Annotated in this window: 53 protein-coding genes, 2 tRNA genes and 1 pseudogene (2 of these 56 cut by a window edge); 30 read left to right on the top strand and 26 right to left on the bottom strand. The window is 66.3% G+C overall.

Annotated features, from left to right (window positions below; genetic code table 11):
• Window positions 1–1169, bottom strand: the 5' portion of a protein-coding gene (locus tag ACNS84_RS00290; protein WP_435072854.1) for an alpha-amylase family protein. The gene continues 493 nt to the left of window position 1, outside the view; the window shows 1169 of its 1662 coding nt (coding positions 1–1169); it begins with the start codon at window positions 1167–1169; its stop codon lies beyond the left edge, outside the window.
• Between the two features lie 147 nt (window positions 1170–1316).
• On the opposite strand from ACNS84_RS00290, the gene ACNS84_RS00295 reads away from it, so the two are divergent.
• Window positions 1317–1628, top strand: a complete 312-nt coding sequence (locus tag ACNS84_RS00295; RefSeq protein ID WP_435072855.1) for a DUF8081 domain-containing protein — start codon at window positions 1317–1319, stop codon at window positions 1626–1628.
• A gap of 114 nt (window positions 1629–1742) precedes the next feature.
• On the opposite strand, the gene ACNS84_RS00300 is transcribed toward ACNS84_RS00295, so the two are convergent.
• The 5 genes from ACNS84_RS00300 to ACNS84_RS00320 all read right to left on the bottom strand — a co-directional run bounded on the left by ACNS84_RS00300 (window position 1743) and on the right by ACNS84_RS00320 (window position 6092).
• Window positions 1743–1827, bottom strand: a tRNA-Ser gene (locus tag ACNS84_RS00300).
• 144 nt (window positions 1828–1971) lie between these two features.
• A complete protein-coding gene (gene pyrE / locus ACNS84_RS00305; protein WP_435072856.1) occupies window positions 1972–2520 on the bottom strand; it encodes an orotate phosphoribosyltransferase in 549 nt (182 codons plus the stop codon).
• 270 nt (window positions 2521–2790) lie between these two features.
• The gene (kdgK1, locus tag ACNS84_RS00310; RefSeq protein ID WP_435073768.1) at window positions 2791–3717 is read right to left on the bottom strand and encodes a bifunctional 2-dehydro-3-deoxygluconokinase/2-dehydro-3-deoxygalactonokinase; all 927 of its coding nucleotides are present in this window, start codon (window positions 3715–3717) and stop codon (window positions 2791–2793) included.
• A gap of 205 nt (window positions 3718–3922) precedes the next feature.
• The gene (locus ACNS84_RS00315; protein WP_435072857.1) at window positions 3923–4996 is read right to left on the bottom strand and encodes an MBL fold metallo-hydrolase; all 1074 of its coding nucleotides are present in this window, start codon (window positions 4994–4996) and stop codon (window positions 3923–3925) included.
• Between the two features lie 61 nt (window positions 4997–5057).
• The gene (locus ACNS84_RS00320; protein WP_435072859.1) at window positions 5058–6092 is read right to left on the bottom strand and encodes a two-component system sensor histidine kinase NtrB; all 1035 of its coding nucleotides are present in this window, start codon (window positions 6090–6092) and stop codon (window positions 5058–5060) included.
• Between the two features lie 179 nt (window positions 6093–6271).
• On the opposite strand from ACNS84_RS00320, the gene ACNS84_RS00325 reads away from it, so the two are divergent.
• The 3 genes from ACNS84_RS00325 (at window position 6272) to ACNS84_RS00335 (ending at window position 10321) form a co-directional block, all read left to right on the top strand.
• Complete coding sequence (locus ACNS84_RS00325; RefSeq protein WP_435072860.1) at window positions 6272–6649, top strand: hypothetical protein; 378 nt, start codon at window positions 6272–6274, stop codon at window positions 6647–6649.
• A 171-nt stretch (window positions 6650–6820) separates the two neighbouring features.
• On the top strand, window positions 6821–9064 hold the full coding sequence (purL, locus tag ACNS84_RS00330; RefSeq protein ID WP_435072861.1) for a phosphoribosylformylglycinamidine synthase subunit PurL: 2244 nt from the start codon (window positions 6821–6823) through the stop codon (window positions 9062–9064).
• 126 nt (window positions 9065–9190) lie between these two features.
• Complete coding sequence (locus ACNS84_RS00335; RefSeq protein ID WP_435072862.1) at window positions 9191–10321, top strand: ABC transporter ATP-binding protein; 1131 nt, start codon at window positions 9191–9193, stop codon at window positions 10319–10321.
• 54 nt (window positions 10322–10375) lie between these two features.
• On the opposite strand, the gene ACNS84_RS00340 is transcribed toward ACNS84_RS00335, so the two are convergent.
• The 3 genes from ACNS84_RS00340 to ACNS84_RS00350 form a co-directional block, all read right to left on the bottom strand.
• Window positions 10376–10525, bottom strand: a complete 150-nt coding sequence (locus ACNS84_RS00340; protein WP_435072863.1) for a DUF7550 family protein — start codon at window positions 10523–10525, stop codon at window positions 10376–10378.
• Between the two features lie 60 nt (window positions 10526–10585).
• Window positions 10586–11305 (bottom strand): hypothetical protein, encoded by a 720-nt coding sequence (locus ACNS84_RS00345; RefSeq protein ID WP_435072864.1) that lies wholly within the window; start codon window positions 11303–11305, stop codon window positions 10586–10588.
• 103 nt (window positions 11306–11408) lie between these two features.
• Window positions 11409–11990 carry a DUF7344 domain-containing protein gene (locus ACNS84_RS00350; protein ID WP_435072865.1) on the bottom strand — a complete coding sequence of 194 codons (582 nt, stop codon included), beginning with the start codon at window positions 11988–11990 and terminating at the stop codon, window positions 11409–11411.
• A 463-nt stretch (window positions 11991–12453) separates the two neighbouring features.
• Between ACNS84_RS00350 and ACNS84_RS00355 the strand changes: the two genes are divergently transcribed.
• From ACNS84_RS00355 to ACNS84_RS00385, 7 genes are all read left to right on the top strand, one after another.
• Window positions 12454–12987: a hypothetical protein gene (locus ACNS84_RS00355; RefSeq protein WP_435072866.1), complete on the top strand. Its 534-nt coding sequence runs from the start codon at window positions 12454–12456 to the stop codon at window positions 12985–12987.
• Between the two features lie 654 nt (window positions 12988–13641).
• On the top strand, window positions 13642–14346 hold the full coding sequence (locus ACNS84_RS00360) for a hypothetical protein (protein WP_435072867.1): 705 nt from the start codon (window positions 13642–13644) through the stop codon (window positions 14344–14346).
• A gap of 359 nt (window positions 14347–14705) precedes the next feature.
• The gene (locus tag ACNS84_RS00365) at window positions 14706–16226 is read left to right on the top strand and encodes a CARDB domain-containing protein (protein WP_435072868.1); all 1521 of its coding nucleotides are present in this window, start codon (window positions 14706–14708) and stop codon (window positions 16224–16226) included.
• Between the two features lie 119 nt (window positions 16227–16345).
• Complete coding sequence (locus tag ACNS84_RS00370; RefSeq protein WP_435072869.1) at window positions 16346–17266, top strand: hypothetical protein; 921 nt, start codon at window positions 16346–16348, stop codon at window positions 17264–17266.
• A gap of 177 nt (window positions 17267–17443) precedes the next feature.
• Window positions 17444–18607, top strand: a complete 1164-nt coding sequence (locus ACNS84_RS00375) for a signal peptidase I (protein ID WP_435072870.1) — start codon at window positions 17444–17446, stop codon at window positions 18605–18607.
• Between the two features lie 4 nt (window positions 18608–18611).
• Complete coding sequence (locus ACNS84_RS00380) at window positions 18612–19781, top strand: DUF5305 domain-containing protein (RefSeq protein WP_435072871.1); 1170 nt, start codon at window positions 18612–18614, stop codon at window positions 19779–19781.
• Window positions 19782–19856: 75 nt separating this feature from the next.
• Window positions 19857–19929 (top strand) — tRNA-Gln (locus tag ACNS84_RS00385).
• A gap of 271 nt (window positions 19930–20200) precedes the next feature.
• On the opposite strand, the gene ACNS84_RS00390 is transcribed toward ACNS84_RS00385, so the two are convergent.
• The 3 genes from ACNS84_RS00390 to ACNS84_RS00400 are packed head-to-tail and all read right to left on the bottom strand — an operon-like array spanning window position 20201 to window position 22143.
• Window positions 20201–21400 (bottom strand): NAD-binding protein, encoded by a 1200-nt coding sequence (locus ACNS84_RS00390; protein WP_435072872.1) that lies wholly within the window; start codon window positions 21398–21400, stop codon window positions 20201–20203.
• Window positions 21397–21822, bottom strand: a complete 426-nt coding sequence (locus tag ACNS84_RS00395) for a hypothetical protein (RefSeq protein ID WP_435072873.1) — start codon at window positions 21820–21822, stop codon at window positions 21397–21399. Before ACNS84_RS00395 ends, ACNS84_RS00390 begins: the two co-directional genes overlap by 4 nt.
• A 9-nt stretch (window positions 21823–21831) precedes the next feature.
• Window positions 21832–22143 (bottom strand): FeoC-like transcriptional regulator, encoded by a 312-nt coding sequence (locus ACNS84_RS00400; protein ID WP_435072874.1) that lies wholly within the window; start codon window positions 22141–22143, stop codon window positions 21832–21834.
• Between the two features lie 205 nt (window positions 22144–22348).
• Here ACNS84_RS00400 and ACNS84_RS00405 point away from each other — a divergent pair, with 205 nt between their 5' ends.
• A complete protein-coding gene (locus tag ACNS84_RS00405; RefSeq protein WP_435072875.1) occupies window positions 22349–22834 on the top strand; it encodes a cation:proton antiporter regulatory subunit in 486 nt (161 codons plus the stop codon).
• Window positions 22835–22842: 8 nt separating this feature from the next.
• On the opposite strand, the gene ACNS84_RS00410 is transcribed toward ACNS84_RS00405, so the two are convergent.
• The 3 genes from ACNS84_RS00410 to ACNS84_RS00420 all read right to left on the bottom strand — a co-directional run bounded on the left by ACNS84_RS00410 (window position 22843) and on the right by ACNS84_RS00420 (window position 26054).
• Complete coding sequence (locus tag ACNS84_RS00410) at window positions 22843–24042, bottom strand: cation:proton antiporter (RefSeq protein WP_435072876.1); 1200 nt, start codon at window positions 24040–24042, stop codon at window positions 22843–22845.
• An 87-nt stretch (window positions 24043–24129) separates the two neighbouring features.
• Entirely contained in the window at window positions 24130–24621 is a 492-nt protein-coding gene (locus tag ACNS84_RS00415) for a cation:proton antiporter regulatory subunit (RefSeq protein ID WP_435072877.1), read from the bottom strand.
• A 509-nt stretch (window positions 24622–25130) separates the two neighbouring features.
• Window positions 25131–26054: a diacylglycerol/lipid kinase family protein gene (locus ACNS84_RS00420; RefSeq protein ID WP_435072878.1), complete on the bottom strand. Its 924-nt coding sequence runs from the start codon at window positions 26052–26054 to the stop codon at window positions 25131–25133.
• 264 nt (window positions 26055–26318) lie between these two features.
• On the opposite strand from ACNS84_RS00420, the gene ACNS84_RS00425 reads away from it, so the two are divergent.
• Window positions 26319–26837, top strand: a complete 519-nt coding sequence (locus ACNS84_RS00425; RefSeq protein ID WP_435072879.1) for a PHP domain-containing protein — start codon at window positions 26319–26321, stop codon at window positions 26835–26837.
• 543 nt (window positions 26838–27380) lie between these two features.
• The gene (locus tag ACNS84_RS00430; protein WP_435072880.1) at window positions 27381–27854 is read left to right on the top strand and encodes a hypothetical protein; all 474 of its coding nucleotides are present in this window, start codon (window positions 27381–27383) and stop codon (window positions 27852–27854) included.
• 51 nt (window positions 27855–27905) lie between these two features.
• Here ACNS84_RS00430 and ACNS84_RS00435 read toward each other — a convergent pair.
• Window positions 27906–28157, bottom strand: a pseudogene (locus tag ACNS84_RS00435) (hypothetical protein); the annotation flags it as partial.
• A gap of 2 nt (window positions 28158–28159) precedes the next feature.
• A complete protein-coding gene (locus tag ACNS84_RS00440; RefSeq protein ID WP_435072881.1) occupies window positions 28160–28657 on the bottom strand; it encodes a FlaD/FlaE family flagellar protein in 498 nt (165 codons plus the stop codon).
• A 217-nt stretch (window positions 28658–28874) separates the two neighbouring features.
• Between ACNS84_RS00440 and ACNS84_RS00445 the strand changes: the two genes are divergently transcribed.
• A complete protein-coding gene (locus tag ACNS84_RS00445) occupies window positions 28875–29111 on the top strand; it encodes a YgaP-like transmembrane domain (protein ID WP_435072882.1) in 237 nt (78 codons plus the stop codon).
• Here ACNS84_RS00445 and ACNS84_RS00450 read toward each other — a convergent pair.
• Both ACNS84_RS00450 and ACNS84_RS00455 read right to left on the bottom strand, forming a co-directional pair.
• Complete coding sequence (locus ACNS84_RS00450; protein WP_435072883.1) at window positions 29070–29501, bottom strand: pyridoxamine 5'-phosphate oxidase family protein; 432 nt, start codon at window positions 29499–29501, stop codon at window positions 29070–29072. The genes ACNS84_RS00445 and ACNS84_RS00450 overlap by 42 nt on opposite strands.
• A gap of 92 nt (window positions 29502–29593) precedes the next feature.
• Window positions 29594–30121, bottom strand: a complete 528-nt coding sequence (locus tag ACNS84_RS00455) for a DUF7575 domain-containing protein (protein WP_435072884.1) — start codon at window positions 30119–30121, stop codon at window positions 29594–29596.
• Between the two features lie 101 nt (window positions 30122–30222).
• On the opposite strand from ACNS84_RS00455, the gene ACNS84_RS00460 reads away from it, so the two are divergent.
• The 6 genes from ACNS84_RS00460 to polX all read left to right on the top strand — a co-directional run bounded on the left by ACNS84_RS00460 (window position 30223) and on the right by polX (window position 38715).
• A complete protein-coding gene (locus tag ACNS84_RS00460) occupies window positions 30223–31125 on the top strand; it encodes a pantoate kinase (RefSeq protein WP_435072885.1) in 903 nt (300 codons plus the stop codon).
• An 85-nt stretch (window positions 31126–31210) separates the two neighbouring features.
• Window positions 31211–32602 carry a signal recognition particle protein Srp54 gene (locus ACNS84_RS00465; RefSeq protein ID WP_435072886.1) on the top strand — a complete coding sequence of 464 codons (1392 nt, stop codon included), beginning with the start codon at window positions 31211–31213 and terminating at the stop codon, window positions 32600–32602.
• 92 nt (window positions 32603–32694) lie between these two features.
• A complete protein-coding gene (locus tag ACNS84_RS00470) occupies window positions 32695–33924 on the top strand; it encodes an MFS transporter (protein WP_435072887.1) in 1230 nt (409 codons plus the stop codon).
• 261 nt (window positions 33925–34185) lie between these two features.
• The gene (locus ACNS84_RS00475) at window positions 34186–35397 is read left to right on the top strand and encodes a CaiB/BaiF CoA transferase family protein (RefSeq protein WP_435072888.1); all 1212 of its coding nucleotides are present in this window, start codon (window positions 34186–34188) and stop codon (window positions 35395–35397) included.
• A 101-nt stretch (window positions 35398–35498) separates the two neighbouring features.
• Window positions 35499–36803: an MFS transporter gene (locus tag ACNS84_RS00480; RefSeq protein ID WP_435072889.1), complete on the top strand. Its 1305-nt coding sequence runs from the start codon at window positions 35499–35501 to the stop codon at window positions 36801–36803.
• A gap of 97 nt (window positions 36804–36900) precedes the next feature.
• Window positions 36901–38715: a DNA polymerase/3'-5' exonuclease PolX gene (polX, locus tag ACNS84_RS00485; protein WP_435072890.1), complete on the top strand. Its 1815-nt coding sequence runs from the start codon at window positions 36901–36903 to the stop codon at window positions 38713–38715.
• Between the two features lie 172 nt (window positions 38716–38887).
• Here polX and ACNS84_RS00490 read toward each other — a convergent pair whose 3' ends face one another.
• Entirely contained in the window at window positions 38888–39862 is a 975-nt protein-coding gene (locus ACNS84_RS00490) for a 3-hydroxyacyl-CoA dehydrogenase family protein (RefSeq protein WP_435072891.1), read from the bottom strand.
• 377 nt (window positions 39863–40239) lie between these two features.
• On the opposite strand from ACNS84_RS00490, the gene ACNS84_RS00495 reads away from it, so the two are divergent.
• Both ACNS84_RS00495 and ACNS84_RS00500 read left to right on the top strand, forming a co-directional pair.
• Window positions 40240–41187 carry a malate dehydrogenase gene (locus ACNS84_RS00495; RefSeq protein WP_435072892.1) on the top strand — a complete coding sequence of 316 codons (948 nt, stop codon included), beginning with the start codon at window positions 40240–40242 and terminating at the stop codon, window positions 41185–41187.
• Window positions 41188–41425: 238 nt separating this feature from the next.
• A complete protein-coding gene (locus ACNS84_RS00500) occupies window positions 41426–42070 on the top strand; it encodes a DUF7095 family protein (RefSeq protein ID WP_435072893.1) in 645 nt (214 codons plus the stop codon).
• 267 nt (window positions 42071–42337) lie between these two features.
• Here ACNS84_RS00500 and ACNS84_RS00505 read toward each other — a convergent pair whose 3' ends face one another.
• Window positions 42338–42616 carry a YgaP family membrane protein gene (locus tag ACNS84_RS00505; protein ID WP_435072894.1) on the bottom strand — a complete coding sequence of 93 codons (279 nt, stop codon included), beginning with the start codon at window positions 42614–42616 and terminating at the stop codon, window positions 42338–42340.
• Window positions 42617–42982: 366 nt separating this feature from the next.
• Here ACNS84_RS00505 and ACNS84_RS00510 point away from each other — a divergent pair, with 366 nt between their 5' ends.
• From ACNS84_RS00510 to ACNS84_RS00525, 4 genes are all read left to right on the top strand, one after another.
• Window positions 42983–44137, top strand: a complete 1155-nt coding sequence (locus ACNS84_RS00510) for a pyridoxal phosphate-dependent aminotransferase (RefSeq protein WP_435072895.1) — start codon at window positions 42983–42985, stop codon at window positions 44135–44137.
• Window positions 44138–44274: 137 nt separating this feature from the next.
• Window positions 44275–44562, top strand: coding sequence for a DUF211 domain-containing protein (locus ACNS84_RS00515; protein ID WP_435072896.1), 288 nt, complete (start codon window positions 44275–44277; stop codon window positions 44560–44562).
• Between the two features lie 7 nt (window positions 44563–44569).
• Entirely contained in the window at window positions 44570–45151 is a 582-nt protein-coding gene (locus tag ACNS84_RS00520; RefSeq protein ID WP_435072897.1) for a VIT1/CCC1 transporter family protein, read from the top strand.
• 2 nt (window positions 45152–45153) lie between these two features.
• Window positions 45154–47799 carry a cation-translocating P-type ATPase gene (locus tag ACNS84_RS00525; RefSeq protein WP_435072898.1) on the top strand — a complete coding sequence of 882 codons (2646 nt, stop codon included), beginning with the start codon at window positions 45154–45156 and terminating at the stop codon, window positions 47797–47799.
• A gap of 222 nt (window positions 47800–48021) precedes the next feature.
• Here the strand turns inward: ACNS84_RS00525 and ACNS84_RS00530 are convergent, their stop codons facing one another.
• The 4 genes from ACNS84_RS00530 to ACNS84_RS00545 form a co-directional block, all read right to left on the bottom strand.
• On the bottom strand, window positions 48022–48828 hold the full coding sequence (locus ACNS84_RS00530; protein WP_435072899.1) for a class I SAM-dependent methyltransferase: 807 nt from the start codon (window positions 48826–48828) through the stop codon (window positions 48022–48024).
• Between the two features lie 102 nt (window positions 48829–48930).
• Window positions 48931–49398: a hypothetical protein gene (locus ACNS84_RS00535; RefSeq protein ID WP_435072900.1), complete on the bottom strand. Its 468-nt coding sequence runs from the start codon at window positions 49396–49398 to the stop codon at window positions 48931–48933.
• A 90-nt stretch (window positions 49399–49488) separates the two neighbouring features.
• Window positions 49489–50364 carry a deoxyribonuclease IV gene (locus ACNS84_RS00540; RefSeq protein WP_435072901.1) on the bottom strand — a complete coding sequence of 292 codons (876 nt, stop codon included), beginning with the start codon at window positions 50362–50364 and terminating at the stop codon, window positions 49489–49491.
• Window positions 50365–50711: 347 nt separating this feature from the next.
• On the bottom strand, window positions 50712–51605 hold the full coding sequence (locus tag ACNS84_RS00545; protein ID WP_435072902.1) for a lipoate--protein ligase family protein: 894 nt from the start codon (window positions 51603–51605) through the stop codon (window positions 50712–50714).
• 145 nt (window positions 51606–51750) lie between these two features.
• On the opposite strand from ACNS84_RS00545, the gene ACNS84_RS00550 reads away from it, so the two are divergent.
• Window positions 51751–52665, top strand: coding sequence for a serine/threonine-protein kinase RIO2 (locus tag ACNS84_RS00550; RefSeq protein ID WP_435072903.1), 915 nt, complete (start codon window positions 51751–51753; stop codon window positions 52663–52665).
• A gap of 90 nt (window positions 52666–52755) precedes the next feature.
• Here the strand turns inward: ACNS84_RS00550 and ACNS84_RS00555 are convergent, their stop codons facing one another.
• Window positions 52756–53442: a ferritin-like domain-containing protein gene (locus tag ACNS84_RS00555; protein WP_435072904.1), complete on the bottom strand. Its 687-nt coding sequence runs from the start codon at window positions 53440–53442 to the stop codon at window positions 52756–52758.
• Between the two features lie 229 nt (window positions 53443–53671).
• On the opposite strand from ACNS84_RS00555, the gene ACNS84_RS00560 reads away from it, so the two are divergent.
• Both ACNS84_RS00560 and ACNS84_RS00565 read left to right on the top strand, forming a co-directional pair.
• Window positions 53672–54913: an ABC transporter substrate-binding protein gene (locus tag ACNS84_RS00560; RefSeq protein ID WP_435072905.1), complete on the top strand. Its 1242-nt coding sequence runs from the start codon at window positions 53672–53674 to the stop codon at window positions 54911–54913.
• On the top strand, window positions 54910–55595 hold the 5' portion of the coding sequence (locus ACNS84_RS00565; RefSeq protein ID WP_435072906.1) for an FAD-dependent oxidoreductase. The gene runs 319 nt beyond the window's last position; 686 of the gene's 1005 nt are visible here — the first part of the coding sequence; it begins with the start codon at window positions 54910–54912; the stop codon falls past the right edge of the window. Before ACNS84_RS00560 ends, ACNS84_RS00565 begins: the two co-directional genes overlap by 4 nt.

Genomic DNA, 55595 nt, shown 5'->3' on the forward strand with positions numbered 1-55595 from the left:
AGGTCCGAGCCCATCCCGATCTCGTCGCCGGACTGGAGCGCGACGGAGCCGGGCAGCGAGAAGAGGAGGCTGTGGGCGACGGCGATCCGGTCGTGGTCGCCGCCGTACAGGTCCGCCAGTCGGAGACGGTGGCCGCGCTCGAAGATCCACGAGTCGCCGTCATCGTCGCCGAAGTACTCGCGGGCGTGCTCGAACGCCTCCTCGGGGAGCTTCAACAGGTTCCACTCGTCGTGGTTCCGCAGGAAGTTCACCCACCCGCCAACTTCGGAGACATCCGGTAGGACCTCCTCGGCGCGCTGGAGCGGCCACGTGTCCTTCACGCCGACCGCGTACGTGAGGTGGGCGTTCATCACGAAGTTGAACTGGAGGTGGAACGCCTCGCCGTCGCCGAAGTAGTAGTCGAGGTGCTCCGGCTCGTCGTCCGCCTCGGCCAGGAGCACCGCGTCGTCCTGTTCGGCCTCGACGACTCGCCGCATCTCTTTGAACAGTTCGATGGACTCCCCGAGGTCGGTCTCGTCGAGGGTGGTCGCGTTGTGGCCCTTCGACATCAGCATCGGATGGGCGGCGTCGATCCGGAAGCCGTCGGCGCCCTGACCGAGCCAGAACCGGAGCACGTCGTACAGCTCCTCGCGCACGGCGGGGTTGGCGACGTTGAGGTCGGGCTGGTGGCCGTAGAACTGGTGGAAGTAGTGCTTGCCGGCCACCTCGTCGTACGACCAGACGCCGTCCTCGTACTCGGGGAAGATGTTGCCGCGCTGGTGGGCGTCCTCCAGATGACTCGTCCACAGGTAGTAGTCGTGGTACTTCGATTCGGGGTCCTCGCGGGCGCGCCGGAACCACTCGTGCTCGTTCGAGGTGTGATTGAACACGAGGTCGGTGATGATCCGAATCCCGCGCTCGTGTGCCCCGTCGGCGAACTCGCGGAAGTCGTCGAGGCTCCCCAGTCGGTCGTCGACGCCGTAGTAGTCGGCCACGTCGTACCCGTTGTCGCGGAGTGGACTCGGGTAGAAGGGGCGGACCCAGAGGGCGTCGACGCCGAGTTCGTCGAGGTAATCGAGCCGTTCGATGGCCCCTCGGAAGTCGCCCCATCCGTCGCCGTCTGCGTCGCTGAAGGTCTTGATGTCTAACGAATAGATCGTCGCGTCCTCGTACCACGCCGAGTCGCTCATGCGTCTGCGTACGGAACCGGGGGGTTGGTTTCTTGCGGTTCGTCCGGCGGCGGGGTCGGTTGGTTTGAGCGACCGACGAGGCCTCCGAACTCCTTCTGACAGCCGCGTCTGACGAGGTTTTTAAGCGATGACGTTCCAACGTCGGCCGTGAGCGTCACCGTCGCGGTGAAACCATCGGCGCGTAAGCGCAACGCGAAGGTGGGCCGACTCGTGTTCGAGGACGGCCCTCGCCACGCCTTCGAGAGTCGTGCGGCCGCGGAGCGCTGGGCGGCAGACCTCTCGACGGGGGACGGTCACGTCTGGGTCGCGAGCGCGCATCCCCGCGACGACGCCGACGTCGACTACTACCTCGTCTCCCGGGCGACGAACGCGAAGTTGGAGGCGGCGTACGACAAGCGGCGGCGTCGACTGCGCGGCGATCCGGCGTCCGAACAGGAGTCGCTCGGCGGAGAGCCGTAGGTCGCTTCGGTCTGCGGGCGGTCAGGCGTGCGGTCCCGTCACTCCTCGACGATGTCGTCGCGGTACTCCTCGACGGCAAGCCCCGTCGCTCTGCGGTGCGGCGTCGGAGAGAAGCGCCGAGGCGGAGATTTGAACTCCGGTGTCCGAATGGACAGTAGATTTCGAATCTACCGCCTTGGCCAGGCTAGGCTACCTCGGCTCACTTTCGGGTTGGCCGGTTCCGCTGTTATGCGTTTCGATCGCCGCCGGTGACCTCTCCGACGGCGACTCGGAACGCGTCGCGGTGCCGACGGTCGAGACGGCGGAGCACTGACGCGCACCGGAGCCCGACGTCCCCGTCGCCCTACGCCTCGTCCCGCTCCGCCAGCAGCTCCGTCGCTGTCAGCAGCGATTCCAGCTCCACGTCGTGGTCGGCGAGCAGGTCCGCGGCGCCCTCCTCGCGATCCACGACGACGAGCACGCGATTCACGGTCGCGCCCGCCTCCCGAAGCGCCTCGACGGCGTCGACGGCGGACTGGCCGGTCGTAGCGATATCCTCCAACACGACGACCTCCTCGCCCTCGTCGAGCCGCCCCTCGATGCGGTTGCCGGTGCCGTACTCCTTCGTCTGCTTGCGCGCGATGACGTACGGACGCCCCATCTCAGCGGCCGTCACGGCCACGAGCGGGACCGCGCCGAGCGCGACGCCGGCGAGCTTCGCGTCCGTGTCCGCGAGCCGGGCCGCGAACGCCTCGCTCACGAGCGTCAGCGCGTCGGGGTCGGTCTCGAACAGGTACTTGTCGACGTAGTAGTCGCTGGTGCCACCGTGTGAGAGTTCGAACTCGCCGAATCGGACGGCGTCGGCCGCCCGCAGCGCGGCGATGAGCTCGCTCCGTCGCTCGTCGTCGGTCATACTCTGAGGGGGAGGGCCGGCGACCATAAACGGGTCGGAACGCGGCGCCAACGGCCGCTCGCTCCTGACGGGTTCCCACTGGCAGAGTCTCCCGCCCGTCACCTCACCGCGAAGCGGCAGTTGCGTTCGGATGCTCCAGTCATGTAGATACGTTCCGTAGCGGATTCATAACCGTTTTCGCCACGTTTCGCTCTCCGATAGTTCGCGCGAGACACGCGACGTATGCTGGATTCTGCTGCGGGGGGTGACCCGGTAGCTGTCGGCCGGTTCCTACCTGTCGATCCCGGCCCCGCCGTCGACGACGCCGGCCACGTCCTCGGGGGTGATCACGGCGACGTCGCCGCCGATGGTCCGCTTCAGCGCGGCGGCCGCGGCGGCCCACTCCAGTCCCTCGGCGACGCCGCCGCCCTCGATCCGCTTCGCGAGGTACCCCGCGACGAAGGCGTCACCGGTACCGATCGCGTCGAACGTCTCCGCGTCGAAGACGTCCTGCTTGTACACCGAGCCGTTCCGCAGGGCCACCGCCCCCTCGGTCCCGCGGGTGACGATCACGGTGTCGAACTCGAATTCGGAGGCGAGCCCGTGCGCGATCTCGACGGCGTCGCCCTCGCGCCCCAGAACCTCGCGGGCGTCCCGCTGCGGGACGAACAGCGTGTCGATATGCGTGAACAGCGTCTCGTACGCCTCGCGCGCGACCTCCGGCTCCCAGAGCTTCGCCCGGTAGTTCAGGTCGAACGAGCGCGTCGCGCCGGCCTCGCCCGCGGCGCGAAGGAGCGCGGTCGTCGTCTCCGCGGCCCGATCCGAGAGCGCCGGGGTGATACCGGTCGTGTGGAAGCGGTCCGCCGATTCCAGCGCGGCGGTCGGCAGCTCCCCCGGCTCGACGGTCGTGATCGCGGCGTCGGCGCGGTCGTAGAGCACGGTCGTTCCGCGCGGCTCGCCGCCGTGCTCGAGGTAGTAGGTCCCGACGCGGCTCGACTCGGGGTCGGCCCACGAGACGCCGGTCCGGACGCCGTGGCTCCGCAGTTCGCTGACGACTCGCCGGCCGAGCGGCGACTCCGGGAGTTTGGAGAGCCAGACGGCGTCCGCGCCGAGCCGTGCCGCACCGACCGCGACGTTGCTCTCCGCGCCGCCGGCCTGCACCTCGAAGGTCTGGGCGGTCTCCAGGCGGTCCCCGCGCGGCGGCGAGAGTCGGAGCATCGTCTCGCCGAACGTCACGAGGTCAGTCACGCCGACCGCCCCCCGTCGCCGTCGCGCTCGGCGCCGCGCTCGGCACCGCGGTCGCCGCAGTCGCTGTGGTGTGCATACCGGCCCGTTGACGGGAGCGTACAAAAGGGCAGGCGATCGCCGGTACGGGCGTCGCGCTTCGCGCGCCGGCCCACAGTCCGACCCGTCCGCGGGCGAGTCAGTCGGACGACCCGTCCACGACGTCGTCGAGGGGCGTCGACGGGAACAGCGCGTTCACGTCGGGGTCCGTGTCGACGAGTCGGTAGTCGGTGCCGTCGCGCTCGACGACCCCTGCGTCCGCGAGGTGGTCGAGGTGGGCGAACGCCTCGCCCGGTCCGTGGAGCACGTGGATGTCGACGAGGTCGCCGAACAGCGCGGCCGACACCTCCCACGCCGTCGCGGGGCCGTCGTCGGCGAGGACGTCGAGCACGCGCCGCGTCCGGTGGCGGTGATGGTCGAGGATCGTCGCGGCCCGCCGGCTCGGATCGTCGATCCGCTCGCGGTGGCCCGGATGGCCCGCGTCGAAATCGCGCTCGACGATCCGCGCGAGACTCCGGGCGTACGATGCGAGCGGCGCGTCGACCCGGACGTCCGCGCCGCCGACGTTCGGCGTGTACTTCGGGAGGAGGGCGTCGCCGGTGAACAGCTCCTCGGGGTCGGTTGACGCCTCTCGCGGCGCTCGTCCAGCCGCCCGGCCGACCGGCTCGTGGTCCGGGACCTCGCGCGGGTCGAACGCGAACCCGGTGAGCCCGGCGGTGTGGCCCGGCAGGTGGACGGCATCCAGCGCGACGCCGCCGGCGTCGATCACGTCGCCGTCGGCGACCGTCGTCACGTCCGCGGGACGACCGCTCAGCCCGCTGCTCACCGCATCGAAGAAGTCGCGCAGGCGCTGCTGGTCCGCCTCGGGGAGTCCCCACCGCTCGAACGTCTCGCGCTGGAGGTCGGGGTCCATCGCGAGCGGCAGCGACGCGCCGTCGACGAGGGGCGCGTCGGCCTCGTGGACGAACACGTCGGCGCCGCTCTCGGCCTGTATCTCGCCTGCCAGTCCCGCGTGGTCGGGATGCCAGTGGGTCAAGACGACCTCGTCGACGTCGGCGAACGCGATGCCCCGCTCGGCGAGCCCCGCCTCCAGATCGGCACGCACGTCCGGGAGCGCGACGCCGGTGTCGACCAGCGCGGTCGTCTCGCCGTCGAGCACGTAAACGTCGTTTTCACCCTCGAACACGGTGTTGCCGAGCTGGATTCGGTTCACACCGTTCCGTCGTCGGCAGGCCTTTTCAGGGTTACCACCGCGGACATCGAGCGAGGACGCGTCAGTCGAGCACGTCGACGCCGGTGAACTCGAAGCGGGCGCCTCCGCCCGCAGGGCCGGTGACGCGTACGTCCCAGCCGTGTGCCGACGCGACGGCATCGATTATCTCCAGGCCGAAGCCGGTCCCGTCGTCGTTCGTCGTGAACCCCGGCTCGAACACGGACTCGCGGTCGGACTTCGGGATCCCCGGCCCGTCGTCGACGACGTAGAATCCGCCGGTGACGTCGCCGACGGTGACCATCACGTCCTCGCCTCCGTGTTCGATCGCATTCCGAACGAGGTTCTCGAACACCTGTCTGAGTCGGCTCCGGTCGGCGTACACCACACGGTCCGTCTCCACCCGGAGCGAGGCCGCCGCGGTCTCGACGCCCGCCCAGCACGCCTCGACCAGTTCGCGGAGCGGGACTCGTTCCGCCCCTTCGATCTCGTCGCCGTCCCGAGCGAGCGTCAGGAGGTCGTCGATGAGTGTCTCCATTCGCTCGTGGGCGTCGGCGACGGCATCAAGGTGCTCGGAGTCGCACTCCTCGCGGGCAAGTTCCAGCCGCCCTTCGGCGACGCTGAGGGGGTTCCGCAGGTCGTGCGAGACGATCCCCGTAAACTCTTCGAGCCGTTCGTTCTTCTCCTTGAGAGCTTCCTCGCGCCGTCGTTGCTCGCTGACGTCCCGGATGACACCGACGCGGTCGAGTTCCGACGCGTCGTCTCCACGCTCGTCGTCCGGGAGGCGATTGAATCGCATCTCCACCGGGAACCGGTCACCGTCCACGGTGAGAAAATCGTACTCGACGACGCCGGTTATCTGCTCTCCGTCCGCCATCACTCGGCGCTGCTCTCTCGCCTTCTCGGCGGTTTCCTCGGTCACCAAGTCGTAGATGTCCGTTCCGATCAGTTCCGCTTGGCTCATCCCCTTCATGTCCGCGTAGCGTTCGTTGACGTACGCGATGGTTCCGTCGGTAGTCACGGCGTAGACGGCGTCGTCGAGGGACTCGAGAATCGTCTTGTACCTGCGTGTCTCTGGTCCCCGACGTGATTTACCCATGGTGACTCTTCGTGTGCTATCGTTTCACCCGATATCTAATAAATGGGCGTCACCCTCGTCCGTTCGTGCGATCGTCTCACGGCCGCTCCCGTTCTCGATTTCTCTCGACTGCTCTCGACTGCTCTCGATTTCCCGCGAGGATCCGGTGCGTTTTCGTCGCGGCACGCCCAGCGAGGTTCATGGAATACCAACCCGGCGTCTGCAACATCGGACCGGCTCAACGGCGACGACGACTCCTCCTCGGACTCGGCTCGCTTCTCGTCGCGGTCGTCCTCGTCGCCGCCGTCGTCGCCGTCGGCTGGCCGCGCTGGACGCTGCTCGCCTCGGTGTTCCCGCTGTACGGCGCCGCGATTGGCTACGTCCAGTACCGCGAGCGGTTCTGCGTCGGCTTCGCGGGTATCGGTGTGTTCGACGTCGGCGACGGGACCAATCAGATCCTCGACGAGGCGGCGCTGGCGGCCGACCGGAAGCGTGCAGTTCGGCTGAACGCGAAGTCGCTCGCCGCCGGCGTTCTCGGCGCGACCGTCACGTACGGTGCCTCGCTCGTCCTCTTATAAACGGTCCGTCGTTCGCGCGGCCGCGCGACCGCGTCTCAATCGTTCCCGGTAGACGAATGCGGTCACGACCCGGCGAGCGACCGTACCCCGCGCGGTCATGCTCGCCGCCGAGAAACACACGAACGTGCACATAGAAAAGCATTAGAACGGGCTCGATAACCACGTAAGTGAATGAGTCTGCCCGAACCGGACCGTGAGCTCGTGGTCGCCGAGCTCGGTCGGGACCCGACGACGGCCGAGGCCGCCCTGTTCGAGAACCTCTGGAGCGAGCACTGCGCGTACCGCTCCTCGCGACCCCTGCTGTCGGCGTTCGAGAGCGAGGGCGACCAGGTCGTCGTCGGTCCCGGCGACGACGCCGCCGTCCTCGCACTCCCAGAGCCGGACGCCGCGGACGCCCCCGCGGCCGACCGCGACGCCGACGACTACGGCGACCAGTACGTCACCTTCGGCGTCGAGAGCCACAACCACCCCTCCTTCGTCGACCCCTTCGACGGGGCCGCCACGGGCGTCGGCGGTATCGTCCGCGACACGATGAGCATGGGTGCGTACCCCGTCGCCCTGCTCGACTCGCTGTATTTCGGCGGCTTCGACCGCGAGCGCTCGCGGTACCTCTTCGAGGGCGTCGTCGAGGGTATCTCCCACTACGGCAACTGCATCGGCGTCCCCACGGTCGGCGGCAGCGTCGCCTTCCACGGTGGCTACGAGGGGAACCCCCTCGTCAACGTCGCCTGCGTCGGGCTCACGAACGAGGACCGGCTCGTGACGGCGACGGCCAAGGAACCCGGCAACAAACTCGTCCTCGTCGGGAACGCAACCGGACGCGACGGGCTCGGCGGCGCGTCGTTCGCCTCCGAGGACCTCGCCGAGGACGCCGAGACGGAGGACCGCCCCGCGGTGCAGGTCGGCGACCCCTACGCTGAGAAGCGCCTGATCGAGTGCAACGAGGCGCTCGTCGACGAGAATCTGGTCCTATCGGCCCGCGACCTCGGCGCGGCCGGACTCGGCGGCGCCTCCTCCGAACTCGTCGCGAAGGGAGGGCTCGGCGCCCGCATCGACCTCGACCGCGTTCACCAGCGCGAGCCGAACATGAACGCGACCGAGATCCTGCTCGCCGAGAGCCAGGAACGCATGTGTTACGAGGTCGCTCCCGACGACGTCGACCGCGTCGCCGCGCTCGCCGACCGCTTCGACCTCGGCTGTTCCGTCATCGGCGAGGTGACCGACGGGAACTACGTCTGTGAGTTCGCCGGCGACGGCGGGGAGTCCGAGGCGGTCGTCGACGTCGACGCCGAGTACCTCGCCGACGGCGCGCCGATGAACGACCTCCCGAGTGAGGCGCCCGTACAGCCCGATCGCGACCTCCCGGATCCGACGCCCGCGCTCGCCGACGCCGTCGAGGCGGTCGTCTCGGCCCCGTCGACCGCGAGCAAGCGCTGGGTGTACCGGCAGTACGATCACGAGGTCGGCGCCCGCACGGCGATGAAGCCCGGCGACGACGCCGCGATCATGGCGATCCGGGAAACGGCGGAGAACGACTCCGCCGCGCTCGACCCCGCCGAACAGGGCGTCGGTCTCGCGCTCTCCTCGGGCGCGAACCCGAACTGGACGTCGACCGCCCCGTACGAGGGGGCCCGCGCCGTCGCACTGGAGAACGCGACCAACCTCGCCGCGAAGGGCGCCGTCCCGCTCGCCGCGGTCGACTGCCTCAACGGCGGCAACCCGGAGAAGCCGGACGTGTACGGCGGCTTCAAGGGAATCGTCGACGGGCTCGCAGACGCCTGCGCCGCCCTCGACACCCCCGTGGTCGGCGGCAACGTCTCGCTGTACAACGACAGCGTCGAGGGACCGATCCCGCCGACGCCCACGCTCGCGCTGATCGGGACGAAGCGCGGCTACGATGCGCCGCCGGCCGCGCTCGACGCCGAGCGAGCCGCCGACTCCGAACTCCTCCTTATCGGCGCCGGCGGTGACGCGCTCGGCGGCTCCGAGTACCTCGCGCAGGCTGGCGGCTCCGACCGGTTCCCCGACCTGCCGGACGCCGCTGCGTCCGCCGACTTCGCCGACCTCGTCTCGTCGCTCGCGGCGGTCGCGCGCCACGAGTCGACGCTCGCGACCCACGACGTGAGCGACGGCGGGCTCGCGGTCACGCTCGCCGAACTGGTGACCGACGCGGCCGGCGCCGACGTGAGCCTCCCCGACCGCGTCGCGGCGTTCGACGAGACGCCCGGCCGCCTCGTCGTCCAGACGACCGATCCCGAGGGCGTCGCCGAGGCCGCGGACGGCCTCCCCGTTCACCGGCTCGGCGACGTGACGACGGACGGGACGCTCTCGCTCTCGGTCGGTGACGAGTCGACCGCCCTCGACGCCGACGCGATCCGCGACCTCCGCGGCGTGATCGAGCGCGAACTGGCCTGACGACCCGGCGAGGTCCCGGCGGGTCGCGATTGTCGGCGCGCGAAAGCGAGCGATATGCTTTTAGGTGTTCCTAAAATAGGTTGGGGCAGTTACGGACCGCCGGCCGTTCCGGCACCCAACATACCGATGGCTCAAACGCAATCAGCCGGCACGAGACGGTCGAGCGGGACGGAGAGCGGGTCGCCCGCGGACCCGACTCCCGACCCCGTGTTGTCGCTGTCGGACGTGACCAAAGAGTTCGGTCCCGAGACCGCCGTCGACGGCGTCTCTCTCGACGTCGAACCGGGCGAGCTTCTCACGTTCCTCGGTCCTTCCGGCTGCGGGAAGACGACGACGCTCCGGACCATCGCCGGCTTGGAGGAGCCGACCGAGGGGGAGATCACCCTCGGCGGCGAGACCGTCGCCGGCGACGGCGCCCTCGTCCCGCCCGAGCAGCGCGACGTCGGTATCGTCTTCCAGAACTTCGCGCTGTTCCCGCACCTCACCGTCCGTGAGAACATCGCCTTCGGGCTCTCCGACGCCGACGAGACGGCGACCGCAGCCCGCGTCGACGAGCTGCTCGACCTCGTCAACATGCCCGAACACGGCGAGAAGACGCCCGATCAGCTCTCAGGCGGGCAGAAACAACGCGTCGCACTCGCGCGGTCGCTGGCGCCCGAACCCGAGGTGCTCCTGCTGGACGAACCCTTCTCGAACCTCGACGTTCGGCTCCGCGTGGAGATGCGCGAGGAGGTGCGTCGCATTTTGAAGCAGGCCGGCGTCACCGCCGTTTCCGTCACGCACGACCAGGAGGAGGCGCTCTCTATCTCCGACCGCGTCGCCGTGATGAACGAAGGGAAGATCGAACAGGTCGGCCGTCCCGAGGCCGTCTTCGAGCGGCCCGAGTCGAAGTTCGTGGCCTCGTTCCTCGGCCGAGCGTCGTTCCTCGAGGGGAACCTCCGCGAGGGGAAGGTCGAGACCGGAATCGGTCGGTTCGACGCCGTCACGCTGGAGGGGTACGACACCGTCTACGACGGGACGCCCGTCGACGTACTCGTCCGGCCGGACGACCTCCGGGCCACGCCCGCGAGCCCCGAACTGGCGGACGGCGTCATCGTCTCGCGGCAGTACGTCGGCCCCTCCTTCGTCTACCGGGTCGAACTGGAGTCCGGCGACGTCGTCCACTGCCTCCACAACCACGTCGAGGAGTTCGACCTCGACGAACCGGTCAGCCTAGAGCTCACTGCGGACCACCCGCTCGCCTGGTACCCGCGGTAAGCGAGTCGCTGTCGGCGGTTTCTTCGTTGCACTGTCGGCGACGGGCGTCGCCGCTCAGAAGCTGAACAGGAAGGGAATGACGTACGCGATTAGCAGGCCGATGAGGGTGACGGCCGCGCCGATGCCGACCTCGCGGCTGCCGAACTCCTGCATCGGAGAGGTCACGCGTTCGTTCGGATCGGGCTCGTGAGAGTGGTCGTCCATACGTGCGGGTGAGTACGGGGGACACATAAGGCCATCTGAACTCACGCGGCGGCGGCCGGGTTAATCGCCGTCGCTTCCGGACTCATTCCCCGCTCCGTTCGACGGCGTCTCGGGGCGCTCGTAGACCACGCTCCCGATGACGACCTGCTCGATCGAATCTCGTCCTCCGTTACCGCTCTCTCTCGGGTGTAGCACCCGCCCGTTCGGATTCGACGAAATCGTGCGGTCGACCGTTGTTCCGCTCTCGAACACGATTCGAACGTCCAACTCTGTGAACTCGCCCGCGACCACGGCGCTGCCGTTTCGCCCGTTGAATTCGACGCCGCTCACGCGACAGTGAACCGCGTCGAACGTCCGCGTTTTCTCCACCGACGCTCGGTCGGTCTCCCCGTCGAACCGTAGGGTGAACGACGCCTCCCCGAGCCGCCCGCAGGTGACCGAGATCAACTCGCCTTCTCCCGGACTGAGCTCCAGCGAGAAGGACTCGTCGGGGCTCTCGTCACCCACGGCGACGCCCTCCACCACCTCGTTCGTCTCCTCGACGGACACGTCGAGGGAGAGATCGGCGGCGAAGCTGTTCGTGATCGCCACGACCTCGGCCGGCCGCCCGATGACCCCGGTTTCGTTTTCGACGTCGAGGCCGAGGTACGCGTCCTCGTCGTCGACGACGTTCACCGCCACGCTGCGGCCGGCCTCGGCGCTGGTGAACGCGCCGGTGCCGACGCTCATCGCACCGGAACTCGCACCGCCGAGCAACAGGATGAGGTGTCGTCGTTTCATCTATGGTGGGGGACCCGCTCTCCGTCTGTTCGACACGACGCGTTCCGACCCTAAGGTTATACGGCGCCGGAACCGTGGAAGGCACCACCTGAAACCGCGTCCCCTACGTTAGTCCGGGAGGGTCCTCGGATTCGCCGACCTTCATCTCCGCGGTGTAGTACTTGTGCGTGATCGCGGAGAAGGCGAACGCCACGACGATCGCGACCGTCCACGCCATGTCGGGCAGGAGGACGAACGGCCACGCTTCGAGCCACACCGCGCCCGTGAGCGCGACGGTGACTCCGGACAGTCCCAGGTAGTAGGTGCTCCACGGGATCTCTCTCCCCTCGACGACGTCCATGTAGAGGTCGACGTTCTGCAGTGCTGGCGTCGGCTCGATCACGCCGCGGGCCTTGTTGAACTCGACGACGCCGACGTCGTCCATCTTCGGTAGGTGAGACTGTTGAAGCGCGGTGTAGACGCGCTTGCGCTCCTTGCCCGTGATCTCGGCCGTGTCGATGTCGTTCTCCCACGCAGCGATCTGCTCGGCCATCTCACCGATCGCGACGGAGTCGTCCGCCTCGCGTTTCAGCAGATGCACCGCGAACCGCCGACGCTGGTTCGACAACACGTCGAAGAGTTCGTCTTCGGACACCTCCGTTGTCGGTTCCGATCCTTCTTCCTCTATCTGCTGTGCCAACGCCATTCTTGTCAGACACACATGAGTAGACCAACATAAACCCCGCGGTTATGATATCCAAACAAACTTTCTATTTCAGCACACTGTCTGTGTTGTGCACCTGTTGTTTTGCCGTATTACCGCCTCTAAACCCGCATTCCGGTCTTTTGGAGAGTACTACACCAATATGTAGTTCACCATTCATCAGCCATATCACATTCAAACTGCTCGTTGCCGACGACCGCTGGCAGTTCGAGGCCGACGTGAATGCGCTTCGAACGAGTCTCAGACACGGTCTGAAAGGGTTGGCCAGCGTTCGGGTCCAACCGGAAGCGACTGCTGACGCGTTCAGTCCCGCCCGGAACTGTTTCTGCAAAATCATAACGATATGGCATAGGCTCCATGGGTGATGTAGAGCGACCCAGGGTGACGCGGGGTGTCTCGCGTCGGCGGCCGCGGGTCGCGTGCGGTCAACACGAGGTCAACAACAATGACAAACCGACGCAAGTTCATCGCCGGGCTGGGCGCATTGGCTACGGGTAGTGCAGCTGCAATGGGTACGGGCGCGTTCTCGAGTGTTGAGGCGAATCGTCAGGTGTCCGTCGACACGGCAGGCGACGCGAACGCGTACCTCGGACTTTCAGGGGACGACGAGTACGTGAGCGACGACACGACCGAGGGCGAGCTGACGATCGATCTCGGTTCTCCCGACGAGCTCATTGGAGACGGGTTCAACGAGTCCGCTGTTACGACCGTTGAGGAGATTATCACGGTCACGAACCAGGGATCGGAAGGCGTTCGGGTCGACTTCGCCCCCGATGAAGAGAAATACGAGCAGGAAGCGACCGTCGTGCTCGACGACGCGACGGTGACGTTCATGCTGCCGTCCGTTCAGGCCACGTCGTACCTCTACTCCGGAAACAGCATGACCATCGACGCCGAGGTGGACACGACTGACGGTGCCGGGGGGAACGGCGAGTCGAATGCAGACCTGACCATCTACGCGCACGATCACCCGCAGTAACCACCTGCCTATCTACGTGCTCCACAGCTAGACAGTTCGTCTTTCGTTCGCCGACTACCGCTTTATCCTACTCTGACAGATCACACTTCATCCGAGACTCAGGTGAAGAGGCGGACGTACGGGTCGCTCTTTGAGCGCTCTTGTGCAACGAGTCCGACTCCTGTTCGCATCACTCTGATCTCGATCCTCGTACGCGGTGGTGATCGACGGTCCAGCAGACACCCTCCTGAATGACTGACTCCGGCTCCAGTTGATTGATGATCTGAACGGCACATACGCCTCTCTGAACGACGAGCTCGACCGAGTCGTCATCTGATACGCTGACCGTCTGTCCGTCGCTCGGCCCACCGGTCCGGTGTCTGCTTAGGCGTTAAAACCGATCTTCATTTTACACCCCATCCCGCTTCCCAACGCGATATCCCGGACAAGTTTGCTGATTATGAGCCAACTAGATGGTGGTAGAATGATCTCAGACTTGGCTTGAACGAAGCAACCCGGATTCCGGCTTCGTCGGAACGCGCTCGCCCACTCTTCACCCTCTCCTTGAGATGTTTCAGCACGCTCATTACGATAATGTGTAGTCTCTATGTCACTAACGAAGCGATTCCGCGTCGTCGCGGTCATGCTGGACGCGGGTCGTGTGCATACTGAACTATGGAACGACGCAGCCTACTCAAAACGGTCGGCGGTATCGGAGTAACAGCAAGTGCAGCCGGTGCGGGTGTTCTCGCGACGTCTGGTAGCGCAGCGGCGGCGGAGATCGGGACGTTCGACATCTCGGATTCCAGCATCACAACTGACGACGGGACCATCACGGAGTTTACCGTGTCGCCGGAAGTCAGTCTGGAGTACGACGGGATCGACACGGAGGTTCACAAGATCATCGTCCAGTTCGGCATCGTGACGCCGGAGGACGCGCCGTACAACGTGAATACGAACCTGTTCAGCAAGCGCTACCCCGTGTCCGACTACGAAGGTCTCGACAGCCACGCTGGTACGGGCACCTGGAATCTGGGTCCGTTCAACTGCCTTCCGCAGAACAACGAGCAGCTGACCACGGACTTCGACAAGGCCGACGGAGACTTCGACTATACGTGGACGTACTACGGCGCCGATCGCTTCACGGACGGCACGCAGGATGACACTCCGAAGGTGACGGACGTCGAGTTCTACATCCAGTTCGGCCTCGTGCCGGAGAGCCCGCGAGACTACGGTCAGACGGCCATCACGCCCCCCGGAGCCATCGAGGATAGCGGTACGGTTTCCGTTAGCGTGAACAACGAGCCGGTCACCACGGACACTGGTGTCTCTGGTGGCACTTCGCTCGACGGCGAGAACCAAGAGAACCAAGAGAACTGAGATGCAGCGACGAGACGTTATCAAGGCGGCGGCTTGAGTCGGTGCGGCTGGTGCTGTCGCCCTCGGGGGCGCAGCCATCTCGGTCGGAGCCGCTGCCGCGGAGATCGGGACCTTCGACATCTCCGACGCGAGTACCATCACAGACGATGGGACCGTGAACGGCGCCACCGTGGAGCCGGACGTGACGATCTCGACTCGGTGCTCGGACGCACCTGGGCCCGATGGCCCTCCACCGACAACATCGAGCGCCCTTTCGTTTCAAGATCCCCCAGAAGTGCTTCTGGTGTGTCAATACAATATGATGGGGCACTCATTAACCCAACAACACCCCGGAGTGTGAGGAGAATCAAGCGTTCATCATGATAAACGCCCATCGACCTCTCGTCTTCGCCCTTCTCCTCGTAGCCGCGGGCTCGCTGCTCTTCGCCACGGGCGCGGCGGTGGTCGACGGCCCGGCCGACATCGTTGATGAGGATCTCGCGATCCAGCCGACCGACGGCCCGAACGGGAAGTACGCCTACTTAAATGATGACGACGAGATCGCGATCGACGTCTCGGCGTCGAACCCAAACATCAAGGACCCCTCGTTTGAGGGCGTGAACGTCGGATCGACCGGCACGATAGACGGCGTGTTCACGATCACGTACACGGGCGAGCGGTACGCCCACGTGTGGATCGGCTACCCGAACGAGTCCGTCACCTTCGTCGCCGACGGCGAATCGATCGAGAGCGAGGCGAACAACGTCACGCTCGCGTCGAACGAGAGCGTCACGGTCGGCCTCGCGCTCGACACGCGGAACGCGGCCGCCGGAACCCGGCTCGGCGCCGATCAGTTCTCGATCGAGGCGAATATCTCGGATCCGGACGACGTGCGCACGATGGGCGACGAGAACGGACAGACGGGCGGCGGCCCGACCGTCACCGTCACCTCGCCGAGTGCGGACCGCCGCGCGTTCGTCGGGAGCGGGATCGGTCAGGGAGACACACTCCGATTCCGGGCGGACGGGATGCATCTCGCCGGCGCCGACGTCACGCTCGAGCGGATCGACCTCGAGAGCGTCCGGAACGAGCGCGTCGAACTGGACGCCACGGGGAGTTCGACTCCCTTCGAGAGCGCGAGCGCGCTGCAGGCGCCGACGACGCCGCGGTCGATGGCGTACCTCGCGCTCGACTACGACTTCGCGCCCGACGCGGTCGGTCAGATGACGATCCGGTTCAGCGCGGACTGGGACCACCTGAACGCGACTGGAACCGATCCCGCGGACGTGACGTTCTACCGGCAGACGGACGCGGGCGACTGGGAGGAGAAGCCGGTCGAAGTCATCGATCCCGAGGTCGTCCGGCTCATGGACCTGCCTGAGGACAGCGTCCACTTCCGCGTGACGACCGAAGAGTTCTCGACGTTCGCGGTCGCGACGCGCGCGCCCCGGTTCGACGTGACCGAGGCGACCGTCGCGCCGGAGACGATCGATCCCGGCGAGGCGGCGACCGTCCGGACGACCCTGCGGAACGGGGGCAGCGAGCCGAGCGAGCGCGTGGTCACGCTAACCGCCGACGGCCAGCCGGTCGCGAACGAGACGGTGGCGCTCGCGCCGAACGAGACGGCGACGATCGAGTTCGAGGAGAGCTTCGGGACCGAGGGCGCCTACGAGCTCGCGGTCGACGGGTCGCCGGTCGGTATCCTGATCGTCGGTGACCCAGCGGGCGACGGCGGGAGCGGGTCCGCGGAGGCGGGCGGATCCGCCGACACCGGCGAGGCGGATCCCGGGCCCACAGAGGAGCCCGGCGGTGTCGACTTCGTGAAGTTCGGCGGACTGCTCGCCGCCCTCCTCATCGTCGTGGCCGGGCTCGCCCTGTTCCGCCGGATACCCCGCCCGTGACGTGCCGCGGCGCTCGAAGGCGGTCCCCCCCCTCTCGACTACGCGACCGCCGCTCGCCGATTCTCGCGATCGAGACGCGCGCCGACAGTTCTTAATCGCTGGTCGTCGAGGTGCCGCCCGTGACGGCGTCTCCGACCGACGAGTGCGATCGTGCCGGATGCGACGGGTCGGATCTCGTCGCCAATGTCGACCGGCGGTCGGATCTCGCCCTCCGCCGGGAGTTGGTCGCAAGCGTCCGTGCGGTCGATCTCTTCGTCTTCCTCGCGGTGCCCGCGGTCCTAATCGCGGTCTTCGCGCTCCCAGAGTCGACTCGGCGGTCGCTCGCGTTCGCGTACGCGGACCCGACCGCGACGACCGCGTTCACCGCCCACTACGTCCATCTCGACGTGGGGCATCTCGCTGGCAACGTCGCGGGGTACTGTCTCCTTTCCGGCGTCGGCTACACGGTCGCGGTCCTCGGGGACTCGCGTCGGTTTTTCCTGACCGCGCTGGCGACGTTCCTCCTGGTTTTCCCGTTCGTCCTCTCGGCGCTAAATCTCGCCGTCCCGCGGGACGCGATCGGGTTCGGCTTCTCCGGGATCAACATGGCGCTCGCGGGGTTGCTCCCGCTGCTGCTCGGGACGTACGCCCGAAAGCGATTCCAGTTGGAGGGTTCGGTCCGCGCGCTGCCGGCGGTCTTCTTCGCGCTCGTCGGCTGGATCGTGTTGCTCGCGCTCCCGGTCTCGACGACCGGGATCGGGCTCGCCGGCCTCGCGATTGGAGTCGCGGGCGCGCTCCTCGCCGTCCTCTACGCGTCGAGCGCGGAGCTCCCCCTCCGCGAGAGCACGCGCGAGGGGCTTCGAGCGATCGTCTCGCGACCGGGCGAGGGCGACCTGTTCGCCGTCGGCGCAGTCCTCGTCGTCGGCTACCCCGTCGTTGGGTTCCCGGCGGATCCCACCGGCGAGGGCGGCGTCGTAAACCTCTACGTCCACCTGCTGGGCTTTTGCCTCGCCTTCATCGGTCCGTTCGCGATGCTCGCGACCGGGGCGTTCGACGAGTGAACCCGCGGCGGGACGACCGACCCCGCGACACGCGTCGCCCAATCCCCACCGCATCCTGCTCCGAACCACGGATTTATAACGTGTTGATTACATTTCATTATCGTCGTAACGCGCCGGGCCGCCACCGAACCACCGCCGCGACGTGACACAGGCGTTCGCCGCCACGGACCCACACCAATGTCCCCGAAACGCGCCCTCTCGATAACGCTGCAGATCGCGATCGTCCTCGTCGTCCTCGCGCTGATCGCCGGTCAGCTGCTCGGGCAGCCATTGCTGCTCAGCTTCGTCGAGACCGGGAGCATGCAGCCGACCCTCGATCCGGGCGACGGGTTCGTCGCGGTTCCGACGGCGCTCGCCGGCGACGTCGGCGTCGGCGACGTGGTGACGTTCGACGCGCAAGAGATCGAGGGCGGCGGCCTGACCACGCACCGGGTCGTCGAGGAGACGGAGCGAGGGTACGTCACGCGCGGCGACAACAACCCCTTTACCGATCAGGACGGCGGCGAGCCGATCGTACAGGACGCCGACATCGTCGCGGTCGCACTCTCGGTCGGCGGGAGCGTGATAGTGATCCCGCACTTGGGCACCGTCGCCATGGCGGTCCAGTCCGAAATCGCGTCGGCCCAGACGTGGCTCGCGGTTACCTTCGGGCTTCGGTCGCTCCAGGGGACGCAGGGGCTGGCGTACATCATCTTCGCGCTCTCGATGGTCGCGTACGCGGTCGACTGGTATGCGAACCGGAACTCGCATTCGCGCGGGAGTCGCGACCGTTCACGCGACGACGGGACCTCCGTGTTCGCTATCGTCGCCGTGCTCGCGCTGGTGTTGATGGCGACAGCGACCGCGGCGATGGTCGTCCCGGCCGGTACGCAGGAGTACGGGATCGTGAGCGCCGAGTTCGAGTCGGAGAACCCCACCGTCATCGAGCGCGGCACGAGCCAGGAGCTGGTGTACGTCATCCCCAACGCCGGGCTGATACCGGTGTACGCCTACGTCACTCCCGCGAGCCCAGGCGTCGAGGTCGACCCCCAGCGGCTCACGGTCGGGAGCCGCGGCGAGGCGTCGACGACGGTGACGCTCAGCGCTCCGACAGAGACCGGCTACTATCGGCTCTTCGTCGCCGAGCACCGGTACCTCGCGGTCCTCCCGCCCGGCGTGATCGACGAGTTGTACGGCGTCCATCCATGGGCGCCGCTCGTCGCGATCAACGGGTTGCTCGGCGGCGGCATCGTCGGCCTCGGGCTCGTCCTCCTGCGCGGCGAGCCCGCTCGGATACGCGCCCGCGAATCGCGTACGAAATCCCCGCTGTACCGCCGCCTCCTCCGCCAGTTATACAGGTGACCGAATGAGCTCCCCAACCCCTGACGAGACCAAACTCCGACTCCGAGCGATACTGGACGCACAGTTTGCCGTGATCGCGGCCGTCTGCCTGATCGCGGCCGCCGTCGGCGGCGGCCTCGTCTACACGACTCATGTCGACCCCGGCACCGAGGCCCGGGAGGAGACTGTCTCCTCGTTCACCGTGGAAACGGCGTACAACCACTCCGCCGAGGTGACCGAGCCAAACTCCGTGTTCCCCACCGGGACGGTCCTCGACGGTCGCAGCACGTACTTCACCCGGGTTGCCCCAGTGCTCGACGTCGACGTCGTAACGACGTACTCGGCGTCGTCAGCCTCCGACGTCGACGTACAGTTTGACTCCGTGCTCGTCATCCGCAACGTCGGCGAGGACGGCGGTCCCGTCTACTGGAGCGAGCGGCAGCGGCTGGCGACCGAGACGGTCTCAGGCGTCAGTCCCGGCGAGGCGGCGGGGGCGACGTTCGCCCTCAACAGCAGCCGGGCGGACGCGACTGCGGCCGCGATCGAAGAGGAACTCGGCGCGTCGCCGGGCGAGACGGAGATGTTCGTCGTCACCGACGTGACGTTGGAGGGCGAGATCAACGGCGAACAGACCGCCTACGCCCGGACGATCCGGATGGGCATCGACCACGGCGGCGACGCTTACTCCGTCTCGGACCCCGGTCCCCAGTCGGACACCTCGGAGCGAACTACGACCGTGACCGTCGAGCAGCACTACGGCCCGCTTCGGTCGGTCGGCGGCCCGCTGCTGCTCCTGATCGGCCTCCTGGGCGGCGGTGGATTGGCGTACGCCAGACGAGAGCACGATCTGGCGCTCACCTCCGCCGAGCGCGACTACCTCTCGTACAGCGACGATCGGTCCGAGTTCGCAGAGTGGATCACGACGTTCCGCCTCCCGGCGTCCGTCCACGAGCGCCAGGAGGCCGAGGCAGAGAGCCTCCGCGACCTCGTCGACTTCGCCATCGACAACGACACCGGTGTCGTCGAAGACCCTCGGACGGGGGCGTATCACGCCGTCGCCGGAGAGTTTGTCTACACCTACCGGCCGCCGGGAGTCGGCTCAGCAGCGGACGCGCTCGGCGACGGCGAGACGGGTGAGGGTCCCGACATGCGCGTACCCGACGACACCGAGACAGAGAACACCGATCGGGACTGACGACGCCCGTGCGCCGCCCGGCGAAAGGCGGTGAAAAGTAACGTACTTGAGTGCGCGCGGGCAACCATCGTTCGCAGTCCCGTGGTGTAGTGGCCAATCATAATGGCCTTTGGAGCCATTGACGGCGGTTCGAATCCGCCCGGGACTACTATCAAAACGGTGTGAATCCTCTTTTTTGAGGGATCTTTTGCCGAAAGCTCTACCTGGTGAGCGGTGAGTGTCGAGTCTGGTTTCGCGCGCGCCACTGGTGCCAGTGCAGTGTGATTGTGACCTAGGCGTGTTCTGTGTACGTGAATCGAGACGGTGGGTTGGAAGAGTCACATGTGACCGTGACTTACCCGGATCACAGCTGATGAACAACTACCACAGGCGCGAAATTGACAAAAAACGGAATGCCTACGTGGAGTGAGTAACCGAACTCACTGATCTTCACTCCCGTCCTCCAGAGTATCATTCAAGAGGTCAACTCCGTTCTCGGAATCGGTTCCTCTTACTGAATCCATGAGCTGATGAGCGGCGATGACCGCTGGGCTGATGACTGTGTTTGCTCCTGCACGTTCCAGTTTTCCCATGTTCTCACGGTTGGTCGCAATAGCGAATATCTGGACGTCAGGATTGAGTTGTCGAACAGTCAGTATCGTTAGTGCATCGGCGGCATCGTCGTTCGTCGCTACGATTACCGTTCGAGCTCGCTCGATACCCGCATCGAGAAGCGATCCCTCATCATCGGGCTCCGCAGTGAGAGCACTGATTCCTTGATCCGTAAGTTCACGTACTATTTCTTTGTCAGGCGAGACGACGAGAATATCGTTGCTGTCCTGAATATCGTCGAGGATCGCTCGAACAATGTCACTGTATCCGAGTATGAGGATGTGGTCGTTGAGTAGATCGAGATCTTCCTCTGTCATTCTTCCGAGTACTTTCGCAAAGCGTGCTTGGATAACGGGCCCCAAGAGTGTTCCGAGAGCGATTGCAAAGCTGGTCGTCCCGATGATGACCACAGACATGCCGAACAGCCGCGCAACTTGTGAGGTCGGTGCAACGTCGCCATATCCGACGGTACTTGCCGTGATGAGTGTGTAGTAGAACGCATCGAGAGGTGTCGAGATGTTCGTGAACTCATCTCGAAGCGCATATGCGCCGGTTGTCCCATAGATCTGTGCCCCGAGGATCGCCGCACCAGAGGCGAGTTGTGCGGTTGTCAGCTCGACTTTTCGGTCGAAGTGCTTGCGGTTGTACAGGACATTCGGCATCGCCATCACAGACAAGACAATCAGCGGCACCGAGAGTGGACTTGACTGCAGAACTCCTTGGAGTGCCGTGACAGGTAACAGGACGACCGTTGAGTACCAGGCAACGCGGAGACGGCGACGCATGCCGTAGGCACTTCCGATCATGAGAAAACCGGTCAACGTGCCGGTGAACCCAGCCGTCCGTTGGATCTCGGGCGGGATGAACTCCGCGAGTGGCCCGACGACGGATTGGGCGCTAATATTCGCTACGCCAGTCACCACAGAGAGTAACGCGATAGCAGTAGTAAGCGTTACAGTCAGACCTAACCCCAGTGCTTGCCAGCCAATCCAGCGATTCCGGAGCCGCGACAGAAATGGCGAATTCATGCGCTTGTTGAACCTCGACTGGCTTCGGTAATGACTTCGACTTCGATTCCCGTGTTGTCCTCTATGAACTGTTCAGGATTCTCCTCGATATCGAGAATTGCTTCGAGAAGCCGTTTCCATCGATCCCGACGAGATTCGCTGAGGAGGATGTAGTCCATCTCTAGTTGAATCGCCGCTTCGATGATCGCTTCTTCGACAAAAAACCCGTCTCGTACGACGTAACTCGCATTGATTCCTTTAAACGCAGATTCAACTGCCTCTCGCAACGACTGTCGGCTTATACGCCGGCCTTTCTGTACCTCGTTCAAATGGAAGAGTAGCAGCTCCGAATCGTCAAGCCCATTTATGAGATCGATACCGCGTTGGATTGCACGTTTGTTGACGTCCGTGAGCGGATATTGGACTGGGATGAGAATTTTCATGTTATCTCATTATAACTGGCTACCGCATCGAGGACAGAACCGTACTGACGAGAGCACGGGATGTAGAAATTTGATTTCGTATTTGTACCCACACTCACTACACTCGTGAATCGGAGCCTCACGAATCCAGATCGTACGGTTGGGTTCTGGTTCCTTCTTCCGGATCTTCCCCATATCGGAGAGACGTTCCAAGAGGTCTCGAATGCGCTGTTTCGGTGTATCGTATTTCGATGCGAGCTCGCCCGTAGTGTATGGTTCAAGCACCTCCATCTCGTCATGGAGATCATCCGGTGAGAGACCACTGTTATTATTTTCTCCCATCACTCGATTCGTACTGGACCTGCTCGCATAAATACACTCACGAGCAGGTGCAAGACCAGGTCCCGGTGATTTGTGGGAATCAGTCAGAGAGAATTAATCGGTTCTGCTAGAACTATCTACGGCTCACCAACAGTATAATTCCGTTCTCACCGGTGGATAATCTGACGGACCTTGTTATTATTTGGGTAGCCGACCGACAATCGGTATGGCTGTTTACAAAACGGATTTGCCGGGGGTCGGTCGCAAATTCGACCTAGAGTTATCTGACGATACGCTCGCCTCAGTCGTCGTCCACCACGATGGTCGATGCGAACTCTACCGACGTCCCAACCAAGAGGCCAGCGGTGAGAAGCTCCTCGATTTGACCGGTGAAGAGGCCAACAAGCTCGGATCGATCCTCGAAGGAGCGTACTTCGAGTCTGTCGCTGTTGACGAGTTGACGGTCCCCATAGGCGATGCCATTATTGAATGGGTTGAGATTCCCGAGGATTCACACCTCGTCGGCGAGACGCTCCGAGAGAGCGAACTAAAACCACGGACAGGGACGACCGTAATTGCCATCCAGCGTGAGAGCGAGACTATCTCGAACCCGGCAGCCGACTTCGAGTTCACTTCCGGAGACATTCTCGTCGCTATCGGCACGCGTGAGGAACACCACGAACTCACCCAAATAGTTCGGAGCAGCTCCTGACTTCCAGACTACTTGACTAAGTATCTGTCTGCCACACGTTCAACGAGGTGAGCGTTTCTCATAAGCATGGTTCCAATGACACCCGTCAGGAGAACGTACCCGACGGTAAACGCAGGGATCGTCTCTCGGAGTGCCTCTGTCGTACCTGCCGTCACGAGAAACGCTGCGATCACCAACGAGAACTCGCCACGGGGGGCGAGTGCACTTGCCATCCGTGACGCTTGTTCGACTGAGAGACCGTAGCTACGCCCGGCAAAGAACCCGCTGACGAGTTGGCCGCTCAACGTGACGACAGCTGCAACGAGGACGAACCCAGCGACAGAGACGACCACTCGCGGATCCGTCTGGAGACCGATAACGAAGAAAAACACCGCAGCGAAGAGATCTCGAGTCGGGACGAGCAGTTTTTCAATTCGCAAGACATGGCTAGTCTGTCCGAAAGCTGCCCCGACAACGAACGCGACGATTGCATCGCTGATGCCAGCGACTAGCCCAACTCCGGCCACAAGTGCTGTCGCCCCAAGTACGCCGAGCACGAATAGTTCGTTCGACTGGATGGTGAATGCTCGGTCGATCCACTCCCCGCCGTAGTAAGCGACGAGCCCGAGTACGAGGAGGGCGACCGCCGCTTGTCCAAGTGTTCGCCCGAGGGACACGACATCGGCTGCGCCGAGAATGACTGCCGACAGGACCGCAAAGACGGCAGCAGTGAGAATATCCTCGATCACGATGACACCGAGGATTGCCTCGCTTTCCGGGTTGACGATCCACTCTAGGTCGATCAGCGACTTGGCGATGATTACCGTCGAGGAATTGAATACGATTAGACCGACGAACAGCGATTCCAGCAGCGTGAAGCCGAAGAGGAGACCAACAAGGATACCCAGTGGAAAGCTGACACCGACGTCGATCGCACCGGCACGCGCGAACTGTGTTCGTTTCTGAATCAACGATGTCAGACTCAGTTCAAGCCCGACAAAGAACAACAGGAGTACGACTCCGAGGTCAGCCAGTAGCCGAATAAACGCTGGCGATTCAACGAGCGTGAACGAGAGGCCTCCGATCGACGGTGCGAACGGACCAATTAGAATCCCGACGATAATGTACGCTGGAATCACCGACTGACCGACATGGAGGGCAATCAGACCACCGACGGTAAGAACGGTCAGAAAGAGCCCGGCAGTAAGTACGAGGTTCGGAGTGACCACAGCTAAGAACAAGGTAACCCAGCCGAGATGAATTACTGTTCCGATGTCACTGAGAGTGGTATTGGCAGCAAATTACCAGAATTGGATTCAGTCGTGTGATGAATTCGGAGCGAGAAGCTTCTCTAACGCGTCGTGTGTATTCTCCTCTCCGACAACTACGAGAACATCTTCCGCAAGCAACTCGGTTCCGGGGGTCGGGTTTGCAATGGTTTGATCGCCACGCTCGATGGCGAGAATCGAGACGCCCGTCTGCGTCCGAACGCCAACATCACCGATCGTTCGCCCGACTACGGGGGATTTCCGAGGGACGGAGATCCATTTGATCCGTGCGTCCGAGAGCACGTTGTCGAGATCCTCGCCAACTGGTTCGAAAAACGTTCCGTCGAATATCTCCGCGAGTTTCTGCGCATCGCGTTCGCTCGTGGTAAAGAGTTCCTCGCTGTCCGCGTCGGCATCATCTCGCCAGAACACGTTTCGCTGGCCGTCGTTATGAATGACGACAGAAAGTGCTCTTCCGTCCGAGAAAGACACTTGGTATCGTCGTCCAACGCCAGGAAGTTGTGTCTCAAATACTTTCATACATACATCCGTTCAACTGGGGTAATGATTGTTTGGCCCAGACTCGTCGAAGACGAAGAGTCTGTCACTCCGTCTCAAACGATTCTTGACTATATTTCAACTCCCGTCCATTTCGACAAACTGGATCACTACTGCTACGACCACACCGGGGACGGAGAGGGTCGATGATCGGTACCGTTTCCGACACCCAATGCCGCGACTGCGACGCACTCTTGATCGACGAAGGCACCGTGTCTCGATGCTTGGATTGCGACGGTGTGTTCTCAAAAGAATTCGGGGTGACGAGCGATGAGTGAGCGTCTACACCGCCGTTGTAACTACTGTGCTGCATCGATTCACGCATCCTTCTCGGACGTGGCCCAGACACGGTCTCAGGTGTCTGTAAGAACCATCACGATTCGATTCTCTCCAAGTTGGGCACTGCAAGAGCAGTATTCTCCTATCAGCCAGTTCAGTCACGCAACAGTGACACGAAGGACGGCGAAACTCGGAACACGACCTTGAGAACCTTACTCTGTCACGCGCTTACCCCACTCCTCCGGGTTCGGATCGTAACTGGGGCCGACGAAGAACTCCATCGCTCCCGGCTGGCTATCGACCGTGAGTTCATTCCCGTTAATCATCTCACCGTCGAGACTGAACTGGACTGGCGCCCCCTCGTGCGTTACGTGGAGGTGTGACGTCTTCAGCCGCGTGAGGTGCGTGGCGTTGCGACGGAGCAGTTTGTCAGCAGCGCCCGCCGTGAGATAATTGAGCCTCGGTACGTCCTCAATAATGACGACGTTCACCTGTCCGTCCTCCATGTTCGCCTGACTCATTCGTTCACCGGGGAATCGCCTCCCATTCCCAATCAGTAACATCAGCGCATCTCCGGTCCAGGCGGGGTCGCGGTCGGACCCCACTGAGACGTGTAGTTTCAGACTCTCGAAGTCCTGAGACAGCGACATAGTCGTAAGTACGTACGCCAACACGCCGAGTCGTCGCTTGCGGGCAGGGGTCGTCTTCGCACTCGCGTCCGCGGTCAGACCACCGACACACGAGTTCAGGAACGGGCGATCGTTCGCCATTCCGATGTCGAGCTCACGCGCTTCACCGGATTCGATCACCTCGAACGCGTGCTCGACGCCACGGACACCGATGTTGTCCGCGAAATCGTTCCCGGTCCCTGCCGGGATGACACCCAGCGAGACATCGTCCAACTTCCCCGCTTCGAGTACGCCCGTGAGCGTCCCATTCAGCGTTCCGTCACCGCCGCAGGCAACGACAGTATCCGCGCGCTTCGACGTCTCGGCCGCAAGTTCGACCGTGTGGTCGCCCCCGTCGCTATCCAGAACCTCCCAGCCGCGCTCGATAGCCATCTCCCGTGCTATCTGGGTTCGCTTCCCGTCTCCGCTGCGAGGATTTCTGATGACGACCGTTCCTGACCCACTCATACCACCCCGTGACGCCACGCCCTGAAATGGATAGCGACGACGCCCTGATCATCTGACTACTTCGGCTCCCCGTGATCGTATCACTGTCAGTCAACACGGGTGTTTTATCATGAGCGCGCGACCAGAACGACTGTGTTCGATTGCGACCTGCATACGCACAGTCGGTTCTTTCACCGCGCTCCCGAGTTCGCGGCTGGCTACGACCCCCATAGCGTACGGGCAACGCTCAGGATAGCACGCCGGCGCGGACTCGACGGAGTCGCAGTGACGAACCACGACTTCTTTCGGCGCGAAACCCTCGTTAGCGATGCCTGTATCCCCGGTATTGAGATATCGACGACGGAGGGCCACCTGCTCGTTATCGGCCCGAATCCACCCGAACGCACGTATTCCGGTACCCTTTCTCCTGAAGAAGCCGTCGAACTCGCACACCGGCACGACTGCGTCGCAATCGTCGCCCACCCGTTCCGGAACAGTCGCCTTCGGGAGAGCGACGCGGACTTCGACGCGATAGAGATCAACGGGAAACACCCGGAGCATCGGAAGCGAATCCAACGTATCGCGAGTGACCGCGATCTGCCAATCGTCGGCGGCAGCGATGCACACTTCCCCTTCGAGGTCGGACGACTCTCAACTCGACTGGACATTGATCAGTTCACGCCGGAAGCAGTGGTCGACGCAATCCGGGACGGCCGCGTCGAACCGGTCGTCCGCGACGGTCGCTTGACGCGGGCCCTTCGGTTAGTGTACTCGAACATCCACAGACTGCGTGGGCATCTATAGTCGGGACCAGTGTTTCAGCCGCATCAGCGGTGCCGTCAGGTGTAACTGCGGGACCGGTCAGATCTCGAACAGCCAGAGTGACCCACCGATCGACGGCGGGGCGGTGCTCAGGATGACCGCCGTGGCTTCGCGTCGATACAGGGGTCCGTAACTGAGGACCGCACCGATCAGCAGGAGAGCCCACACCGGCGGGTATCAGGGAGAACAAGAGCGCGAAGAGACCCCACGGCTGCACCGTATACGTGGCAGTCGCCGGCCCGAACACCGGATCGAGTTAAAAATCGGTCCAAACGAGGCGACGATAATTTCGATTTCAAGAGCCCCCATCGTCATGATCGTACGCTTCGAGGAACTGCGACTATCGCGTTGTGGAACCGGGTTTCCCAAACGACGCGACTCGTTCAGCCACGGCGAACGCAGTCGGTGCAGTCGACGCGTGGTCGCGTCGTTCTCGGGGCACCGAACTCGTCCGACCTCCAGCGAGTCGCACCGCGCGTCGCAGCCATGTGTGTCATTTTTTATCATGCGACTCTACAGTGGTGTATGGACTGCACGCAGTACCGCGATGCCGTCGTCGAGAACGGGAGAAAACACGGGTTTGAACCGGTCGATGGAGACACAAACGGGTTCGATCATGTGTGGGAAGCCCGCGACGAGGACGACTCGATCGGAGCGGTCACCATTCTCGCCACGCTCGTCGACAACGACCCGGACCTGGGCCCGGACGACATCGTCACGACCGCCGACGCGTTCCGCGACGTCCTCGTCGACCACCTCGACGCCCGAATCGAGTCGGTGACCCCGCTCGGCTACGTCGTGTTCCCCGTCGCTGACCCCGACCCGGCGCTCATCGACGCGGCGTGCTCGTACACGGTCGCTCGCCGGCGGACCAACGTCTTCCCCATCGTGTACGACTGCGAGGCAGAGACGCTCCACCGACACGAGGTCCCGCGACTGAAGGGACGCGGCATCTACCGACGACAGGCCGAGGACACGGAACGACTGTTCGACGCGTGACTCGCGGCGTAAAAACGAGACCGACCGCTCAGATCAGGCGTTCGGCGATCCGACCTGGCCTATCGGGGAGCCCTCGATCACCGCTCGAAGGTTCTCGATGCCTGCCTCGTTGTCGATGATAGGAACCGCGTAAACGACCGCGCTGTCCTCAGGGACGTCGTGGGCGTCCACGAGGACCTCGAAGAACCGCTCCGCGTCGGCGAGGTCGAGCACCGTCCGGGTGCTTCCGCGTTTCACACCGACCGCGGCCGGGCCGTCTGGACTGTTGCTCTCCGTGGATTCGTCGCCGGTGCCGTCGCTCACTGTTACTTACTCGCACATGAAGCGATTCGGACGATGGAGACGAGACTGATCCGGTGGTCCGCGGGAGTAAACGGCCGATCGTGTCGCGGGGCGTCGAACCCCTCCAACCGACGCGTCAGCGCGTCGACCGCGTCGGGGGCGACCCAGCCGAGTTCGGCGTAGTACGATAGTGCGTCACGGCTCCGCAGGTGGCCGCCGACGTCGACGAGGTAGCCGAGCCACTCGCCGACCTCGTGTTCTGCGTCCGGTGAGGCCGGGATCGCCCGCAGATACGGGCGGTCGCCGGCGTCGGCGGGTTTCGACCCGCCGCCGGACAGCCGCAGCCCTCGCTGACGCTGGAGCAGCTCGGTGAACGCGGCCGAGCGCGCGGCCTGCTCCGCTCGGCTTCGGTTCGGCTGACGAAGCGACCGCCCCCGAGGCGCTTCGCCTCCGCCGTCACGCGGTGCATCCGCGATCCGGCGTAGCTCCCGTCCGTCGTATCTCCGTGGGTTCAAACTCATATTCCGTCCATCTTCGCGTTCGTACGGTCTTCCTCGCGATCAGTCTATATGATAGTTGCTCCGCCGTTATCACCGCTGAGAAACTATTTGCCAGGGGCTGACGGGGCGAGACCTGACTCACAGTCACCTCACCGTTTTCCCGCGTGTGGCCCTTCCGACACGCGTGAAATGAACCGTCGGTCGGATCGACGCGCTCGCCCGGATCGTAGGGGGCGTTGTGGTTCCTGTCCTCGTGGTCCTCGCGGTCCTCGCGGTCCTCTCCGCAAGCGGTGAGGTGCGTGTTCCGGTCGTCTCAGCGGTCGGACTCGGGGTCGGCGGCGCGGTGTTGATTCTCGAAGGCGCGACGCGGCGATGTCTGCTGTATCGGCTCCTCGCATCGATCGCTGCCCGGTCGAGTGACCGCGACGGGCGACTACTTGACCATTTCTCGACCGACGACCGCCTCCATGTCTAGTTCGTACAGAGAGAATCCGACCTGCTCGACCGCCTCGTCGAACAGGCGAAACGGCGGGAACCACTCGTTGAGCGTCTCCTCGTCGACGTCCTCTCGCCACACTCGGAGCGGACCGCGGACCTGAACGCTCCACGACCCGGTCGCCGAGTCCTCGTAGCACACGAACGTGGCGGTCTCAGTCGTCTCGATGTACTTTCCTTTCTCGCTGTCGTCGTCGTGCTTGCTCACGCGGAGGAGGAGCCGTTTGCCGTCGTAGTGGTAGCTCAGCGGGACGGCATACGAGTCGTCGCCGTCCGCAAGCGCGAGGACGCCGTGCTCACCAGCCCGGAGGCGCTCGTCGACGTCGGACTTGGACATTCCGCTCGTGTAGACGTACTCTACGTGCTCCATACGGACGATACGCGTCGAAGGGACAAATAGGCACCTCAGATGTCAATGAGTGCTCACGTTCGGCAGGCCGAGCACGGCGATGGATCGCCGCGCTACGCGCTCCCGTCCGCGTCGTTCTCGTTCCACGGAAGCGGCTCCGTACACCAGTGACAGAAGTCGAGTTCGGCGTCGGTCTCCTTCCCGCAGTTCGGGCACTCGACCTGCATCGGCTCCTCGTCCTCTCCGGTGACTGCGGTCACCGCCGAGCCGGCGGCGCGTCCCTCGTCGTCCGCGCTCACGGCGCGGCGACGGACCGCCTCCGCGGTCGCGTCGACGCGGTTCCGCTCGGCAACGTCCGCCCGCCCGACGACGTAGGCGTCGATCGACGACAGCACGGTGAGGAGAGCGATCGGAAGGGTGACCTCCGGCGGGAGCGCGGCGGCGGCGTCCGCGGCCTCGCCGGGCATCACGAAGCCGCTCCCCGTGTCGACGTCGTAGAGCGTGAGCAGCGCCACGCCGCCGCCGACGATCGTCACGTGCCACAGCAGCGCCCGGCCCCAGCGCCGTAAGACGAGGTGTCCGAGGCCCGGGAACGCCAGCGCCAGCACGGCGGCGAGGACGGGGCGCAACTGGTCTCGCATACGACCCGGGTTTGAGTGGGGACTATTTACCGCCTGCGGTGTCGCGACTCGCCTCGGCGCGGATAACAACCGTTAATCGACGCCCCGTCGTCCGATCCGCCATGAGTAGGCAGCGGGCGACCGCGTTCGTCCCCGGGCACGTCACGGCCTTCTTCAGCGCGCATCCGGCCGAGCGTCCCGCGGCCGCCGGATCGCGAGGGGCCGGACTCACCCTCACGGACGGAGTGACGGTCCGGGTGTCGGCGGGAACCGAGGTCGGCTCCGCCGACACCGGGGTCCGTGCGATCGACGGCGAGCAGGGGACGATCGGGGCGGTTGAGGACGTTTTGGCGGAACTTGGCGCCGGCGCGGGGGGCGACCGGCGGGCGGTCGACGTCACGATTGAGACCGACATCCCGATCGGAGCCGGGTTCGGCGTCTCCGGGGCGGCGGCGCTCGGCGCGGCACTCGCGGCCAACGACGCGCTCGACCGCGGCCGGTCGGAGAACGAACTGATACGGATCGCGCACGAGGCGGAGGTGAGCCGTGGCACCGGTCTCGGCGACGTGGTCGCGCAGGCCCGCGGCGGCGTCCCGATCCGGTTACGGCCCGGCGCGCCCGGCATCGGAGAACTCGACGGCATCCCCGCCGACGCCCGCGTCGAGTACGTCACGTTCGGCGAACTGTCGACCGAGGCAGTGCTGGGCGGCGACACGACCGCCCTCTCCGCGGCCGGCGGAGACGCGCTCGACCGGCTTCGCGGTGACCCGCGACTCCCGACGCTGATGGCCGCGGCCCGCGAGTTCGCCCGTGAGGCGGACCTCCTCGTCCCCGAGGTCGCCGAGGCGATCGACGCGGTCGATCGGGCCAGCGACGATTCGAGCGAGGGGGCCCACGCCGCCGGCGCCGCCATGGCGATGCTCGGCCGCACCGTCTTCGCGCTCGGCACCGGCCTCTCAGACGCGGGTTACGACCCCGCAGTCTGCCGGATCGACGCTGCGGGCGCACGTCTCGTCGAGCGGTAACGCTCTCCGCGGTGGCGTGCGCGCGACCCCTCTCGCGCCCGCCGACGAACAAAGCTTTACCGCGTCGCCCGCCTATCTCCGGCAAATGGTACTCGACGACCTCGGTTCGTCCCTGCGGGGCAGCCTCGACAAGCTCCAGGGGAAGACCAGACTCTCCGAGAGCGACGTCGAGGAGATCGTCAAGGAGATCCAGCGGTCGCTCCTCTCCGCCGACGTCGACGTCTCCCTCGTGATGGAGCTGTCCGACTCGATCAAAACGCGCGCGCTCAACGAGGAGCCGCCGGGCGGCACGACGGCGAAGGACCACGTCCTCAAGATCGTCTACGAGGAGATGGTCGAGCTGGTCGGCGACTCCACGGAGCTCCCCTTGGAGAACCAGACGATCCTCCTCGCCGGCCTCCAGGGGTCGGGGAAGACGACCTCCGCCGCGAAGATGGCGTGGTGGTTCTCGAAGAAGGGGCTCCGCCCCGCCGTCATCCAGACGGACACCTTCCGACCGGGTGCGTACGACCAGGCGAAGCAGATGTGCGAGCGCGCGGAGGTCGAGTTCTACGGCGACCCCGACAACGACGACCCCGTCGACATCGCCCGGAAGGGGCTGGAGAAGACGGAGCACGCCGACGTCCACATCGTCGACACGGCCGGGCGTCACGCGCTCGAAGACGATCTGATCGCGGAGATCGAAGAGATAGAGTCGGCGGTCGATCCCGACCGATCGCTCCTCGTCTTAGACGCCGCGATCGGGCAAGGCGCGAAGGAGCAGGCCCGGCAGTTCGAGAAGTCGATCGGTATCGAAGGCGTGATGATCACCAAGCTCGACGGGACCGCGAAGGGTGGGGGCGCGCTGACGGCGGTCAACGAGACCGACTCCTCCATCGCCTTCCTCGGGACCGGTGAGACGGTTCAGGACATCGAGCGGTTCGAGCCCTCCGGGTTCATCTCGCGGCTGCTCGGGATGGGCGACCTCAAGCAGCTCTCCGAGCGCGTCGAGCGCGCTATGCAGGAGGCTCAGGAGGACGACGAGGACTGGGACCCCGAGGACATGCTGAAGGGGGAGTTCACCCTGAAGGACATGAAAAAGCAGATGGACGCGATGAATCGGATGGGCCCCCTCGATCAGGTGATGGACATGATCCCCGGCATGGGCGGCGGGATGATGGACCAGCTCCCGGACGACGCGATGGACGTCACCCAAGACCGGATGCGCAAGTTCGAGCGGATCATGGACTCGATGACCGACGAGGAGCTGACGAACCCCCGCGTCGTCGGCCAGTCGCGCACCGAACGGATCGCCCGCGGCTCCGGCACCGACGAGGAGACGGTCCGGCAACTGCTCGAACAGCACTCCATGATGGAACAGACGATCAGTCAGTTCCAGGGCATGGGCGAGGGCGACATGCAGCGCATGATGAAGAAGATGGGCGGCGGCGATGGCGGTCTCGGCGACATGATGGGCGGCGGCAAGGGGCCGTTCTAAGCCGACGGTCAGCACGTTTCCCGCGGTCGGACCTACCGGCAGACGCCGAGCGCTTCAGACCTTTTATACGGGCGACCGGGTAAGAGCGCCCGATGGACATCCGGCGGGTTGGCGACTACGACGTGCTGATCCTCGTCTCTCTCATCTGGTTCCTCGGGAAGTTCGTCCGCTACCTCTTTCCGCCGCTGTTCGGGCCGCTCCAGTCGACGTACGGCGTGAGCAACGCCACCATCGGGGCCGCGTTCTCCGGGTTCATGATCGCGTACGCGCTGATGCAGTTCCCCAGCGGCGCGGTCGCCGACCGCATCGGACCGGTCCGCGTGATTGTCGCCGGCGCGTCGGTCGCGGGAGTCGGCGCGCTCGCACTCGTCTTCGACTCCCCGTTCGCGGCGCTGGTCGCCGCCATGGTCGTCATAGGCGCCGGCACGGGCGTCCACAAGACCGTCTCCGTGCGCCTCCTCGCCCGCGTCTACCCGGACCGGACCGGGCGGATGCTCGGCGTCCACGACACGCTCGGGGCGCTGAGCGGTATCGTTGCCCCCGCGGTCGTCGTGGTCTTCCTCGCGCCCCCCGCGGCGCTCGCGCTCGTCCTCGCCCGCTTCCCGATGGCCGACTGGCGCGTACTCTTCTTGCTCACCGGGACCGCCGCCGTCGCGCTCGCGGTCGTCTTCGGGCTTCGGATCCCCGGGCGCCTGCCGGCAGACGTCGAAACGGCGAGCGACGAGGGCGCCGAGCCGGGGGCGCTCGACTACCTCCGGCTGTTCCGGAACCCGCGGTTCTCCGCGTTCGTACTGGTGACGATCGGTTTCTCGTTCGCGCACAACGGACTCGTCGCGTTCCTCCCCCTGTACCTCTCGCGCGAGGTCGGGCTGGCGGTGACGACGGCGAACCTTCTGTACTCGGTCGTGTTCGCCGTGACGTTCGTCCAGCTCGTGACCGGCGATGTCTCCGATCGCGTCGGTCGCTTCCCGGTGATGGTGGCCACGCTCGGGCTGGCGGCGACGGCCCTCGCGGCGTTGGTGACGCTCCCCGGTGTGGGCGTCGGCGTGGTCGCCATCGGGGTCGTCGTCGCCCTGTTCGGGCTCGGCTCCCACGGGTTCCAGCCGGTCCGGAGCGCCTACCTGATGGAGGTCCTTCCCGACTGGCTCGCGGGCGGCGGGCTCGGCGTCGTCCGGACCCTACTCATGGGCGCGGGGGCGCTGGCCCCGGCGGTCGTCGGAACCGTCGCCGACACCGCCGGCTTCCGTCCCGCGTTCGCGCTGCTCGCCGGGTCGATGGCGCTGGCGGCGATCGTGGCGGCCGGGCTGTGGCTCACCGAGTGACGCGCGGTCGCGTTCTCGACGCGTCCGACTTCGACCGTCAGCCGCGTTCGCTCCGCCACTGACCGTGGCGCCTCCGGAGCCCGTCGATAGTTTCACCACATGGTACGTCAATGCCCAGCCACCAATGGACACCGATCGGTCGGGCGTCGGAAGCGGTCGTCAAGAGCGGACACCCCCCACGTGCGGCGTGTTCCGAGCGCGTCACTTCGAACGAGCGCTCGGGCGGTCGGAAGTGACTCGACGGCCGAGCGGGGACTGGCGATGACCGACCACGGCAAGATCCTGGAGGGAATCAAGGTGGTCGATCTCTCCACGTTCGTCACCGGCGGGTTCTGCTCGGCGATGCTCGCGAACCAGGGGGCGGAGGTCGTCAAGATCGAACAGCCCGGCTACGGCGATGCCGTCCGCCACTCCGGGCCGCCGTTCATCAAGGGCGAGTCGCCGTACTACTGGTCGCTGAACTACGGGAAGCGGAGCCTCGAGCTCGACTTAAAAAACGACCGGGCCAAGGAGGCGCTGTACGAACTGGTCGAGGAGGCGGACGTGTTCGTCCAGAACTTCCGGCCGGGGACGGCCGAGCGACTGGGCGTCGACCACGAGACGCTCGCCGAGCACAACGACGACCTGATCTACCTCGCCATCTCCGCGTTCGGGCAGACCGGGCCGTGGAGCGAGCGATCGGGGTACGATCTGCTCATCCAGGGGATGAGCGGGATCATGAGCGTCACCGGCGAGGAGGGCCGACAGCCGGTGAAGGTGGGACTGCCCATGACGGACCTCATCACGGCGATGTGGGCGGCGTTCGGAGCGGTGACCGCGCTCTATCGCCGGGAGCAGACGGGTGAGGGCGAGTACATCGACCTGGGCATGCTGGAGGCGACGCTGCCGTGGCTCACCAAGCAGGCCGGAATGGTGTTCGCCGGCGAGGAGACGCGGCGAATGGGGACGAAAGACCCGGTGCTCGCCCCGTACCAGACGTTCGAGACGAAGGACGGGTACATCAACGTCTGTATCCTCAACGAGAAGCTGTGGGGCGAGCTCTGCGAAGCTATCGACCGCCCGGACCTACCGGCGGACGATCGGTTCGAGGTCAACGCCGACCGCGTCGACCACTTGGACGAACTGGAGGCCGAAATCGAGGCGACGCTCACGGAGCGAACCACCGACGAGTGGATCGAGGTGATCGCTGAGGACGCCGGCGTCCCGGCCGGGCCGGTGTACGAGGTCGAGGAGGCTCTGAACAACCCCCAGATCGACGCGCGAGGGACGGTGACCGAGATCGAACACCCGGAACTCGGCGAGATCCCCGTGATCGAACACCCGCTGCGGTACGAGGGGGCCGAGAGCGGTTTCGATCGCGCGCCGCCGCTTCTGGGCGAGCACAACCGCGAGGTCTTCCGCGAACTCGGCTACTCGGACGCGGAGATCGACGAGCTGGCGAGCGAGGGCGTGTTCGGCGACGACGACGCGTGAGAAGATGTCCGTCGCCGAGACGGTGACGCTGGCGGTGCCCGCGTCCGGACCGCGGTGCGACGAATCGGTGCGCCTATCCGACGGCCGTGTCACCCGGTGGTATGGCCGAACGATGGCTGTACGGTTGGGGGCTCGGATCGGTCGCATTCGGGGGCGCGTCGCTCGTCGTCCCGCTGTATGTCGTCGACCTCGGGGGCGGTCCGTTCGTCCTCGGCGTGCTCGCCGCCGTCGCCGCCGTCGTCGGGTTCCCGGCGGCGCTCGGCGCCGGCCGGGTCGCCGACCGGACCGGGAAGCGCCGCGTGATGGTGCTCGCGACGCTAGCGCTCCTCGCGGCCGGACTCGCCGTGATCCCGCTCACGGATCAGGTGGCGCCGGTGATCGCCGCCAACGGCGCGATATGGTTCGCGTTCGCGGCGGCCACGCCAGTCCTGACGCTGCTCGCGGTCGCCGACGTCCCGGAGCGCGCCTGGAGCGAGCGGATCGCGCTGTTGAACCAGTATCAGGGCGTCGGCTGGGCGCTCGGACTGCTGCTCGGCGCGGTCTGGACCGGCGTGGGCGGTCGCTTCCTCCCGATGGAGACCGTTATCCGGTGGCTGTTCGTCCCGCTCGCGGCCGCCGCCGCGATCGGTCTCGTCCTCGGTGCTCGGACGCTACCCGCGGACCCCGGTCCCGGTGGCGACCGACGAGTCTCGGGGAACCGCCTCCGGCGCGCCATCCGCGCGGCCGACCGGTTTAGCGTTCGGAGCGCCGCGCTCCCGTTCACCGTCGGGCGAGCCGACTTCCGCGGACTCCACCCCCGGCGGTTCGTCGCGCGCTTCACGCCGACACTCGCGCTGTACTTCGCTGGCGTCTGTTGCTTTTTCGCCGGATTCGCGGTCTTCTTCGCACCGCTGCCGGCGTTCCTGACCGCGGTCGGATTCGGCTCCGACGGCGTGTTCGCGCTGTACCTGATAAACGGCGTCGCCGCCGCCGTCTTCTTCGGCGCCGCGGGGCGACTGAGCACCGACCGCGATGTCGTCTCCCTGCAGATCGCCTCGCTCTCGACGCGTGCCGTCGCGTTTCCGGTCGTCGCGCTCGTCGGCGCGGCGTGGGGCGTGACCTCGTTCGGATTCGGCGCCGCCGCGGCGGCCTTCGCGGTCATCGGGCTGACGTGGGCGGTGATCGCCGTCACCGCGGGGACGCTCGTCGCGAAGCTCGCGCCGGTCTCGATCCGCGGAGAGGCGCTTGGTACCTACGCCGCGCTCGGCGCACTCGCCGGCGGGGCCGGGAGCATCGTCGGCGGCTGGCTCGCCGCCGTGAGCTACGCCATCGCCTTCGGCGCCGCGGCCGGGCTGGTCCTCCTGGGGGCAGGGATCGTGTTCTTGACCAAGCGAGAAACCGCCGAGGCGGCGCCGTTCGCACGGTAGCGGACGTGGGGGCGGTCCGCGACTGGTCCGACCCGCAACCGAGCGCGCACGGAGACCGGCGGACAGTATAAGGAGCGCCCGACCGAACTCGGACGAAATGAGCCGGAACGACGAGGTCGCCGCTCTCTTGGAGGAGTTCGCGGACCTGCTCGAGGCGACGGGCGTCGAGTACAAGCCGACCGCGTACCGCCGCGCCGCCGAGAACGTCCGCGAGCACGCCCCGCCGATCGAGGGACTCGCGAGCGAGGGCGAAGACGCGGTCGCCGAGATTGACCGCGTCGGCGACGCGATCGCCTCGAAGATCGTCGAGTACATCGAGACCGGCGAGATCGAGGAGTTAGAGGCGCTTCGCGCAGATCTTCCGGTCGACATGGCCGGACTCACGGCGGTCGAGGGCGTCGGCCCGAAGACGGTGGGGAGTCTCTACGAGGCGCTCGGCGTCACCACGCTCGACGAGTTGGAGGCGGCCGCGGAGGCCGGCGAGATCCAAGAGGTGTCCGGGTTCGGTGCGAAGACCGAGCAGAACATCCTCGACAACATCCCGTTCGCCCGCGAGGCCCGGAAGCGGACCCGGCTCGGCGACGCGCGGCCCGTCGCCGACGAAGCGCTCGCGTACCTCGGCGACCTCGACGCGGTCGAGTCGGTCGAGGTGTGCGGTTCGATCCGGCGCTGGATGGCCACCATCGGCGACATCGACCTGCTCGTCGCGAGCGAGGCGCGCGAGCCGATCGTCGAGGCGTTCACCGAGTGGCCGGAGGCCGACGAGACGATCGAGGCGGGCACCGGGAAGGCGAGCGTCCGCGCAAGTGGGACCCGAGTCGACCTCCGGATCGTGGACGGTGAGGAGTTTGGCGCCGCGCTGCAGTACTTCACCGGCTCTCGCGCCCACAACGTCGCGGTGCGCAACCGAGCTATCGACCGCAACCTCAAGCTCAACGAGTACGGGCTGTTCGACGTGAGCGACGTCGACGATGCGGACACCGCGGCCGACGACGACGCAGAGGTCGATTCCCGGCGCGTCGGCGAGCGCGTCGCCGGGGCGACCGAGGTCGGCGTCTACGAGGCGCTCGACATGGCGTTCGTCCCGCCCGAGCTCCGCGAGGACGCTGGCGAGGTGGAGGCGGCCGCGGCGGACGAGCTTCCCGCCCTCGTCGAGACGGCCGAGCTTCGCGGCGACCTCCACACCCACACCGACTGGTCGGACGGCGGGTTTACGATCGCGGAAATGATCGACGCGGCGGCCGAGCGCGGCTACGACTACCACGTCGTCAGCGACCACGCCGCCGGGCCGGGAATCTTCGGGAACACCGGGCTCGACGAGGCCGCGATCGCCGAGCAGTCCGAGGCGGTCGCGGACGCGGTGAGTGAGGTAGAGGGCGCCGCGCTAGCGGGCGAGAGCGCCGACGCCGACGTCGCGGTGCTCCACGGGATCGAGGCGAACATCGACGCCGAGGGCGCGATCACCACCGCCGACGAGACGCTCGCCGGGCTCGACATCGTCATCGCCTCGCCACACTCCGCGCTGGACCAGGACGGCGAGGCCGCCACCGAGAGACTGATCCGCGCGGTCGAACACCCTCACGTCGACGTCTTGGGTCACCCGACCGGCCGGCTCATCAACAGGCGCCCCGGGATCACGCCCGATATCGAGGCTGTCGTCGCCGCCGCGGCCGACGCGGGCACCGCGATCGAGGTGAACGCGAACCCCGCCCGACTCGACGCCGACGGCGACGCCGTGCGCGCCGCGGTCGACGCGGGCGCGGCGATCGCCGTGAACACGGACGCGCACACGCCACGCGAACTCGACAACGCCCGGTACGGCGTCCACACCGCGCGGCGCGGCTGGGCCGAAACCGCCGACGTGCTCAACGCCCGCTCACTCGACGATCTCCGGATATTCCTCGACGACTGACGGCGGCTATCACCGCCGAGTTAGGAGTCAAGCCGGCGGGCACACTCACGGGGGAACAATTGACGTCCCCTTGAGTCCTGAGATCGAGGCGACGTTCCGGCACCTCGACGGGATCGGAGTCGAACACGAGCACGGGGTCGTCGAGGCGTCCCGCGAACGCTGACCCGTACGCTCACTCCGCGACGGAGTCCGACGACTCCGCGGAAGCAGGAGAGTCGAAGGAGTCGAAACACCGAGCGAGCGCCGAGAGGCGTGCATCGCGCCGCCGAACGATCGCCTCACCCGGGTCGTCGTACTCGAGGAACCCCGCCCCGGCGTCGATCCCCGTTCGACCCTCCGCCAGGAGCTCGTCGAACGTCCCGTGAACCGTTTTCGTGGTACTGAGGTGCGGGTACAGGTGTTCGGCCACCGTTCGAAACTGCTCAACGCCGGCCACGTCCATCGTTTCGAACGGTCCGATGACTGACGTCCGCCTGGCGTAACCGTCGCGGACCGCTGCGTTGATATCCTCGATCGACGCCACGTCTTCCTCGAGCAGGTGGAGACACTCCCTTATCACCGCGTTCTGGATCCGATTCCACACAAAGCCAGGGACGTCCTTTCGGACGAGAATCGGACGCCGATCGACCGACTCGACGAACTCGCGGATCCGGTCCATCGTCCGGTCGGACGTCTGGGAACCGCGGACGATTTCGACCGGCTCGAGCAGGTACGGGGGGAACCACCAATGACAGCCGACGACCCGGTCGGCATGGTCGGGGACGGCCGACTGAATCTCCGTGATCGGAATGCCCGATGTGTTGGACGCGAGGACGGCATCCTCGGGGGCGGCCTCCCCCACGGCCTCGAAGACTGCTTGTTTGATCTCGAGGTCCTCGGGGACGGTCTCGAGGACGATGTCCGCGTCGGCGACGCCCTCCTCTTGGGCCGTGGTGAGCGTTATCCGATCGAGGACTGCGTCCGGGGATCGGTCGGTGATATCACCCTCGTTGAGCTCGGTCACGGTGGCTTCGATCCGCTTGACCGCGTCCTCTAGGTTCGCCTCGCGGTGGTCGACGAGCGTCACGTCGTGTCCGTGGATCGCGAAGTGGACGGCGAACCCCCCTCCCATGTTACCGGCACCGATGACCGACACGTTGCGTCTCATCTCGTCCGGAGAGACCTTTCCACCAGGCGATAAGCGTTTCGCGGGTCGCGAACGACGAGGGTGACGCCGAACCGACCGTCCACGGCACACGCGTGCAGCTTCTCGGGGGGTCACCGGCTCCCCGTCCAGCGGACGACCGCCGTTCGGGATCGCATCGGGTCAGACCTCGACCAGGCCGAACACAAACGTCGGTAGGGATGTCCGCTGTGGTGCCGCACCGGGTTCGTAGACGGCATCTACTCCGCACCGACGGTGGTACACTTCTCCGACCGGTTTCACGGCACCTTCCGACACTGCTCTACGACCCACCGTCGATAGGCCCGCTAGATATTCCGCCCACCCGCATGTTTAACAGAGCGCCACGCCGTTCCCAGCCCATGCATGTCGCGATCATCGGTGGGGCCGGAACGATCGGGAGCACGACGGCGTACACGCTGGCAGTCCAGCGCCCGGAGATCGACGTCTCGCTCCTCGACGTCGACGAGGACGGGGCGCGGGGCCACTCCATCGACATCCGGCACGCTCGGACGCTCGACCGCCTCTCGCAGTTCGGCCGCCCCGGACCGATGGGGTCGGTCACGGCCGGCCCGTCAGAGAGCGCGTCCCTGTCAGATGCCGATCTCGCGGTCGTGACGGCCAGCGTTCCCCGTCCCGCCGACTCCGCGAAGCGAGGGGGGCGAGCCGCGTTCCTCGACCGGAATCTCGAACTCGCGAGCACGATCGCTGCGGCGTTGCGCGAACACGACCCGATCCCCATCGTCGCCGTGAGCAACCCGGTAGACCGGATCGCCTACCGGATCTGGCGGGAGACCGGATGGGACCGATCGTACGTCATGGGGTACTCGCTCTCGGAGACCGCACGGGCCGCGGATCGGATCGCGTCGCTCCGCGACGCCCCCGCGAACGAAGTCTACTGTCCGATAGCGGGCGAACACGGCGAGCACGCTGTGCCGCTCTTCTCACGGCTCCGTATCGGCGGCGAGTCGGTGGCACTCACGGAGGCGGAGCGGACGACAGTCACGGACTACATCAGGGACGTCCCCTACGACGTGCTCGACCTCCGGGGGGCCGAAGAGACCTCTCGGTGGGTAACCGGTCAGGGAGTCGCCCGGCTCATCTCCGGGGTCACCGACGGTGGGTTCGGCGGCGACCCGATCGCCCTGTCCGTCCCGCTCGACGGCGAGTACGGGATTGAGGACGTCTGCTTGAGCGTGCCGGTGGAGATCTGTCGACACGGAGTCGACCGGATCCTCGAGTGGGACCTGCCCGATCACGAACGTGATGGACTCCACGCGGCGGCCGAGTCGATCCGAGCCGACCTGTGAACGACCGCCGACTGAGCCGCCCGTCTGAGTTTTTATACTCCAGATCGAGTGTCGAGTTGCCGATCAACACACCACGAGTGACCGATAGCGGCGCGACCGGGAATAGGAACGCCATGGTCATGGTCATGACCCACTCGAAGGCGTCAGAACGGAACCCGCCGGCGAGGACGCGGTCGGAACCGTCGAAAAGCCGCCCCGAGCGTAACCGGTTTGCCCGCGACCCGCCTACGACACGTCAATGAACCGCGAACAGGCGGTCGACCGGCTGGAGACTCTCGTCGACCGCGTCGAGGAGGAGACGATGCCGGTCCCCGTCCGCGAGGTGTGGGCGTTCGGCGACGTTGCGCTCGGGCTCGACCCCGTCGAGCGCCTCGACGTCTACCTCACGAAGGACGTGATCATGGGCGGCGACGCCGACGCGGCCGCCGCCTTCGAGGCCGAGTACGGCGTGAAGGGCGTCGGGACCTCCGTCCGCGCCGAGTGGGCCGAGGCGAACCCGGACCGCGTGCGCACGAGCGACAACGGGTACGCCGCCCCGGAGAAGTGTCTCGCGGCCGAACTGGTCGACGATGACGAGCCGATCCACCTCGAAGTGTGTAACGCGAGCTTCGAGGATAACGTGCGCCAGCGCCTGAAGGGGGCGTTGGCCCGCGAGGCGTACGAGACGGTGCTCGACCCCCGCGGGGTCTGCCTGTGGGTCGACGGTGCCCGCGACGCGGAGGCGTTCGACCGCCTACGGGACGCCTCACTCGCCATGCCGACCCTCCCGGCTGCGCTCGGGATGCTCGGGGCCGACGAGGACGTGGCCCGCGAGGCAGCGGACGTGCTCAGACGGGAGCGTGCGGAACAGGAGGGCCCGTCGGTGCGCGGCGACATGGTGTAATAGCTGTCCGCCGCGCTCTCCGTCCGTCTGTACGTCGCAGCCGCTCGCATCGGTGCGATTCGGGTCCGACGACGACGTTCGAACCTCGTGCCGGAGCGCACGCCCCCGCACTGTCGCGCTTCCTCCGGTGCGTCGTCGTTCAGCGACGACCCCTCACGGCCGTCCGGTAGACTCTGCTGGGTCGCTACTGGCTGGGTTAGTAAAATGCTGGCTGGGGAATGCCTCTCGGTCACCGACGACCGGGACGCGGGCGTCACCTGAATTGACTTACTTCGCGCTGGGCTTCGTCTCTTCGGGCGACGACTGGCTGCTCCCGTGTTCCTTGTACGTGTTTATGCCGATGGCAGCGTTGATCGGACACTTCTGGGTCGTGGCGGTGGTCGTGAGTACCGCCCCGACCACGAACGCCGCACCGGCGAGGACGAGTCCGAGCGTCCCTCCCGCCAGCGTGACGAGTCCGGCGAACGCGGCGACGCCCACGAGTATCAGTATCGGGCCGAGCACGAACCGCGCGGTCCTATCGTATCCACCCACGTTTTTTTGCATAGTTGTTCAGCTCCTTACGGTAGCATATAGGATAGGTGACGTATTAAGCGTATCCGGTCCGGTCGAAATCGGCTGTCGCTGATCGTTCTCGATTGTGTGATTTTGTGTAGCATGCCGGGCGTGAAAGCTGTGCGAGAGTAATTTCGCCCTTCCGGGTGGTCGCTTGGAAGCGGGTATGGTCGAGTCCCACAGTCTCCGGCAGGCACACCTCTGCCGAACGTCTTGGCTGTCTGCGGCACTCCGCTTTCGTCGCTCGCTGAGGTTCAACGGATCCTCCGCGCTCGAACGTCATCCGGTCCGGTTCTGGGTTTTTCGTCGGAAGCCGATCACCGGACCCCTTTTTGCACGGTTCGCCGTGTGGACGGTATGCCAACGCCGACCGACCGCGTTCGTCGCGCGGAGCACTCGAGTATCCGGGTGATGTTCGACCTCGCACAGCGTCACGACGGCGACCTCGTCAGACTGGAGGTCGGCGAGCCCGATTTCGACACGCCAGAACACGTGATCGACGCGGCCGCGAGCGCCGCCCGCGGCGGCGCGACCCACTACACCTCGAACGCGGGGCTGCCCGAGTGCCGGCGCGCGATCAGCGACACGCTCGCGGCCGAGTACAGCGTCGAGCACGACCCCGACGAGGTCGTCGTCACCGTCGGCGGGATGGAGGCCCTCCACCTCGCGGTCCTCGCCACGGTGTCGCCGGGCGAGGAGCTGCTCGTCCCCGGGCCGACGTGGCCGAACTACGAGACGCAGGCGACGCTCGCGGACGGGACCTTCCGCGAGGTCCCGATGCCCGCCGAGACGGGGTTCGCCCTCGACGCGGACCGCGTCGTCGACGCGATGAGCGACGACACCGCGGCGGTCGTACTTACGACGCCGTCGAACCCGACCGGCCGCGTCTTCGACCCCGACGAGTGCCGGGCGGTCGTCGAGGCCGCGGCCGACCACGACGCCTACGTCATCGCCGACGAGGTGTACCTCGGACTCACCTACGACGGTCCCGCCCGAGGAATCGCTGCCTACACCGGTCACCCGGACCACGTGCTGACGGTCGGCTCCTGCTCGAAGCGGTACGCCATGACCGGTTGGCGACTCGGCTGGCTCGCCGGCGACCGCGACGTGATCGACGACGTGGTGACGATCCACGAGTCGACTACCGCTTGCGCGTCGAGCGTGGCCCAGCACGCCGCCATCGCCGCTCTCACCGGCCCGCAAGAGCCCTTCGAGGAGATGTACCGGGCGTTCGAGGAGCGACGCGACCTCGTCGTCGACCGAGTCGCCGATATCGACGGGCTCTCGTGTCCCCGCCCTGAGGGCGCGTTCTACGCCTTTCTCGACCCCGGCATCGACGCCGACGCTCTCGACATCGCGACGTACCTACTGAACGAACACGGCGTCGTGCTCGCGCCCGGCGACGGCTTCGGCGACACGGCGCCCGGGCGGCTCCGGCTCTCGTTCGCCAACTCCGTCGACCGGCTCCACGAGGGGTTCGACCGGATCCAGGCCGGGCTTGCGGAGTACTGAGGCCGGGGTATCGAGATCCTTCGTCGGAGTTGCGTCGGTTAGCACGACCCGCTCTGTCGGGATCCACAGTCTCGTCCGTGCGTATCGAGGGGCTCTCGACCCAGACATTAATTTGTTAGCTGAGTAATCACTCACCAATGGTCAATGTACGTCGGCTCGTGCTGGATCTGTTGAAACCGCACGACCCAGATGTCGTTGCGTTCGCCGAAACGCTGGCCGATTGTGAGGGCGTCGCCGGCGTCAACGTCGTGCTGATGGAGACCGATAAGGAGGTCCAAAACGTGAAGATGACGCTCGAAGGAGACGCCATCCCAGTGGACGTCGTCCACGACGCCGTCGATGATCTCGGCGGAACGGTGCACTCTATCGACGAGGTGATCTGCGGGGAGAGCATCGTCGAGGAAAGCAAAACGCCACAGGACTGAGCACGCCATGAGATCTCGTCTGACACGGCTGCTGGGCGCGCTGGAGCGCGACGACGTTCGCTCCATCTCCCGGCGGTACTTCATCTCGAACGGCTTCGACGGCGCGCTCACCAGCGTGGGCGTCGCCGTCGGCTCGTACCTCTCTGGCATCCCCGACGGCCTGACGGTTTTTAAGATCGGTATCGGCGCCGCGATCGGGCTCGGCACGTCCGGCGTCTGGAGCGTCTGGGAGATCGAACGTGCGGAAAAGCGGGCCGAGCTCAAGCGCATCGAGCGCGCCATGTTGACCGACCTCGACGAGACCCGGATCCAGCGTCAGAAGGCCGGCGCCCGTCAGGTGAACGCGCTGATGAGCGGTATCGGTCCGATCATCGGCGTCGTGTTTCCGATGATACCGTTCCTCTTCGAGGGCTCGGTTTGGGGGATGCGCGACGCCACGATGGTCTCCATCGGCGTCGCCGTCTCCATCCTCTTCGCGTTCGGCGCGTACCTCGCGGACATTTCCGAACAGGGCTGGCTCGTGGCCGGCGCCCGCATGGGTCTGGCGGGTATCGTCGTCGCACTACTGAACATCGTCCTCCCCGGCTGAGTATGCCCTGGCACGACCGACCCATCGACGGAGTGTTCGAGGCCGTCGACAGCGACGCCGACGGCCTCTCGACCGACGAGGCAGCGCGTCGGTTGGCGGCCGCCGGCGTCAACGAGATCGCCAGCGACGAGGGCCGCGGCGCTCTGGAAATCCTCGTCGCCCAGTTCACCAGTGGGTTGGTGCTCGTTCTCGTTGGCGCCGCGGCGGTCTCGGTCGTCGTCGGACACGTCGTCGACGCCGCCCTCATCGCGGTCATCCTGCTCGCCAACGGCGTCTTCGGGTTCGTCCAGGAGTACCGCGCCGAACGGAGCCTCGAGGCGCTTCGGGGACTGTCCGCCCCGAGCGTGACGGTCTACCGCGACGGCACGCACCGAGAGATCGATATCACCGACGTCGTTCCCGGAGACGTACTGGTGCTCACACAGGGGAGCGCCGTCCCGGCGGACGCCCGGCTCATCGAGTCGTCGAGTCTGCAGATCGACGAGGCACCCCTGACCGGCGAGAGCCTTCCCGTCGAGAAATCTCCGGACGCGCTCGGCAGTCAGACGCCGCTGGCCGAGCGCGAGAACATGGTCTACCGAGGGACGACCGTCACTCGTGGCCGGGGTGAGGCGGTCGTCGTCGAGACCGGTATGGCCACGGAGATGGGAGCCATCGCGACCGAACTCGCGACGGCCGAGACGCGCCGGACGCCGCTTCAGCGCGATCTGGATCGCCTCGGTCGGTGGATGGGGGTCGGCGTCCTCGTTCTCTCGGTGTTCGTGGTGCCTTTCTTGGTGTTCGGCGGTACTACCCTGTTATCCGCGGCGTTGACGGCCATCTCGCTGGCCGTCGCCGCTATCCCGGAGGGCCTGCCTGCGGTCATCACGCTGACACTGGCGCTGGGCGTTCAACGGATGGCCGACGAGAACGCGCTCGTCCGCACGCTCCCGGCCGTCGAGTCGCTCGGCTCCGTGGACGTCGTCTGTACCGACAAGACCGGGACGCTCACCGAGGGGAAGATGCACGTCACTCACCTCTGGGTCCACGACGAGGTGATCACCGGGGCGTTCGACCCCGGGGACGAGCGCGTCGGAACGCTGCTCCGAGTCGGGGCGCTGTGTAACGACGCCGACGACGAGCGCGGCGAGCCGACCGAACGGGCGCTGCGTCAGGCCGCCGTCGACGCGGGAATCGACGTCGACGCGCTCCGGACGGACGCGCCCCGCGAGGACGAAATTCCCTTCTCGTCGGAGCGCAAGCGGATGGCGACCGTTCACCCCGACCGCATCCGCGTGAAGGGGGCTCCCGAAGTCGTCTTGGAGCGGTCGACGCGCGTCTTGACCGCGGACGGCGTCGAAGCGTTGGACGACGCGACTCGACGGCGGATTCGAGAGCAGATAAAAACATTCGCCGACGACGCGCTGCGCGTCCTCGCGTTCGCCGACAAGCCGATCGACGAGGGCGGCGACCCCGAGGAGAACTTGGTGTTCGTCGGCCTCCAGGGACTCATCGATCCGGCCCGACCCGAGGTCGCAGACGCGATCGCCGAAACCCGACTCGCGGGCATCGACGTGAAGATGATCACGGGCGACAACCGACGGACTGCGAGGGCGATCGGCCGTGAGGTCGGCATCGACTCCGACGTCCTGACCGGCTCCGAGTTGGACGCGATGGACGACGCGGAACTTCGCGGTCGCGTCGAAGACGTGGACATCTACGCTCGGGCGACGCCCGGTCACAAGGTGCGCATCCTGCGCGCGCTCCAGCACGGCGGCCGGACGGTCGCGATGACGGGCGACGGCGTCAACGACGCTCCCGCGCTCAAGAACGCCGACGTCGGTATCGCGATGGGCGTTCGGGGGACGGACGTCGCCAAGCAGGCCAGCGATATCGTCCTCCTCGACGACAACTACGCGACCATCAAGAACGCTATCCGACGCGGGCGGACCATCCTCGACAACGTGTGGAAGTTCGTCGCCTACCTCCTGTCGGCCAATCTCGCGGAGGTACTGATCGTGTTCGTTGCGTCCCTCTTCGGCTATCTCGTCCTCCCCGCCGTCCAACTGCTCTGGGTCAACCTCTTGACCGACGGCCTCCCCGCACTCGCACTCGGGGCCGACCCCGCCTCCGGCGACGTGATGCGCCGGGAGCCGCGCGACGGCACCCACGGCATCATCGACCGATCGATGACGACGCTCATGGGCGGCGTCGCTCTGACGACCACCGCCGTCCTCCTCGCCGTGATGTTCCTCACGCTCGACGGCGCGCCCGCAGTGACGCCGTACGTCATGACGATGGTGTTCACCGGGTTGGTCGTCTTCGAACTCGCCAAACTGTACGTGGTGCGCTGGTCCCGCGGAACGCCGCTGCTGACGAACCGCTGGCTGGCGGGCGCCGTCCTCGCTTCGTTCGCGCTCCATCTGTCGGTGCTGTACACGCCGCTGAACCGGTACTTCGGAACGGTTCCGCTGGGCTCCGGCGACTGGCGGCTGCTCTTCGCGTCGCTCGCCGTCGCCCTTCCCGGGTTCCTCGGCGTCGCGTGGTACGTCCGCCGCTCGACCCGCAGACGCCGGACCGCACGGGACCGAACAGGTGCCGACCTGCGCGGTCGAGAGGATTCCGACCGGCCGAGGGGAACGACGGACCAGGGGGACGATGTTCGATGAATTCGCCCTGTTCGTCGCCGAGCGGCGCAACGTCCTCGTCTACGGCACTGCGAGGCTCTTGGCGATGATCATCATGCTCCTCACGCTCGATAACGGCCCTGCTCTCGATGGTCATCTCGAACACCGCGACGGTCGCGCGCTTCGTCCGCTCCCTTTTGCCGGCGTCTCTGGCGTCTTCGGCGTCTCCGGCGTCGACGGTCGCGAAGTCGCCGCGTCGGTCGGCTACGCCACCCGACCCACGGTCACGTCGAAGGGGACTCGTTCGACGCGCTCGTACTCTCCGTCGCCGATGGCGTCGACCACCTCGCGGCCCATCTCTCGCCAGCGCCGGCGGAGGTCGTCGTAGGCGTCCACGGAGGTCGCCGCCACCAACTCCTCGCGATGGTCGGCAAGCCCGGCGCCGGAGGCCTTCCGCGCGGCCGATTCGAGCGCCGGCTTTGCGTACGGCGCCGCGGTCCGCTTCTCGTGGACGTACCGCCGCGTCCGAACGTCGGTCACCCCGGCGTCGGCGAACGCCTCCCGCACGCGGTCGCCGAGGGCGACGTCGGTACCGACGCCCGTCAGGTACGCCTCGCGGGCCTCCCGTTCCAGCCGCTCTTCGGCGGGAACGGTGGAGCGCACCGTCACGTCGGCGTTGTTCGGTTCGATGGCGGCCACGAGGTCAGAGGAGACGCGCGCGAACTCTCGGACCGCGGCGGTCGGGTCGGGGAGATTTATCAGGAGGGCCTGACAGACGACGAGGTCGACGGCGTCGTCCGGGAGCGGGAGTCGCGTCGCGTCGCCCGCGACGTATGGGAGCCCGGTCTCATCGCACGCGACCGCCAATAGGTCGGGGTCGGCGTCGACGCCGATCACGGTCGCGTCCGGGGCCGCCTCCGCGTCGAGGACGCGGGTGAGCTCCCCGGTGCCGCAGCCGACGTCGAGGACGCGCCGGCGGCTCGACAGCGCGAGGTCCGCGAGGGCAGCCCGGTCGTCGGCCCACATCCCCTGCCGGGTGTGTTCGAGGTACTCCGCGGAGAAGCGTCGCACGGTCCCGCGTTCGGCGCGGGACGAATTAAACGTAGGGAACTCGTTCACCGGGGCCGAGACCGCCGCCGAGGCGAGGCGCGTCCGTCCAGCCCGGAAACGGCTTCAGCTCGGGTCGTTCTCGTCCATACCGCCGCTCCCGTCCCCGGCGAGGTCGACGAGGAGCGCGGCGGTGACGCCGGCGCAATACCCGACGAACGCGCCGCTCAGTCCGATCGCCGCGAACGCGACCGTCGCTCCCCCGAACGGGGCGTCGCCGCCCACGCCCGGCACGCCCAAGACGGTCCCGACGACGACGAGCGCGGTGAGGACGACCGCGGGCACCACGCCCACTGCGAGACACGCCGGGCCGCCACAGCGGGCGTACCCGCCCACGGCAGCGATCGGGGCCGGTGCGTAAAACACCAGGAGCGGCACGATCCGGTCGGTCAGCGCTGCCGCCGAGGCGATCTCCGCGCGTTCAGCGACGATCGCGACCGCGAGCGAGAGCGCCACGAGCGCGGTGAATCCGCCGACCATCGTGAGGGCCAACCGGCGACGACGACCGATGAGGAGCGCCTCCGTGGTAGTCATAGCCGTGGATCATGACGCAGAGTATATAAATGCGCGTCGGACGTTTTTAAGTAATCGAGGAAACGACGCTCTTTCGCGCCCCGAAACGGCTCAGTCGACCCGAAGCTCACGGACGCGTTCGATGTTCCACGCGAAGCTCTTCCCGTCCTCCGTCGGCGTCTCCAGCGCCAGCGGCACGTCCGCCAATTCCGGGTGGTTGATGATCCGTTCCATCCCCGCCTCACCGATATGCCCCTCGCCGATGTGGGCGTGCTCGTCCTTGTTCGTGCCGCAGGCGTGCTTCGAGTCGTTGAGGTGGATGTACTTGAGGTGCTCCAAGCCGACCACGTCGTCGAACTCCGCGACCGTCTGATCGACTGCTTCGGGCGTCGAGAGGTCGTACCCGGCCGCGAACGCGTGGGCCGTGTCGACGCAGACGTCGATATCGGTCTCGGTGCGGTCGATAATCCCGGCGAGGTGTTCGAAATCGCCGCCGAGTTTCGTCCCCGCCCCCGCGTCGCTCTCGATAAGTATCGTCACGCCGTCCGGCACGTCGATGTCGTCGATCACCGAGGCGGCGTTGTCGAGCCCCCCGTCGACGCCCGCGCCCGTGTGCGCGCCGAGGTGGACGTTGACGTACGGGATGTCGAGCGCTTCGGCCGCGTCGACCTCCTTCTGCATCGAACCGAGCGTCTTCTCGCGGAGCCCGTCTTTCGGCGTACAGAGGTTGACGAGGTAGGAGGTGTGGATCACCCACGGCCCCTCCAGATCGCGTTTGGTCCCCTCGCGGAACTGTTCGGCCTCCTCGTCGCCGATGTCCGGGTCCTGCCACACCTGCGGGGAGTGCGTGAATATCTGTCCGCAGTTGCCGCCGAACAGCTTCTGTCTGAACACCGCGTTCGCGATGTTTCCGTACGGCGGGGTTTCGGGATCGTTGGACGCTCTCGACCCGGAGATCGAGACGTGGGCGCCGACCTTGAGACTCATACTACCATCACCACGCGACCGACTGAAAAATCACCTTCGGAAACCGCGCGGCTTTTTTGATCGCCGGGCGTGTTTGCGGATCATGACCTCGCGATGGCCGAGGCCTTCGACGTCGTGTATCGAGTGCTCGGCTCGCGAAGCGGTCGCGACGGTCGTGTTTCCTGATCGATTCGGACCGGACCGTCTGGTACCGCTGGCTCAGCCAGCAGTGGTCCGATCCGACTCGTGACATGCCACCCGTGGGCGAGATATACGAGGCGGTCCGAGAGCGGATCGACGTGGACGAGCCGGAGGGGTTCGGGTTCGGGTCCTGAGTGCACCGGCCGTCCCGTCCGAGTTCGGTCCGGCTACGAACTGACACCGGGTCGCGTTCGAACCCACCCGTCGTCCCGGTACTTCTTTTCGACCAGTTCCTCGGCCCGAGCCAGTTCCGCGCTCGACCACGATCCATCGCGGTCGAGGGTGACCGAGTCGCGCTCCCGCTCGGTGGTGTCTCCGTCCCCCGCGCCGATCACCCACGCGACGAGCGCCGCCTCGACGGCCGCTACTGCCTCGGTCCGGTCGAAGCTCCCCAGTTCGTCCATCCCGACGACGCGCTCACGGAGGCCGGCCGTCGAGACCGGCGGGTCGGCGAAGACTCCGAGGTGGCGCGCCGCGTTCACGGAGAACGTCAGCGACCCGTGTTGGATCACGGCGTCGCGCTTTCGGTACTGCGCGTTGCCGGCGATCTTTCGAGCGTCCGTTCCCTCGCCGTCACCCCCCGCCGACTCGGTCGCCACCACGTCGTGTGCCGGGTGAAGCTCTCGCAGGTAGCAGGCGGGGTGGTACAGCTCCGGCACCGACTCCGCGACGTAGTCCGCCTCGATCCCGAGGCGGTCGAACGCGTCGAGGATCGGTTCACAGAGCAGGTGGTAACAGTCGAGGAGCTCTCCGGGTACCTGCGCTGCCGGCACCGCGATCGAGTAGGCGATGTCGCCGTGCGAGTCGTGGTATATCCCGCCACCGCCGGTCTGTCTGCGCGTCACGTCGATCCCCTCGCGCTCGCAGAACGCCCAGTCGACCGTCTCCGGGTCCTGTCGGTAGCCAAGGGTGAGACAACTCGGGTCCCAGCGATACGTCCGGACCGTCGCCGGGCCGCCCGCCGCCGCCGTCTCCGCCGCGACCTCGTCGAGCGCCATCTGCATCGGTCCCGAGCGCGCCTCTTCTCGGATAAGTCGCCAGTCGCCCGTTGGCGCGGTCATGTCACCCCGTCCGCCGGCCGTCCGCAAAGCGGTTGCGCTCGGGCGGCGCAAGCGCCGGAGATAGATTTGCTATCGCAGAATACGATTTATACGGCGTCCTCGTCGAACGCGCTCCCCTTTTAGGAATCGCCGGAGTAGAGGGCGTATGGTCCGAAACGTCGCCGGCGAAATGGCGGAGCTCGAGCCCGAGGACTTCTATCTCCTCTCGGGCGTCGAGCAGGGGATGCGGTTCTCGGAGTGGGTTCGCCGAGACAAGCTCCCGGATTACGCCAACCTGACACGCGAGGAGGTCGACTACCGGATCGACCGGTGTCTCGACCGCGAGCTGATCCAGCGGAAGACGATCCAGTACGAGGGGTATCAACTCACCTTCGAGGGGTACGACGCGTTGGCGCTCCGCACCTTTTCGGAGCGCGAGACCATCGATGGCGTGGGCTCACCCCTGGGATTCGGCAAGGAAGGAGACGTGTACGAGGCCCAGTCGTTCAAGCCGCTCGCCCTGAAGTACCACCGCGAGGGGTACACCAACTTCCGCGAGGTGAACCGCGAGCGAGAGTACACCGCCGATCGCGACCACGTCTCCTGGATGTACACCGCGCGCAAGGCGGCCGAACGCGAGTACGAGGCGATGGAGACGATGTATCCCGACGTGAGCGTACCCCGGCCCGTCGATCACAACCGACACGCCATCGTGATGGACAAGTTCGATGGTGCAGAACTCGCGCGCACGAGACTCGACCCCGAGCAGGCCGTCGGCGTTCTCGATTTGATCCTCCGCGAGCTCGTGACTGCCTACGACCTCGGCTGGGTCCACGCCGACATGTCCGAGCACAACGTCGCGGTCGCTGAGAGCGGGGTCACGATCTTCGACTGGCCGCAGGCCGTTCCCGTCGACCACGAGAACGCCCGCGAGTTCCTCGAACGCGACGTCGCGAACCTCTTGCGGTACTTCAGCCGGAAGTACCCCCACGAGGTTCCGCGAGACGCCGATATCGAGGGTATCGGTGCTGCTATCGCCGACGGATCGTTCGAGTCGATTCGGGCATTCGCGGCCGAATAAACTGCATACGACGATACGGAATTCGACCTGCGCACTCGCACACGAGATCGGACGCGGGAGCGGTCGAAAAAACGAGAGAGAGCCGAGCGGTCAGCAGTCGACGATGAACCCGCCGGCGGCGTCGAGGGTCTCCTCCATGCTCGCGGCCTCGTCGAAGGCGGCCGGGAACGGCGAGTCGCCGTTGAGCAGGTTCAGGTACGACGCGTGGCGGGCCTCGACCGTGGCTATCGTCGCCCCGGCCGTCAGGAGGTCGGCGCTTTCGATGAGGCCGATGGCGCCGTCGTAGGCCGACACGCCGGTGTTCTCGAGCACGGCGGCGACCGCGAGCAAGTCGTCGGCGTCGTCGAGCCCGAACTCGTAGCCCGCCTCTTCGACGGGCGTCCCTCCGAGGGACTCGATGACGGACGTCAGCGTGTCGACGTGGGTCTCCTCGTGGTCGCGGATCACTTCGAGGTTCGACCGCACGTCGCCCTTGACGCGGTTTGCGAATCCGTTCAGCGTGTTCGCCTTCCTGAAGTCCGAGGCGTCGAACCGTTCGAGGCCGTCCCGGTAGAAGGCGTACTCCAGATGCTCGAGCGTCAGCGCGAAGTTCAACACGTCCACGTCGCTCTGGTCCTCGGCCGTCTCGTGGGCGAGCACCGCGTTGGAACTCCCGGCTGCCAGCGCGAGTGCCCCGGCGCCGGCGGCCGCCGACCGTCGCAGGAACGAGCGCCGCGACGCGAGGTCGGCGTCCCGGAGGCTCGACACGATTCCGTCGGCTGTGGAGTTTGAGTCCATACGCGACGATGGGGCGGGAGACGGTTGTAATATCGAGAAATTGAAGCTAAGCTGTGTGTTGAGTATCCGAGTGACACCGACGGACGATCCGTGGTCGATCGAGTTCGCTCACCGGGCCGCCCGCTCACGCCGTCTGCGACGGTCCGACTTCGAACCCGTCGCCGTGGCGATCGTTTAGGCGGGCCTAAAATTCGAAACCGCTTTAATCCTTTAGGGTGGCCTAAACAATATGGAACCGGACGCGGACCGAGCCGCTTCGACGCGACGCGACGCGATCAGGTACTGCGGCGCCGTCGCCGGCGCGGGATTGCTCGCCGGGTGCGCCGGGACCGGCTCGGCGCCGGACGGGTCCGCTGGCGACGACGGCTCGGCGGGCGACGGCTCGGGGAGCGAGGACGCGGGCACGAGCTCGTACGCGGCCGAGATGGCGCCGGCCGACGAGGTCGAGTTCGACGCGGTCCCGGAGGATGTCATGGTGTACAGCCTGCTGTACGCCGACCTGGCCGTCGCGCTCGGCCACGGCGACGCAGTGAACTCGCTCGGGTTCGACGCGGACGCGGGCGGGAACACGCTCGACGCCTACTACGCCGCCCTCGACGGCGTCGACTTCGATCGGGAGGGGCTCTCGCAGCTCAACACGGGCTCGGGCGGGATCTCCGTGGACCGCGAACTCCTCTACGAGCTCGACTCCGACCTCCACCTCGCGGACCCGTGCCTGTTCATGTCCTTCGACGGGTGGAGCGCGGACGACGTGGCCGAGGTCCGCGACAACGTCGCGCCGTGGTTCGGGAACGCCTACAGCCGCCGCCACTCCCGGCCCCCCGAGCCGTGCCGCGACGACTACGCGTACTACACCCTGCCCGAGATCGGCGAGCGCGTCGCCGGCGCGTTCCGCGAGGAGGAGCGCTTCGCCGCGCTCGACTCGGTCCGCGAGGACCTGATCGAGGCGATCCGGAGCGACCTCCCGCCCGCCGAGGAGCGCCCGACGGTCGCCGCGCTCATCTATATGGACGGGACGTACTACCCCTCTCGGACCGACGAACCGGGGTTCGCGAACGCGCACGTGCGTCCGTTCGATGTCCCCGACGCCTTCGCCGCGGACGACGTCACCTACGAGACGGCCTACGACCACGAGCGGCTGCTGGAGGTCGACCCCGACATCATCTTACACCAGTACGGCATCGCCTCCTACTACGACGTCGGCGCGATCCGCGAGGAGCTCGCGGACCACCCGGTCGCGGGGGAGCTCTCGGCGGTCGAGAACGACCGCTTCTACCCCTCCGGTACCCCGGTGCAGGGGCCGATCATGAACCTGTTCCAGCTGGAGATGACCGCCAAACAGCTGTTCCCGGAGCGGTTCGGCGAGTGGCCGGGCTACGAGCACGGCGACGACTACCCCGACATCCCGGAGGGCGAACGGCTGTTCGACCGCGGGGAAGTCGCCGACATCACCGCCGGAGGGACCGAATGAGCCCCTCCGTCGATCACGACGTCGTCGTGGTCGGCGGTGGCCCCGCGGGCTGCTCGGCGGCGGTGTTCGCCGCGCGCGAGGGGCTCGACGTCGCCGTCTTCGACCGCGGCCGGTCGTCGCTCGCGCGCTGCGCGCACCTGGAGAACTACCCCGGGTTCCCGGCCGGCATCGACGTCGAGACGTTCGCCGACCTGCTGCGCGCTCACGCGGAGCGCGCGGGCTGTTCGGTCGTCGCGGACCTCGTCGAGTCCGTCGAACGGGCGGACGTCGAGGCGGGCGGCGTCGACGGAACCGCCGCCGGGTTCCGCGTCACCCCGCAGGAGGGCGAGCCGGTCACCGCCCGCCGCGTGGTCGCGGCGACGCGGTACGACGGCGAGTACCTCCGCGGGCTCGACGACGACGAGGCGATGTTCGCGGTTCACGAACACGGCGACGAGAGTCACGAGCACTTCGACCGGGAGTACGCTGACCGCGACGGGACGACGCCGGTCGAGGGACTCTACGTCGCGTCCCCCTCCGACGCCGACCGGCAGGCGATCACGGCGGCCGGTCGCGGCGCCCGCGTCGGGAAGCGGGTCGTCGCCGACGCGCGGATCGACGACGGCTGGTGGCCCGCCGCCGCCGAGGGCGTCGACTGGCTGCGTCGCGAGGCCGAGCTCGACGACGAGTGGACCGACCGCGA

This window comes from Halorubrum wangae, from assembly GCF_051194135.1.
GTDB lineage: Archaea > Halobacteriota > Halobacteria > Halobacteriales > Haloferacaceae > Halorubrum.

What these genes read in the sequence shown, in the direction of transcription:
- pyrE (WP_435072856.1), bottom strand. Translation starts at nt 2,520, where the DNA reads ATGACCGACGACGAGCGACGGAGCGAGCTCATCGCCGCGCTGCGGGCG.
- kdgK1 (WP_435073768.1), bottom strand. Translation starts at nt 3,717, where the DNA reads ATGCTCCGACTCTCGCCGCCGCGCGGGGACCGCCTGGAGACCGCCCAG.
- ACNS84_RS00320 (WP_435072859.1), bottom strand. Translation starts at nt 6,092, where the DNA reads ATGGGTAAATCACGTCGGGGACCAGAGACACGCAGGTACAAGACGATT.
- ACNS84_RS00325 (WP_435072860.1), top strand. Translation starts at nt 6,272, where the DNA reads ATGGAATACCAACCCGGCGTCTGCAACATCGGACCGGCTCAACGGCGA.
- purL (WP_435072861.1), top strand. Translation starts at nt 6,821, where the DNA reads ATGAGTCTGCCCGAACCGGACCGTGAGCTCGTGGTCGCCGAGCTCGGT.
- ACNS84_RS00335 (WP_435072862.1), top strand. Translation starts at nt 9,191, where the DNA reads ATGGCTCAAACGCAATCAGCCGGCACGAGACGGTCGAGCGGGACGGAG.
- ACNS84_RS00340 (WP_435072863.1), bottom strand. Translation starts at nt 10,525, where the DNA reads ATGGACGACCACTCTCACGAGCCCGATCCGAACGAACGCGTGACCTCT.
- ACNS84_RS00345 (WP_435072864.1), bottom strand. Translation starts at nt 11,305, where the DNA reads ATGAAACGACGACACCTCATCCTGTTGCTCGGCGGTGCGAGTTCCGGT.
- ACNS84_RS00350 (WP_435072865.1), bottom strand. Translation starts at nt 11,990, where the DNA reads ATGGCGTTGGCACAGCAGATAGAGGAAGAAGGATCGGAACCGACAACG.
- ACNS84_RS00355 (WP_435072866.1), top strand. Translation starts at nt 12,454, where the DNA reads ATGACAAACCGACGCAAGTTCATCGCCGGGCTGGGCGCATTGGCTACG.
- ACNS84_RS00360 (WP_435072867.1), top strand. Translation starts at nt 13,642, where the DNA reads ATGGAACGACGCAGCCTACTCAAAACGGTCGGCGGTATCGGAGTAACA.
- ACNS84_RS00365 (WP_435072868.1), top strand. Translation starts at nt 14,706, where the DNA reads ATGATAAACGCCCATCGACCTCTCGTCTTCGCCCTTCTCCTCGTAGCC.
- ACNS84_RS00375 (WP_435072870.1), top strand. Translation starts at nt 17,444, where the DNA reads ATGTCCCCGAAACGCGCCCTCTCGATAACGCTGCAGATCGCGATCGTC.
- ACNS84_RS00380 (WP_435072871.1), top strand. Translation starts at nt 18,612, where the DNA reads ATGAGCTCCCCAACCCCTGACGAGACCAAACTCCGACTCCGAGCGATA.
- ACNS84_RS00390 (WP_435072872.1), bottom strand. Translation starts at nt 21,400, where the DNA reads ATGAATTCGCCATTTCTGTCGCGGCTCCGGAATCGCTGGATTGGCTGG.
- ACNS84_RS00395 (WP_435072873.1), bottom strand. Translation starts at nt 21,822, where the DNA reads ATGAAAATTCTCATCCCAGTCCAATATCCGCTCACGGACGTCAACAAA.
- ACNS84_RS00400 (WP_435072874.1), bottom strand. Translation starts at nt 22,143, where the DNA reads ATGGGAGAAAATAATAACAGTGGTCTCTCACCGGATGATCTCCATGAC.
- ACNS84_RS00405 (WP_435072875.1), top strand. Translation starts at nt 22,349, where the DNA reads ATGGCTGTTTACAAAACGGATTTGCCGGGGGTCGGTCGCAAATTCGAC.
- ACNS84_RS00415 (WP_435072877.1), bottom strand. Translation starts at nt 24,621, where the DNA reads ATGAAAGTATTTGAGACACAACTTCCTGGCGTTGGACGACGATACCAA.
- ACNS84_RS00420 (WP_435072878.1), bottom strand. Translation starts at nt 26,054, where the DNA reads ATGAGTGGGTCAGGAACGGTCGTCATCAGAAATCCTCGCAGCGGAGAC.
- ACNS84_RS00430 (WP_435072880.1), top strand. Translation starts at nt 27,381, where the DNA reads ATGGACTGCACGCAGTACCGCGATGCCGTCGTCGAGAACGGGAGAAAA.
- ACNS84_RS00440 (WP_435072881.1), bottom strand. Translation starts at nt 28,657, where the DNA reads ATGAGTTTGAACCCACGGAGATACGACGGACGGGAGCTACGCCGGATC.
- ACNS84_RS00450 (WP_435072883.1), bottom strand. Translation starts at nt 29,501, where the DNA reads ATGGAGCACGTAGAGTACGTCTACACGAGCGGAATGTCCAAGTCCGAC.
- ACNS84_RS00455 (WP_435072884.1), bottom strand. Translation starts at nt 30,121, where the DNA reads ATGCGAGACCAGTTGCGCCCCGTCCTCGCCGCCGTGCTGGCGCTGGCG.
- ACNS84_RS00460 (WP_435072885.1), top strand. Translation starts at nt 30,223, where the DNA reads ATGAGTAGGCAGCGGGCGACCGCGTTCGTCCCCGGGCACGTCACGGCC.
- ACNS84_RS00465 (WP_435072886.1), top strand. Translation starts at nt 31,211, where the DNA reads ATGGTACTCGACGACCTCGGTTCGTCCCTGCGGGGCAGCCTCGACAAG.
- ACNS84_RS00470 (WP_435072887.1), top strand. Translation starts at nt 32,695, where the DNA reads ATGGACATCCGGCGGGTTGGCGACTACGACGTGCTGATCCTCGTCTCT.
- ACNS84_RS00475 (WP_435072888.1), top strand. Translation starts at nt 34,186, where the DNA reads ATGACCGACCACGGCAAGATCCTGGAGGGAATCAAGGTGGTCGATCTC.
- ACNS84_RS00480 (WP_435072889.1), top strand. Translation starts at nt 35,499, where the DNA reads ATGGCCGAACGATGGCTGTACGGTTGGGGGCTCGGATCGGTCGCATTC.
- polX (WP_435072890.1), top strand. Translation starts at nt 36,901, where the DNA reads ATGAGCCGGAACGACGAGGTCGCCGCTCTCTTGGAGGAGTTCGCGGAC.
- ACNS84_RS00490 (WP_435072891.1), bottom strand. Translation starts at nt 39,862, where the DNA reads ATGAGACGCAACGTGTCGGTCATCGGTGCCGGTAACATGGGAGGGGGG.
- ACNS84_RS00495 (WP_435072892.1), top strand. Translation starts at nt 40,240, where the DNA reads ATGCATGTCGCGATCATCGGTGGGGCCGGAACGATCGGGAGCACGACG.
- ACNS84_RS00500 (WP_435072893.1), top strand. Translation starts at nt 41,426, where the DNA reads ATGAACCGCGAACAGGCGGTCGACCGGCTGGAGACTCTCGTCGACCGC.
- ACNS84_RS00505 (WP_435072894.1), bottom strand. Translation starts at nt 42,616, where the DNA reads ATGCAAAAAAACGTGGGTGGATACGATAGGACCGCGCGGTTCGTGCTC.
- ACNS84_RS00510 (WP_435072895.1), top strand. Translation starts at nt 42,983, where the DNA reads ATGCCAACGCCGACCGACCGCGTTCGTCGCGCGGAGCACTCGAGTATC.
- ACNS84_RS00515 (WP_435072896.1), top strand. Translation starts at nt 44,275, where the DNA reads ATGGTCAATGTACGTCGGCTCGTGCTGGATCTGTTGAAACCGCACGAC.
- ACNS84_RS00520 (WP_435072897.1), top strand. Translation starts at nt 44,570, where the DNA reads ATGAGATCTCGTCTGACACGGCTGCTGGGCGCGCTGGAGCGCGACGAC.
- ACNS84_RS00525 (WP_435072898.1), top strand. Translation starts at nt 45,154, where the DNA reads ATGCCCTGGCACGACCGACCCATCGACGGAGTGTTCGAGGCCGTCGAC.
- ACNS84_RS00535 (WP_435072900.1), bottom strand. Translation starts at nt 49,398, where the DNA reads ATGACTACCACGGAGGCGCTCCTCATCGGTCGTCGTCGCCGGTTGGCC.
- ACNS84_RS00540 (WP_435072901.1), bottom strand. Translation starts at nt 50,364, where the DNA reads ATGAGTCTCAAGGTCGGCGCCCACGTCTCGATCTCCGGGTCGAGAGCG.
- ACNS84_RS00545 (WP_435072902.1), bottom strand. Translation starts at nt 51,605, where the DNA reads ATGACCGCGCCAACGGGCGACTGGCGACTTATCCGAGAAGAGGCGCGC.
- ACNS84_RS00550 (WP_435072903.1), top strand. Translation starts at nt 51,751, where the DNA reads ATGGTCCGAAACGTCGCCGGCGAAATGGCGGAGCTCGAGCCCGAGGAC.
- ACNS84_RS00555 (WP_435072904.1), bottom strand. Translation starts at nt 53,442, where the DNA reads ATGGACTCAAACTCCACAGCCGACGGAATCGTGTCGAGCCTCCGGGAC.
- ACNS84_RS00560 (WP_435072905.1), top strand. Translation starts at nt 53,672, where the DNA reads ATGGAACCGGACGCGGACCGAGCCGCTTCGACGCGACGCGACGCGATC.